The following is a 56,553-nucleotide window of genomic DNA, read 5'->3' as shown; positions in this document are numbered from 1 at the left end:
CAGGGTCGCCAGCGCGCCGCCGACCAGGGGGGCGCCGGTCGCCTCGCCGCGGACGTACGGGATGTCCTCGAAGAGCAGCCGGTCGCTGATGCGGCCCTTCATCGCGAAGCGGCCGGCGATGTGCCGCTGGCTCTCGGTGAGCACGGAGACCGCCCACAGCGGCTGCTCGTCGAGGAGGTCGTCCATGCGGGCCCCCGTACGCAGGCTGACCAGCACCAACGGTGGGTCGAGCGACACCGACAGGAACGCGGTGGCGGTCATGCCGACGTCCTCGCCGGCCGGGGCCAGCGGGTCGTCCGGGTCCAGCGACGGCTCCCGCGCGGTCACCAGGACCACGCCGGCGGCCAGCCGGGACATGGCGGCCTTGAACGCTTCGTTGCTCACCCCCACAGCATGCCCGGTGGCTTCTGCGGCGGCGGGGGAGGGAGTCTTCAGCACGCCGGAAACGCTAGTGTCGGACCCGGCGCCGCCGCATCGGTCATCGGCCCGAGCCGGGTCCTAGGACCAAGGGCCGGGCATGGCCCCCTGAAGGGCCGTAACGTGCATCATGTGCACACGCCCACAAAGGCTGGGTTCAGTAAGCACACAGGGAAAACGCAGAAACTCCACGCAATTGTTCACGTTCTCCTGTGACTTGAGTCACAAGGGACGGTAATTGTTGACCCTGTGTACCGAGTGGGCAGCGCGCTGTGATTCAGTGGCGGGGAAAAGTAGCGCCGAAGCAGACCCTTGATTCGCTACGAGGTCTCGGGGGGAGGGCGAGCATGGAGACCGAGTCGGAGCCGTACGTCCGCCTTGCGTCCCTGCGACAGCTGCACCAGGTCATGGCCGACATGAACACGGCCCGCAGCCTGGCGGACACATTGCAGACCGTCGCCGACGGCGTGATCAACGCGCTGAACTACGAGATGGCCTGCGTCAACCTCGTGCGCCCCGACGGCGACCTCGTGGTCGCCGCCTTCTCCGGCAACTCCGCCGCCGAGGCCCTGATCACCGGGCGGGTCGGCTCCAGGGAATCCTGGGAGCGGCGACTGAACATGGGCGAGAAGTGGGGCGACCTCGTCTTCATACCGCACACCGAGGGCTGGATCCTCGACGACGACGACGTCCCGCAGTGGTACACCGACGGGCCCGCACCCCGGTTCGAGGACGAGTGGCACCCCTCGGACCGGCTCTTCGCCCCGATGTACACGCCCGGCATATCCGGCAGCTCCTGCGGCGAACTGCTCGGCGTGATCTCCGTCGACCGCCCGCGCAACGGCCGCCACCCCGGCGCCTGGGGCCGCGAGGCCCTGCAGATGTACGCCTTCCAGGCCGCGATAGCGATCAGCAACGCGCGCCTGCGGGCCAACATGCAGCGGGCCCTGGTCCGGCTGGAGCGCGAGCAGCAGGCGCTGCGGGCCAGCGAGGAGAGCTTCCGGCAGGCCTTCGAGTACGCCCCCTCGGGCATGGCGATAGCCGAGATGGGCGGCGACCAGCACGGCCGGATACTGCGTTCCAACGACGCCCTGTGCCGCCTCCTGGGCCGCCCCGCCTCCGCGATGCGCCGCTACTCCTTCTCCGACCTGGTCCACCCCGAGGACATCGGCACCCTGCTGCGCACCTCCGCGGAGGGCGGCCGCGCCGAACTCCGCCTCGGCCGCCGCGACGGCACCTACGTCTGGGTCTCGCTGCGCAACTCCGTCGTCGCGGACGCCGCCGACGGCCCCCGCTTCCTCCTCACCCACGTCGAGGACATAGAGGAACGCAAGCGCCGCGAGCTCCAGCTCGCCCACCGCGCCTCCCACGACTCCCTCACCGGCCTCCCGAACTCCGCCGAGCTGCGCTCCCGGCTCTCCTCCCGGCTCTGCAGCCGCACCGACGCCGGGGGCGGCCTGGAGTCCCTGGACGCGGCCTACGGCCACCACCCCGCCTACGACGCCAACGGCCACGGCTTCGACTTCGCCGGCACGTCGGCGTCGCCGTCGGCGTCGTACGACGGGGGCTACGACCACCACGTGCACACCGTCGCCCCCGAGGACGGCCGCGACGACGGCACCAAGGGGCTCGCGGTGCTCTTCTGCGACCTGGACGGCTTCAAGTCCATCAACGACCGGTTCGGCCACAACGCGGGCGACGCCGTCCTCATCGAGGTCGCCCGGCGCCTCGGCAGAGCCGTCCGGGACGGTGACACGGTGGCCCGCCTCGGCGGCGACGAGTTCGTGATCCTCGCCGACGGCCTCGGCAAGGCCGACGCCCAGGACCTCGCCGTACGCCTGCGCAACGAGATCATCCAGCCGATCCGCGCCGAGGGCCGGGCCGTCCGGGTGGGCGCCAGCTTCGGCATCGGGTGGGCGCACTGCGGCATGACGGCGGACGAGGTCCTGAAATCCGCCGACGAGCGGATGTACGTAGAGAAACGATCTCGTCCCAAAGCGCATCGACGTGCCGGATGATCCGCAGGTCGTCGCGCTGATGCGGTACGAGTCACCCGTTTGGCTCAGTCAGACCGGGTAGGCTCGACTCTCAATACCCCGTATCGCATCCGCCCGCACCTGTTGAGGAGTACCAAGGGATGACGCCCGGCGACAACGGCGCGAGCACGCCCGAGGACGACGACCCGTTCGGCTACCTGTACGCCGATGGTCAGGCCAGAGGGGCCCAGCCGCCGTCCGGCTCCGGTGGCTACGGCTACCCGCATCAGGTCAGCAGGGTGCGCTCGGTCGGCGAGCGCACGTACGGCGGCCAGCAGCAGGCGCCGCAGTCGCCGTACGGCGGCCAGACCATCCCCCAGCAGCAGGCCGGCGGCTACGGCCAGCAGCCGAACGCGGCCTACCAGGCCCCGGAGACCTTCCCGGGCGGCGCCCCGGCCTCCCGCCAGGCCCCGCCGAACCCCGGCCGCGGCCGGGGCCCCAACACCAAGGGCATCCTCATCGGCGCCGTCGCGGTCGTCGCCGCTGTCGTCATCGGCATCAGCATCGCGATGATGAACGGCAACGGCGACGACAACAAGGCGGGCGGCGGAGCCTCCACCACCCCGACCCAGTCGGCGAGCGCGTCCCCGTCCCCGTCGAGCACCAGCTCGGCGTCGGCCACGGGTGACATCACGCCGATCGACGCGAAGGCCCTCCGTCTCGACGGCGGCGCGAGCCTGGCCTCGGACGTGAAGGGTGCGAAGGCCCAGGGCGGCATCTACGTCACGAACCTCAACCACACGGGCGCCGGCGTCACCTGGACGGTCGACGGCATTCCGGCGGACGGCCTGTACACCGTCTTCGCGCACTACAGCGCCGTACAGGACGAGAGCATGACGCTGTCCATCAACGGCAAGCCGTTCGGCAGCAAGTTTCCGCTGAAGAACTACACGGGGCAGAGCGACCCGGCCAACGCCTGGACGACCAGCTACACGTACCCCACCCTCACCAAGGGCACCAACACGATCTCCCTGTCCTGCCAGAGCGGCGACAGCTGCGACGTCCTGCTGGACCAGCTGTGGGTGCAGCAGGGCAAGCACACGAACAAGGGTTAAGGGGCCGCCGTCCCACCCGTCACCGTGACCTGGCCCAGCAGCTTCTCGTAGGCTGCCTGTTCGAACTCGCCCGCTGCCGGGGCGCGTACCGTTGCCGCGGAGAGGGCGACCGCGCGGGTGAGGCGGTCCGGCCAGGGGAGTTGGTCGACCAGGCCGGAGAGGAGTCCGGCAAGTGCCGAGTCGCCGGCGCCGGTCGGGTTGCCGTGTTCGCGGGTGGGTGGGGTGGCGCGCCAGCGGCCCTCCGGGGTGAGGGCCAGCAGGCCCTGGGCGCCCAGGGAGGCGACCACCGCGCGGGCGCCGCGGCGGCGGGCGTCCTGGGTCGCGCGCAACGGATCGTGGGACCCGGTCAGCTCGGCCAGTTCGTCCGCGTTCGGCTTGACCAGGTCGGGTCGGGCCGCGACCCCGCGCCGCAGCGGCTCCCCGCTGGTGTCGAGGAGGACGGGGACGGCGGCGGCCCGCGCGGCCTTGGTCAGCCCCGCGTACGCTCCCACCGGCACCCCCGGCGGCAGGCTCCCGCACAGCGCCACCGCCGAGGCACCGCGCAGCAGTTCCTCGTAGTGGTCGAGGAAGGCGCCCCACTCGGCGGGGGCTATCTGCGGGCCCGGCTCGTTCAGCTGGGTCGTGTCGCCCGTCAGCTCGTCCACGACGGCGATGGTGCGGCGGGTCGGACCGGTGACCGGCAGCAGTGCGTCCCGCACGCCCGGGGTGTCCGAGAGGAGGTCCCGTACCGCCTGCCCGGTGGCCCCGCCCGCGAACCCCGTCACCGTCGTCTCGTACCCCAGCGCGGCCAGCACCCGGGCCACGTTCACGCCCTTGCCGCCCGGCCGTTCGGTGACGTCCGAGACGCGGTGCGAGGCGTGCGGGCGCAGGGCACCGACCCGGTAGGTGATGTCCAGGGCGGTGTTCAGCGTGACGGTGAGGATCACCGGGCGACCTCCCTCGCGTGGGCCCGTGCCGTCGTCGGGGGGCCTCGATCATGCCAAGGAGACGGCGGTCCGGCCTAGGCCGCCGTCTGCCAAAGCATGGTCATGATCAGGGAAGTTCGGGTGCGACCACCCACGCGCCCTTCCGCATCACGCCCTTCAGTGTGAAGTCCGCGTCGAGGACGAGCAGGTCGGCGTCCTTGCCGGGCTCCAGGGAGCCGACGCGGTCGTGGAGGCCCAGCAGCCGGGCCGGGTTGGCGGACAGCGCGGCGACGGCGTGCTCGACGGGCAGTCCGTCGACCGTCACCGCCCGCCGCAGCGCGCGGTCCAGTGTCAGCGTGGAGCCGGCGATGGCACCGCTGTCCGCGAGCCGGGCGACTCCGTCGGTGACGTCCACCTCCAGCGGACCCAGCAGGTAGCGGCCGTCGCCGAAGCCGGCCGCGTCCATCGCGTCCGTGATGAAGGCGACCCGCTCCGGGCCCGCGTGGTGGAAGGCGAGTTGCAGGGCGGCCGGGTGCAGGTGCGTGCCGTCGTTGATCAGCTCGACCGTCACCCGCTCGTCCTCCAGGAGGGCGGCGATCGGACCGGGGGCGCGGTGGCCCAGCGGGGGCATCGCGTTGAAGAGGTGGGTGGCGACCGTGGCGCCCGCCTCGATCGCCGCCACCGTCTGCTCGTACGTCGCGTCCGTGTGCCCGACGGCGGCCAGCACGCCGTGCTCCACGAGGAGCCGTACCGACTCGATGCCGCCGGGGAGTTCGGTGGCGAGGGTGACCATCCGGGCCTGCCCGCGCGCCGCGTCGACCAGCTTGCGGACCGCCGCCGGGTCCGGGTCCCGCAGCAGCGCCTCGGAGTGGGCGCCCTTGCGGCAGGGGGAGATGAAGGGGCCCTCGAAGTGGATGCCGGCGATCTCGCCCTGTTCGGTGAGTTCGGAGAGGAGACCGGCCTGGCGGACGAGGACGTCCATGTCGTCGGTGACGGTGGAGGCGACCAGGGTGGTCGTGCCGTGGGTGCGGTGCGTGTGGACGCCGGTGAGGATCTCCTCCGCCGTGCCCGAGCTGAAGGAGGCTCCGCCGCCGCCGTGGTTGTGGATGTCCACGAATCCTGGCAGGAGCCAGTGGCCGGTGAGATCGATCCGGGGGGCGTTCTCGGCGGGGGTGGCGGTGATTTTCGTGCCGTCGACCGCGAGTCGGGCGTCTTCCACGACTCCGGTGGGGAGGACGACCCGGGCGCCGTCGAGGATCAGGCCGTGCGTTCCGGGCTGCGGGTGCGTGGGGGCTGATCGCGCCCGCGCGGCGGTAGCCGCAAATTGGACACTGCCCCGCGCCCCTTCGGGGGCGCTGTAGTGCGGCTCGGTCGCGGCCATCAGGGGGTTACCTCCGCAGTCGTCGTGGTCAACAGGTTCTGGGCGAGCAGGCCCGCCCCCAGACAGCCGGCCGTGTCTCCCAGTTCGGCCGGGACGATCGCCGGGAGCTTCTGGAAGGTCACCCGGGTCCGTACCGCCTCCCGCAGCGGGTCGAAGAGCACGTCTCCCGCCTCCGCCAGGCCGCCGCCGATGATCAGGACGCGAGGGTCCAGCAGGGTGACGGCCGTGACCAGCCCGTCGGCCAGGGCGCCCACCGCCTCCCCCCACACCCGGACGGCGTTCGGGTCGCCGGACGTGACGGCCTTCGCGCAGTCGGCGGCGTCCGCGTCCGGGTCGCCGCAGGCCTTCGCCCAGGCCTCGCTCACGGCGGCGGCCGACGCGTACCGCTCCAGGCAGCCGCGCTGCCCGCACGGGCAGAGGGTGCCCTGCGGCCGCACGACCACATGGCCGATCTCGCCCGCGAAGCCGTGCGCGCCCGACTCCACCCGGCCGTCCAGGCCGAACCCGCCCGCGATCCCGGTGCCGAGGGCCACGAAGAAGAAGCGGTCCGCGCCCCGGCCCGCGCCGAGCCGGCCCTCGGCCAGGCCGCCGGTGCGCACGTCGTGGCCGAGGGCGACCGGGACGCCCAGGTGGTCGGCGAGGAGGGCGCGCAGCGGGACGTCGCGCCAGCCGAGGTTGGCCGCGAAGACCGCGACGCCGGCGGGCTCGTCCACTATGCCGGGGACCGCGACGCCGGCCGCCGAGGGCGGCTCGCCGAGGTGCCGCTCGCCGTAGGCCCGCAGGTCGGCGGCGAAGTCGAGGATGGCGGTGACGACGGCGTCGGGGCCACGGTCCCGGCCGGTCGCCCGGCGGTCCTGGTGGAGCAGCTCGCCGTCCGGGCCGATCAGCGCGGCCTTCATTCCGGTGCCGCCCACGTCCAGGGCGATGACATGTCTCACGGGAACAGTGTGGCCCGCCGACCCGTGAGAGGTCTAGTCCACTTGCGTGGTGTAGACCTTATTGGTCAGACATATTGAACGACGAGACAGTGGGACAGGAGCAGTACACGTGCGGCGGCGTAGGGCAGGAATGATCGCGGTGGTGTCCGCAACGGGCATGACGGCGGTCCTCGGTGGATGCGGGACGACGGGATCCTCGGACGTCACCCTCAGACTCGTCGCCGCCGACTACGGGGACTCCGCCGCCAACAGCTCCCAGAAGTACTGGGACAAGCTGACCGCGGCGTACGAGGCCCGGCACTCCGGCGTGAAGATCGACGTCACCGTCTACTCGTGGAACGACGTCGACCGCAAGGTCAAGGACATGGTCGACGCCGGCCAGGCCCCCGACCTGGCGCAGATCGGCTCGTACGCCGACTACGCGGCCGCCGGCAAGCTGTACGAGGCCGGCGACCTGCTCTCCATCCCGGTCCAGGCCGACTTCCCGTCCCAGCTCGCCGAGGCGGGCCAGTGGAAGCACGCCCAGTACGGCATACCCTTCGCCGCCTCCACGCGTGTCCTCTTCTACAACAAGACACTGTTCTCCGAGGCCGGCATCACCACCCCGCCCACCACCTGGGACGAGCTCGCGGCCGACGCGAAGGCGCTCAAGGCGGACGGCGTGAAGTACCCGTACGCGCTGCCGCTCGGCCCGGAGGAGGCGCAGGCCGAGACCATGCAGTGGCTGCTCAGCGGCGGCAGCGGCTACACCGACGACAGCGGCACGTACACCATCGACTCCGCGCAGAACGTCAACACCCTCAGCTGGCTCAAGGACGAGCTGGTCGGCAAGGACCTGACCGGCCCGGTGGCACCGGGCAACCTGAACCGCGCGACCGCGTTCGCCGCCTTCGCCGACGGCCAGGTCGGCATGCTCAACGGCCACCCCACGCTGATCAAGCAGGCCGAGAAGAAGGGCGTGAAGTTCGGCACCGTGCCGATGCCGGCCCGCGCCGGCCAGACCACCAGCACCGCGTCCATGGGCGTCGCCGACTGGATGGCGGCCTTCCGGCAGAACGGCCACGCCGACCAGGTGGGCGACTTCCTCGACTACGTCTACAGCGAGAAGAACGTCCTCGCCTTCTCCCGCGAGTACGGCCTGCTGCCCGTCACCACGTCCGCGTCCCAGACGATGGCCGACTCCACGCAGCCCCAGGACAAGCAGCTGCGGCCCTTCCTGGAGCAGCTCCCGACCTCCGAGCTCTACCCGGTGGGCAAGACCTCCTGGGCCGCCGTCAGCGCCGACATCAAGAAGCAGATCGGTACGGCGGTGAGCCCGAGCGGCAGCCCGAGCGGCGTCCTCACCCGGCTCCAGGCCGAGGCGGCGACGGCCGACAGCCGTACGGCCGGGACCGGCTGAGCGCTACGGTTCTCGCCATGGACCGGCATGAACTGGGCGCACGCGAACAGGCCATCCTCGCCCTGGAACGCCGGGGCTTTCCCAGCCCCGGCGCGAAGGAACGCGCGATTCGCGAGGAACTGGACCTGGCTCCGGTGCGCTACTACCAGCTTCTGAACGCCCTGCTGGACGACGAGCGGGCGCTGGCCCACGACCCGGTGACGGTGAACCGGCTGCGCCGGGTACGGGAGGCGCGCCGCTCGGAACGCTGAGGCCGGGGGTTCTCGCCCCCGCCGCCCCTACCCGTCCCGTCCTCCATGGGGCTGCGCCCCCTTCGCCCCCCATCGACCGTCTGCATGTGCGCGTCGGTGGGGGCTGGTCGCGCAGTTCCCCGCGCCCCTGACGGGCGCGTCTGCATCTGCCAGCCGGTTGGGGGCTTGTCGCGCAGTTCCCCGCGCCCCTGACGGGCGCGTCTGCATCTGCCAGCCGGTTGGGGGCTTGTCGCGCAGTTCCCCGCGCCCCTGAAGGGCGCGGTGCCGGTGGGGGGTGGTCGTGGCCACGCGGTGGAGGCGCGCATCGACACGGACCCGCGCGCCTGACGGGGCGCGATAGTGTCGGCCCATGGGAACCCACATCACGGAACCCCTCCCGACGCCCCGCACGGCCGCCGGTCGCGACGGTCTCGCCGCGCTTCTCGCGCGCCCCGGGTCCGCTCTCGTCGGCCTCGACTTCGACGGCACCCTCGCACCGATCGTCGCCGACCCCGAGCAGGCGCGGGCCCACCCGGACGCCGTACCGGTGCTCGCCGCACTCGCGCCGAAGGTGGCCGCCGTCGCCGTCGTCACCGGCCGCCCGGCCGAGGTGGCCGTCCGCTACGGCGGCTTCGCCGGCGTACCCGGCCTGGAACACCTCGTCGTCCTCGGCCACTACGGCGCCGAGCGCTGGGACGCGGCGACCGGCGAGATCACCGCACCGCCCCCGCACCCTGGCATCGCCGCGGTCCGCGCCGAACTCCCCGCCCTCCTCGACCGGGCCGGCGCCTCGCACGGCACCTGGATCGAGGAGAAGGGCCGGGCGATCGCGGTCCACACCCGCCGCGCCGACGACCCCCAGGCCACCTTCGAAACCCTCCGCGCCCCCCTCACCGACCTCGCCACCCGGCACGCCCTGATCGTCGAACCGGGCCGCCTGGTCCTGGAACTCCGCCCCCCGGGCATGGACAAGGGCGTCGCCCTGCGTGAGTTCGCCACCCGGATCGGCGCCGACTCGATCCTCTACGCCGGCGACGACCTCGGCGACATCCCCGCCTTCGCCACCATCGAGAAACTCCGCGAGGAGGGCGTCCCGGGCCTGCTGGTATGCAGCGGCAGCACCGAGGTGACCGAGCTGGCGGACCGCGCGGACGTGGTGGTGGAGGGCCCGGAGGGAGTCGTAAGACTGCTGAGGAGCCTGGCAGCCCTGAGCGTCCCGCACTGCAGCGCCCCGTAAGGGGCGCGGGGAACTGCGCGACCAGCCCCCACCGGCCCGCAGCCGAACCTCTACCCGGCCTGCCCCTCCGACGCGCCCAACGCCCCCAACTGCTCAAGGAACCAGGCGGCCGGCGGCAACGCCGTAGCCGCCTCGGCCAGCCTCTTGCACCGCTCCGCCCGCTCTTCCACCGGCATGGCCAGCGCCAGCGCCAGCGCGTCGGCGGTCCCGCCGATGTCGTACGGGTTCACGACCACCGCGTCCTCGCCCAGCTCCTCGTACGCCCCGGCCTCTCGCGACAGCACCAGCGCGCATCCCTCGTCCGACACCACCGGGATCTCCTTCGCCACGAGGTTCATGCCGTCGCGGATCGGGTTCACCAGCGCCACGTCGGCCAGCCGGTAGGCCGCCAGCGAGCGGGCGAAGTCGTCCTTGACGTGCAGCACCACCGGCGTCCAGTCAGGCGTCCCGTAGGCGGTGTTGATCTCGTCGGCCACCCGCTGCACTTCCGCGGTGTAGTCCCGGTAGACGGCGAGGTCCTGGCGCGACGGATACGCGAACGCGACATGCACCACCCGCTCCCGCCACTCGGGATGGTCGTCGAGCAGCTGCCGGTACGCCAGCAGTCCCCGCACGATGTTCTTCGACAGCTCGGTCCGGTCGACCCGGACGATCGTCTTCCGGCCTTCCCCGATCTCCTCCCGGAGAGCGGCCATCCGCTCGTCCACGTCCGGCTCGTGCGCCCGCTTGCGCAGGAAGTCCGCGTCGGCCCCCAGCCCGTGCACCCCGATCCGGGTCCCGCCGGAGGACGGATCGGCGGCGGGGATGCCCGGCCCCAGCACCGCGTGGCAGCAGGCGACGAACGCGTCCGCCCACCGCCGCGTCAGGAACGCCGCGTGGTCGGCGCCCAGGATCCCGCTCAGCAGCTCCGCGGCGATGTCGTCGGGGAGGAGCCGGAAGTAGTCCGGCGGCGCCCAGGGGGTGTGGGAGAAGTGGCCGATGCGCAGGTCGGGGCGCAGGCGGCGCAGCATCCGCGGGGCCAGGGCCAGGTGGTAGTCCTGGATGACCACCACCGCGCCCTGTCCCGCCTCCTGCGCCAGCGCCTCGGCGAAGGCGCGGTTGTAGGCCTGGTACGCACCCCACTGCCGGCGGAACTCCGCGTCGAAGACCGGCTCCAGCGGGGTCTGGTAGAGCATGTGGTGGACGAACCAGAGGACCGAGTTCGCGATGCCGTTGTACGCGTCGGAGAACACGTCCGCGTCGATGTCGAGCATCCGGACCCGCTGGCCGCCGGTGTCCTCGGCCGGCAGCGTGCCGCCCTCGGCCCGCCGCACCGCCTCCCGGTCGCCGTCGCTCAGCGCCGCGCACACCCACACCGCGTTCGCGTCCGGCCCGATGGCCGACAGTCCTGAGACCAGTCCGCCACCGCCCCTCCTGGCGTGCAGGGAACCGTCGTCGCGCAGCTCGTACGAGACCGGGCCGCGGTTCGAGGCGACCAGCACCTCGGCACCGCCGGTGGAAGCCATGGGAGAAGCCATACGCCTGAACCTAGCCCGGCCCGTAAACGCTCAAACGTACGGCGGCGTCCGACGCGCCGCCGTATACGGCCGTAGGGCGACGTCAGGCCACGACGTCGGCGGGGGCGTCAGCGGCGACGTCACGCCACCCGGCGCTCGGCGTACTCGGTGATCTCCACCATCGGCGGGCGTTCCTCGGTGTCCACGGAGTACGTGCGCGGTTCGAAGCCGTCCTCGCCCCGCTCGAACTGGGTGAGGGAGGGGCGGATCAGGTGGCCGCGGGCCAGCCGGAGCTGCGCCGTGCGGTAGATCGCGGCGGACATCCGGCCGAGCGCCTGGCCGTCCTGGTGGCGGTGTTTGCGGACGCCGACGTCGACCTGGGCGAGGGCGTCGAGGCCGACCAGGTGCAGGGCGTCGACCAGCATGCCCAGCTCCACGCCGTAGCCGACCGGGAAGGGCAGCTGCTCCAGCAGCGAGCGGCGGGCCGCGTACTCGCCGCCGAGCGGCTGGACGAAGCCGGCCAGCTGGGGCCAGTGCATGTTCAGCAGCGGGCGGGCCATCAGTTCGGTGACCCGGCCGCCCTGTCCGGCCGCGCCGCCGAGCGGGCGGTCGTACATCGCCTTGACCAGGTCCACGTCCGGGTCGGTGAGGAGCGGGCCGACGATGCCGGTGACGAAGTCGGAGGAGAACTCCCGCAGGTCGGCGTCGACGAAGCAGACGACGTCCCCGGTGGTGACCAGGAGGGAGCGCCAGAGGACCTCGCCCTTGCCGGGGACGGCGGGGATGCGGGGCAGGATCGCGTCGCGGTGCACGACGCGGGCGCCGGCCGCCGCGGCGACGGCGGCGGTGCGGTCGGTGGAGCCGGAGTCGACGACCACGATCTCGTCGACGAGCGGTACCTGCTGCATGAGGTCGTGACGGATGATCGCGACGATGTCGCCGACGGTGTCCTCCTCGTTGAGCGCGGGCAGCACGACGCTGACCGTCTGCCCGGAGGACCGTTTGGCGGCCATGACCCGGTGCAGGGGACGTTCGGTCACGGACCAGGAGCGGGTGGCCAGCCAGCGCTCGACTTCTTCCAGCACGGTCAGCGGCTCCTCACTGTCACGGTCACACGACGGGGTGTGATCCATCTCGCGGTTCGGACGACTCTCTCAACTGTCCTGGCCTTCGGTTACAGTCTTGAACAACGCCGATGACCATCGCATGTCCTGGGTCGTCCGGCGCCGACAACCGCATACAGCTCATCCAGAGGGGCAGAGGGAAACGGCCCGATGAAGCCCCGGCAACCCTCCAGTCGGTTCTCGTAGATCGCCGGTCAGTGTCGATCGTCCGCGAGGCTCCCGGCTAGGGAAGGTGCCAAATCCGTCTCACGGCGAGATGCGTCGTGAGGAAGATGAGGAGAAAGGGCCTCGCCTCACATGGCTGTGCAGACTGTTGCAAGCACCACGGATTCCACCGTCGACCTCGGTCCCGCCGCTGCCCTCAGCTGCCGCGAGTGCGGTCACCGGGTGCCGCTCGGCCCGGTGTTCGCCTGCGAGGAGTGTTTCGGCCCGCTGGAGATCGCGTACGACTTCTCGGCCTACGACACCGAGGAGCTCCGCAAGCGGATCGAGGCGGGCCCCACGAACATCTGGCGCTACGCGCCGCTGCTGCCCGTCCCGGCGGACGTGGCGACCAAGCCGAACATCAACCCCGGCTGGACCAAGCTGGTCAAGGCCGACAACCTGGCCCGCGAGCTCGGGGTGACCGGCGGGCTGTACGTGAAGGACGACTCCGGCAACCCGACGCACTCCTTCAAGGACCGCGTCGTCGCCCAGGCCGTCGAGGCCGCCCGCGCCTTCGGCTACACCACCCTCTCCTGCTCCTCCACCGGCAACCTGGCCGGCGCGGTCGGTGCCGCCGCCGCCCGCGCCGGCTTCCGCTCGTGCGTGTTCATCCCGCACGACCTGGAGCAGGGCAAGGTCGTCATGGCCGCGATCTACGGCGGCGAGCTCGTCGGCATCGAGGGCAACTACGACGACGTGAACCGTTTCTGTTCCGAGCTGATCGGCGACTCGGCCGGCGAGGGCTGGGGCTTCGTCAACGTCAACCTGCGGCCGTACTACGCGGAGGGCTCCAAGACCCTGGCGTACGAGATCTGCGAGCAGCTCGGCTGGGAGATCCCGGACCAGCTGGTCATCCCGATCGCCTCCGGCTCGCAGCTCACGAAGATCGACAAGGGTCTGCAGGAGCTGATCAAGCTCGGCCTGGTCGAGGACAAGCCGTACAAGATCTTCGGCGCCCAGGCCGAGGGGTGCTCGCCGGTCTCGGTGGCCTACAAGGCGGGCCACGACGTGGTGCGGCCGCAGAAGCCGAACACCATCGCCAAGTCGCTGGCCATCGGCAACCCGGCCGACGGGCCGTACGTCCTGGACGTCGCGCGCCGTACCGGCGGTGCGGTGGAGGACGTCACCGACGAGCAGGTCGTCGACGCCATCAAGCTGCTCGCGCGGACCGAGGGAATCTTCGCGGAAACCGCCGGCGGGGTGACGGTTGGAGTCACCAAAAAGCTCATTGAGAATGGGTTGATTGATCCGGCGAAGTCGGTCGTTGTACTCAACACCGGTGATGGACTGAAGACGCTGGACGCGGTCGCGGGCACCGGGCTCACCGCCACCATTCGCCCGAATCTGGAGTCTTTCCGTGCGGCCGGGCTCGCCTGAGTCCCCGAGAATTAGGGCGTTGCCCAGACCGGAGGTCAAAAACGTGAGCGTCACCGTTCGCATCCCCACCATCCTGCGCACCTACACCGGCGGTCAGGCCGAAGTCACCGCAGAAGGCACCACCCTGGGCGAGGTCATCTCGGACCTGGAGAAGAACCACACCGGGATCTCCGCGCGCGTCCTCGACGACCAGGGCAAGCTGCGCCGTTTCGTCAACGTGTACGTCAACGACGACGACGTCCGCTTCGAGCAGGGCCTGGAGACCGCCACGCCCGACGGCGCCGGCGTCTCCATCATCCCGGCCGTGGCCGGCGGCTGACCTGGCCCCTCTCGTGACGTGATGGCCGAATGACCGAACATTACCTTCGGTAATGGCCCTCACCGACTGTTCACTTGATTGCCCCCTCCGTGAGAGAAGCGGAGGGGGCAATTCTGTGTGGTTGAGCGCGGTACAGTTGGGGAACGCGGTCCCGATCTCCAGGTCGGGGGCCCTGTATTCGACACCGCAGGCCCGGCAAGAAGTAGCCAAAGTGCGTGGGTTATATGCGGCTTTTGTGGCCTTTGTGGGGCCCGACTTGCCCTGAATTCGGCCGAATTCTTGCTACATTCCGGACCCCTTCCGTCCAGAATTCTCGTCCGATTGACCTGTTGCAGACGGCAGTTGGACAGATACATTCAGCCGCGGTCGACGCGTTCCGGCGCACGCCCCCAACCAATGGGGGGTGAGGTCTGACCCGGATCCGCGAAGTGTGGATCTGTGCAAGGGCCAGTAATAGGGGAGTTAGGCATGGCTCAGGGCACCGTCAAGTGGTTCAACGCGGAGAAGGGGTACGGCTTCATCGCGGTCGACGGTGGTGCGGATGTTTTCGTCCACTACAGCGCGATTCAGATGGACGGCTACCGCACCCTGGAAGAGGGTCAGCGGGTCGATTTCGAGATCTCGCAGGGCCAGAAGGGGCCGCAGGCGGACATGGTCCGACTGGCGACCAGCTGAAGCACGCGCCGACTGACAGCGACGTTCTTCTGTACTTCTTCGAAGGGCTCGTGCCTCCCGGGGCACGAGCCCTTCGGCATGCCCGGCGCATGCCCGGCGCATGCCCGGGAGGGCCTGACTCCAGGGGTCGATACCGGGCAGGCGCTTGCACTCGGCATGGGCGAGTGCTAATCATTGGCGTTAGCACTCTGAAGGTGAGAGTGACAACGAAGGACCGGGTCGGTGAGGCCCGCAGGCCGGGTGGGGCAAGGAACCCACGGGCCGGCGAGCCGTCCGTCGCGGGCGCGGGCGCGGTCCGAAGACTCACCCCCAGTCCTGGAGGGACCACTTCACATGGCCAAGATCATCGCGTTCGACGAGGAGGCGCGGCGCGGCCTTGAGCGCGGTATGAACCAGCTCGCCGACGCCGTCAAGGTCACCCTCGGCCCCAAGGGCCGCAACGTCGTCCTTGAGAAGAAGTGGGGCGCCCCCACGATCACCAACGATGGTGTGTCCATCGCCAAGGAGATCGAGCTGGAGGACCCGTACGAGAAGATCGGCGCCGAGCTGGTCAAGGAAGTCGCCAAGAAGACGGACGACGTCGCCGGTGACGGTACGACCACCGCGACCGTGCTCGCCCAGGCCCTGGTCCGCGAGGGCCTGCGCAACGTGGCCGCCGGTGCCAACCCGATGGCCCTGAAGCGCGGTATCGAGAAGGCCGTCGAGGCCGTCTCCGGTGCCCTGCTGGAGCAGGCGAAGGACGTCGAGACCAAGGAGCAGATCGCCTCCACGGCCTCCATCTCCGCCGCCGACACCCAGATCGGCGAGCTGATCGCCGAGGCCATGGACAAGGTCGGCAAGGAAGGCGTCATCACCGTCGAGGAGTCCCAGACCTTCGGTCTGGAGCTGGAGCTCACCGAGGGTATGCGCTTCGACAAGGGCTACATCTCGGCGTACTTCGCCACCGACATGGAGCGTATGGAGGCGTCCCTCGACGACCCGTACATCCTGATCGCCAACTCCAAGATCGGCTCCGTCAAGGACCTGCTCCCGCTGCTGGAGAAGGTCATGCAGTCGGGCAAGCCGCTGCTGATCATCGCCGAGGACGTCGAGGGCGAGGCCCTGTCGACCCTGGTCGTCAACAAGATCCGCGGCACCTTCAAGTCCGTCGCCGTCAAGGCCCCGGGCTTCGGCGACCGCCGCAAGGCGATGCTGAACGACATCGCCATCCTCACCGGCGGCGAGGTCATCTCCGAGGAGGTCGGTCTCAAGCTGGAGAACACGACCCTCGACCTGCTGGGCCGCGCCCGCAAGGTGGTCATCACCAAGGACGAGACCACCATCGTCGACGGTGCCGGCTCCACCGAGCAGGTCCAGGGCCGGGTCAACCAGATCCGCGCCGAGATCGAGCAGTCCGACTCGGACTACGACCGCGAGAAGCTCCAGGAGCGCCTGGCGAAGCTCGCCGGTGGCGTCGCCGTCATCAAGGCGGGTGCCGCGACCGAGGTCGAGCTCAAGGAGCGCAAGCACCGCATCGAGGACGCCGTGCGCAACGCCAAGGCGGCCGTCGAGGAGGGCATCGTCGCCGGTGGTGGCGTGGCCCTGCTGCAGGCCTCCTCGGTCTTCGAGAAGCTGGAGCTGGACGGTGACGAGGCGACCGGCGCGCAGGCCGTGAAGCTCGCCCTGGAGGCCCCGCTGAAGCAGATCGCCGTGAACGCCGGCCTCGAAGGCGGCGTCGTGGTGGAGAAGGTCCGCTCCCTCACCCCGGGTCACGGCCTGAACGCCGCGACCGGTGAGTACGTCGACCTGGTCGCCGAGGGCATCATCGACCCGGCGAAGGTGACCCGCTCTGCCCTGCAGAACGCCGCCTCCATCGCCGCGCTGTTCCTCACCACCGAGGCCGTCATCGCCGACAAGCCGGAGAAGGCCGCCGCGGCCGCTCCGGGCGGCATGCCGGGCGGTGACATGGACTTCTGAGCCTGACGGCTCGGAATTTCTGAGCCTGACGGCTCGGATGTCCTGACGCAGCACCGAGGGCGGCATCCCCTGTTCGACAGGGGATGCCGCCCTTCGGCGTTCCCGCGACGGCCACGGGACCGCGGTCCTCGTGTCCTGGGTCACACGGCAACGGCGGGGGAGCGGGAATGCGCACCCCGGGCTGATCGTTCTCCCAGAGGAGCACTCGATGCGTGTGCACATACCGACCGGTACCGGACCTGGGTGAACCGCCCGGGTTCCCGCCCCCCCTCACGAGGAGACCCCCACGTGACCGTCACCACGTCCCCCGCCTCCCGCGCGGCCGAGATCCTCTCCCGTCCCATCGTCCTGAACGGGCTCACGGTCCCCAACCGGATCGTGATGGCCCCGATGACCCGCCAGTTCAGCCCCGGCGGCGTGCCCGGCGACGACGTGGTCTCGTACTACGCCCGCCGGGCCGCCGCCGGTGTCGGTCTGATCGTCACCGAGGGGACGTACGTCGGCCACGAGTCGGCCGGGAACAGCGACCGCGTCCCGCGGTTCCACGGCGAGGAGCAGCTGGCGGGCTGGGCGAAGGTCGCCGAGGGGGTGCACGCGGCCGGCGGCACGATCGTCCCGCAGCTCTGGCACATCGGCATGGTCCGCAAGCAGGGCCAGGCGCCCTACGCGGACGCCCCCGCCGTCGGCCCCTCCGGCGTCCGTCTGGACGGCGCCGAGGGCGAGGGCCGGGCGATGACCCAGCAGGACCTCGACGATGTCGTCCGCGCGTTCGCCGAGGCCGCGGCCGCCGCCGAGCGCACCGGCTTCGACGGCGTCGAGCTGCACGGCGCCCACGGCTACCTGATCGACCAGTTCCTGTGGGCGGGCACCAACCGCCGCACCGACGCGTACGGCGGCGACCCGGTCGCCCGCACGAAGTTCGCGGCGGAGATCGTGGCCGCCGTCCGTGCGTCGGTCTCCCCGGAGTTCCCCGTCATCTTCCGCTTCTCGCAGTGGAAGTCCGACAACTACGACGCCCGGCTCGCCGAGACCCCCGAGGAGCTGGAGGCGGTCCTCACCCCGCTGGCCGCCGCCGGCGTCGACGTCTTCCACGCCTCCACGCGCCGCTACTGGCTCCCCGAGTTCGAGGGTTCCGACCTGAACCTGGCCGGCTGGACCAAGAAGCTCACCGGCAGGCCCACCATCACCGTCGGCTCCGTCGGCCTGGACGGCGAGTTCCTCAAGGCGTTCGCCGGTGAGGGCGCCACGACCAGGGGCATCGACGACCTCCTCGACAGCCTGGAGCGCGAGGAGTACGACATGGTCGCCGTCGGCCGCGCCCTGCTGCAGGACCCCGAGTGGGCGGCGAAGGTCCTCGGCGGCCGCGCGGACGAGCTGAAGCCGTTCGACGGGGCGGCGCTGAAGACGCTGAGCTGAGCCGGTTCCGTCACGGCCGCTCGGCCGACGGCGCGGTGATCCGCTTCTCGAACCAGTGGTGGGCGTAGGGCTCGTCGTTGAAGGCCGGGACCTCCTCGAAGCCGAAGGAGTGGTAGAGGCTGATCGCCGAGGTGAGCGTCTTGTTGGTGTCCAGGCGCAGGGTGTCGTGGCCGTGCCGGGCGGCCCGCGCCTCCAGTTCGGTCAGGAACCGGCGGGCGAGCCCGAGCCGGCGGGCCCGCGGGTCGACCCACATGCGCTTGATCTCCGCCGGAGCATCGGACGGCAGCTTCACCCCCGCGCAGCCGACGGGTTCGCCGTGCAGCCGGGCGACCAGGAACAGGCCGCGCGGGGGCCGCAGTTCACCGGCGTCGGGCAGCAGGCTGCGGGCGGGGTCGAAGCCGGTGTCGAAGCGCTCCTGCAGTTCGGCGAAGTAGGCCAGCAGGCAGTGCCGGGCGTCGGGGTGATCGGGGTCGACGGTGTCGAGGGTGACCGTGCTGGCGGTCAGCAGCCGGTCGACCTCGGCCATGGCCGCCACCAGCCGGGCGCGCTGCGCGGTGTTGAGCGGCTGGAGGAGGGAACCGGCCAGGTCGTCGCTGCGGTCGTCGAGCAGGGCGCGCTCCGCCCGCCCCTTCTCGGTCAGCCGCACGGTGCGCACCCGCCTGTCCTCGGGGTGCGGCTCCACCGCCACCAGGCCGTCGCTCTCCAGGGAACGCAGCAGCCGGCTGACGTACCCGGAGTCGAGCCCGAGTCGCTCACGCAGCCGCCGCACGTCCTGGTCCCGCTCGCCGATCTCCCAGAGCAGCCGTGCCTCGCCGATCGGCCGGTCACGGCCCAGGTAGCGGTCGTGGAGCACGCCCACGCGCTCGGTGACGGTGCGGTTGAACCGCCGGACCTGCTCGATCTGCGCCTCATCCATTCTCTGACTTTAGTCAGAGAAGCTGGGGGCTGCCTAGAGATTGCCCAGGGGCTCGATGTCCACGTGCACCGGGGTGCCCCACACGCGCAGCACCTCGTAGTCGGTGAACTCGTGCACCAGTCGGTAGGCCATGGCCGGCCGTGACCCGCGCCGCTGGGCGGCCAGATACAGCTCGGCCTCCCGCCGGTCGCGCCGGGGGGTGCCGCACAGCTCCCACTCCCTGCCGTTCCACGCTTCCGGCAGCCAGCGCTGCTGGGGCTGCGGCCGGTCGGCGCGCACGCCGTACCGGGACATGGACGGACCGGCGGCCTCTCCCGGCGTGGACGGCCGGGGCCCGCCGCCGTACTCGGACCGGCGCGCCGCCCGCCGCCGCGTCTCGCACAGCAGGCACAGGTCCGGGGCGCTCTCGTCCACGGGCCCCTGCGGATGCTCGGCGCACCGGGTGGTGGGCGCGGCCGCGCTGACGCTCTCCTCCAGCAGGTCGAGCGCGCGCCGCAGGTCGTCCTTCACCTCGTGCAGCTTGGCGTCGGGCGTGTCGCCGGTCAGGGCCTCCCCGTGCTCACCGAGCAGACGAAGGGCCCGGCCCAGGGCGGTGAGCTGGGAGTGGTTCATGGGGACCAGGGTGGCACACGGCGCTGACAACGCCCTGTGAAGGTCAGTACGCGTATGTCTTGAGTGGCTCGGTGTCGAGAGTGACGCTCACAGGCGGCGGAAGTTCGACGGTGGCGCCCCAGGGATGCGCGAGCGTCTGGCGGTAGCGGCCGTCCTTGGGCTCGCTGTGCACGACGACTGTGCAGTTGTCGCGGTCGATGAGGAGGTAGACGGGGATGTTGGCTTCCGCGTAGCCGACGGGCCTCGCGTGAACGCCGCCCACCAGTCATCGTCGCGTGCGGTACGGAACCACCACGATCGGGTGATCCAGCGACGACTTCCCGACTCGGCCAGATGTTCCCGGCCCCGCCTCAAATGCCCTGCCCGCTGGAGGTTGTTCAGGGCCGTCCGGAGGGCGCACTGCCCGTACGGGAGCTGCTTGGCCAGCGTCTTCACGGAGATGTCGGCGCCCTCGGGGAGCCGGTCGACGTACGCGGCGATGGCGGCTTCGCGCGGGGGGAGGTGGGCGAAGTCGTGCGCGGAGCGGCGGTGTTGGTCCGGCGCTGACCGCTTTCCGTACCCCGGGTTGGCCATGGGGTGCGGGGCGGCGTGCGCGGGCACGGGGGCAGCACTAAGCTGGCTGTCAGCCATGGGATCGCTGTTTCCGATCTCGTTGGTCAAGCCCCCGCAGGTGTTGCTAGCGCCTGGCGGGGGCTGTTTCGTTCGTTGTGCGGGCACGCTAGACGATCGTGACTGTGCGTGGCAAACCGAACGCGTCAAGTCAACGCGCCGGGTGGGAGGGTGGGTTGAGGCCCTCCCACCATTCCTTGAAAAAGGGGCTCGGGGCTGGGCGCCCGAGGCTCAAGCCGGCTCAAACGCCGTGGCCCTTGAGGTTTTCGACGAAGGCTGACCACGCTTCCGCCCGGAACACGAGCTCCGGGCCGCGGGGTGCCATTTTGGAGTCGCGGACGGGGATGAGGGCGGGGTGCGCGTCGGAGACTTCGAGGCAGTCGCCGCCCTGTCCGCCGCTGTAGCTGGACTTTCGCCATGTGGCGATGCTCGGGTCGTACTCAGGCAAGTTCCTCATGCTCGTAATCCTGCGCCGCCGACTCGATCAAGACCAGGGAATCCGATGGAGAAAGGGAAGCGGCGAGGAGGAGTTTGAACATCTGGGCATGGCGGGCCACGACGGCCGGGTCGTCGAGCAGCCTTCCCACGTCTGGGGCTTCGACGAACGAGAGCGGTGGCCCGTCGGTGAACTCCATCAGCTTCAGGGGGCCGTCCAGCGAGGCGTGCGCGCCCGCGCGGAACGGCAGCACCTGCACGATCACCCGCCTTCGGCGGATCAGTCCGGCGAGGTGGTGCAGGGCTTCGGCCATCACGGAGGGCCCGCCGGTCGGCCTGCGTAACGCGGCCTCGTCAATCACCGCCCACAACAACGGCACTGTTGGGTCGTCGAGCAGGTGAGTCCGCCCCATCCGGGCCGATACCAACTCCTCGATCACCTGCTCCGGGGCCGTCGGCTTGTAGGCACGGAACACTGCCTCGGCGTAGGCCCTGGTCTGGAGCAGCCCCGGAATGAGCAGCGCCGCATACTGACTGATCGCCGTGGCCCGTGCCTCAGCCTCCGCCGCCTCCGCGAAGTGATCCGGGTACCTCGACTTCGCCGCCGCCTCGCAGTTCCGCTGGAAGAAGTCGTCCGTCTCCAGGGCCTCGTCCAGCAATCGTGCGTACTCCGGCTGCATCCGCCGTGTCCCTGCCTCCAGCTGGCCGATGAACGACCCGCTCACGAACAGCCGTTGCCCCAACTCCGCCTGGCTGAGCCCCTTCCGCTCCCGTGCGTGCCTCAACTCCGCTCCCAGCAGGGCGCGCGGTGACGACGACGGATCCAGATCCTTCGGCCCTGCCATGTGCACGCCCCTATCCGACAGACGAGGTTGTTGGGATGCCGTGTCTAGCCAGGCTAGGGCCGCGATGGACACGCTGTGTGGCGAAATGCGAACTCAGCGTGGAGGTATGGAATGGTGCTGCGGACCACCGAAGAGGTCGTGGAGTCGCTGCGGGCAGCGCTGAAGGGTGTCGGTGTCGTGTTGCCCTCGCTCTGCGTCGACCCGGTGACCGGCGCGAGCGACGAGCCGTTCGCCTTGGTCGAACTGGGGCGGTGCAATATCCGGGTCGCAGAGCGGCTTGCCTCGGTGGTGCGGGGGGAACGGCCGCCCGTCGGGGCGTATGTGACGGACGTACGTGACGGGCGGACCGGCGAGGTCAGGGGGCATGTGGGCGGGCGGGTGCAGGTGCGGCCCGTGGCCGGTGGCCGGGAGTGGGACTGCCCGGCGGGGTCGCTGGAGCCGGCGCCGCCGCAGGAGGTGCTGCGGGCGCAGGTACGGCAGGTCAACAGGGCTGGGCGGCTGCCCCGCTGACGCCTCGGAATCCCTGCCCGTACGCCGCTGTGAGGGGTGGCCCGGTCTGTGGTGTCGCAACCATGAGCGTTGAGGTGGCGGTCGTCCGAGAAGCGGACGGCGAGTCGGTCGAGGCATCGGCGCGAGAATCCCAGGTATACCGTCGTGTCGACGGACATCACTGAGCGCGAGCTGACCCGTCGCTGGGAAGGCGTTCTGGTCGCTCCGGCTCGCGGGAGTGAAGTGGGTGTCCTCGACCTGGCGGGAACGGCCGCTGCCTTTCGTGCCGATGGACGACTCCTGGGTTCCCGCGGGGGGCGGCGTGGCCGCACATCCTCGACGCGCTCGGCGGCGGAGGAGCCGGCGACCGCTGAAACCGGCGACGGCGTTCACGCTGAGGGTGGTCGTGCTGTCATTCCGGGTCCGGGGCGCGGGTCTTGTGGTAGATGACGGCGGCCCGGTGACGGAGGCTCGGCGGGAAGGTGGTGTCGTTGTGGAGGGCGCGCAGTACCGTTCGCCCTCGCTGCGGGTCGTCCCGAAGGAGCCGCTCGGCGGCCCACAGGCGACTGAAGCCGTCCATCGTGGAGTCGAGGGCGAGTCTTTCGAGCAGTCCGGCGATGCCGTCGGGACGGAGCTCTGTCAGCTCCCTCGCCGCCCTTTCCCGGTGGGAGGAGTCAACTCGGACGTCCTGCGCGATGTCGAGCAGGAGGAGACCGGCGGTCTCCGCATCGCTTTCGGCCAGCTTCAGCGCCGTTGCTATCCGCTCACGCGGTGGGCCGAGCCTGAACGCCGTGAACTCCGCGGCCGCGCGGTCGTACGGGTCCAGGCCCGGGTCCTGGGCGACGTCATGGAGGAGCTCGGCGGCTTCGGTCAGCCCGAGGTTGCCCAGCTCGGTCGCCGCCAGCGCGCGACTGAGGCTGTCCAAGGTCTTGTCGTGGGCGAATTCCCGGGTGAGCGCCACGCCGTCCGCCTCGCCCGTCTCGGTCAGCATCAGGGCCGCGATCACGCGATGGTATCCGTCCAGCGACCGGTCACGGGCGCACTCGTGAAGCAGACGCACGGTGGTGGCGATGACGTCCTCGGGAAGCGAGGTTCCCAGTCTCACCTGCTGGTTCAGGAACTCGAAGCCGTCCAGGCCCGCACGCCGCGAGGCCATCCTGCCCAGGAACTCCTGCCTGAGGGGGTGGTCCTCCGGCGTGATGTCGAGCAGGAACCCGTCGTAGGGGTCGTTCCGCGGCGGCTTCCAGTACCTGATCCCCCACCGTCGTGGCTTGATCCCCGGCGGCGGCTCACTGCCAGGCAGGCACCGGGCCGGACGGATGTAGGTCCGGCGGAAGACGGCACGCAGTCTCGCCTCGTCGTCGATGACATGGCGGGCGGCGAAGTACTCCACGAAGGTCCGGTGCGTGAAGGCCAGGTCGTGCGAGCGCCGGGTGAGCAGTCCGGTGCCGGACACGACGGACTCCAGGAAATCCCGCCAGTGCCTCTCCGGCACCGCCTTGGGCCGTGCGGCGCACGGGTGGTCCCGCACGATGTCGAGAACGGGCCGGTCCCCGTGCTGTGCGAAGAGCAGACGGTGGGCGAGGTCGGCCAGCACGTCCGGGAGGCCCTGGACGGTCCGCTCCGCCGCGGCCTCCGCGTCGGAGCCGTACCGTCTCAGCGCGGCACGGGCCTGGGGCACGGCGCCGGCCGCGTACTGGCGCTCGTGCAGCAACTCGACGAAGTCCCCGTAGATCGCGCCGCGCCCGCGGGGGAGCGGGTTCTCGGGGGCCTCAGCCCGGAGCTGGCAGAGCATGGACATCGTCAGCGGGACCCGGGCGAGTTCGGTCAGCCGGGCGGTGTCCAGGGCCGTGAGGAACTGCCGTGCGCCGTGCTCGCGTCCGGGGATGCCGAGAGCGTGGAACCAGCCGCGCGCGACGCGCTCCAGCTCGTCCGGCCGGAACGGCTCCAACGCGTAGCGCGGGACCTCGGGGCCGAGGACGCCGGGTTCGGCCTCGGGTACGGGGCGGCTGGTCACGACGAAGACGTACTGGTCACCGGCGTGGGCCACAATCCTGAGGACGTCCTTCCGGCCGGCGGGGTCCGTGATCTCGTCGAGGCCGTCGACCAGGACCAGCCAGTCGCGCCCCGGGCCCGGACGGTTGTCGAAGAAGGCGTCGGGCAGGGGTGTCGTCAGGCCGTACTGGGGGAGCTGGGCGTTGACGGCCTCGACGAGTGCCCTGCTCAGGGGAGCGCCCTGGAGAGCGGCCGCGGGTACCAGGACCGGCGCGGGGCCTCTGGCGGACGGGCCGTCGAGCCATTCGGCGGCACCGTGTGCGAGACGGGTGCGCAGCAGACTCGACTTGCCGACGCCCGGTCCGCCGATCAGCAGACAGGTTCCCGCACCGGTCAGGACCTCGTCCGCGGGCCGCGACGCGGACACGGTGGGCAGCGCCTCCAGGCGTACGACCCGCTGGCGCACGTACACCTGGGACAGCGGTGGCATGACGCCGGGGACGACTCCGGGGTACGGGTGCTCGGTGGCGGCGAGCCGGGCGGCACGCAGGTACCGTTCCAGATCCGTGCCCACGGGGCTCAGCCAGGGCCGGCCGCCCCCGTGACGCTCCAGCAGGCCCGTGAAGGCCGGATCCTCGACGAACGACCGAGCCGGGCAGGCGTGCAGCCGCCGGTTCTCGAACGCCTCGTCGTCGTGGACGACGACCCCGACGAGACGGTCCCGGCAGAAGACCGCGCTGCCGGACGCTCCCGCCCACGCCTTCGCGCCGCCCGGCGCGGGCCCCTGGTCGAGGACGTACAGGTCCTGCTCGCCGACGCCTCCGCTCAGCACCGGCAGTTCGCCCCGCAGGTGCTCGACGGTGTACTGCCCGTTCTTCACCGTCGCCGACGGGAAGCCGAGAGCGTCGTACGGAAGCGGGTCGTTGCCGGCCGGAGCGCCCCAGCGCACCTCGCCGGGCACGTCGACGGAGTCGTCGAGCAGGAGCAACGCCACGTCACGACCGTCGGGGTGGGTCCAGCAGACCCGTGCCGCACAGCGCCGCGTGCCGTCCTGAGGGTGCCCCACCCGCACGTCGATACGAGGCCAGGACCGTCCTGGCCCCTTCTCGACGACATGCCGGGCCGTGAGCACCAGACGCGGTGCGACCAGGTACCCACTGCCGATCCGCCGGAACTCCCCCTCTTCCCCGCCCCGGATCAGGGCGAGCCGTCGGCGGTCCAACTCAGCCTTCTTCGTCCCAGGAACCGGACCGCTCTCCGCTGATCTCGGGGTTGCTGCCACCCGCCGCCCGGTCCTTGACCCGCAGCTTGAGCGTCAGCTTGTGCGACCGGGCCGTCGAGTGACCGGCGCCCACGCCCGCGGTCGCCACCCCGAACCGCAGCCTCCCGTCGCCCTTGACGTCGTCCCGCAATTCCAGAAGCAACTCCAGCTGGGCCTCCTGGATCTCGAAGGCGAACTGCTCCCGGGCGCCCCGGTCCTGGGCCTCGTACAACTCCTGACGCAGTTCCTCGATGGCTGCCGCCAACCCGATGTTCGTCATGCACTCCCCCTGATCGCGGACCCGTGGAGAGCAGTGTGCCAACTCGCGACCGTGACCGAGAACAGCCAGAGCTTCCCGCGACGTCGCCGACAGTCCTGTGAACTGCGACCTGACAGGGGGTTGTGGGGCGGCACCGGGCACCGCGCCGACGGCGACCCCCGTGACCTCATCCGGTGGATCGCCGAGGTGACCGGCCGGCCGGGCGGCCGGCGCCGCTGAAGCAGACGTAGGTCGCCAGGAATCCCACGGCGTAACCGGTCAGCAGGCCGCCCGCGTAGATCGCCGCTGCCAGGGCCGGGCCCCTGTTCCCCGTGAGGAGCGGGAACAGGGCCCAGCCCGAGGGGCCGATCGCGGTGGCGCCCACCCGGTCGCCGAGCAGCGCGAAGAAGCCGACGAAGGCGCCGCCCGCCGCCCCGCCCGCGCAGGCGGTCAGGAACGGGCGGCCGAGGGGGAGCGAGACGCCGTAGATGAGGGGCTCGCCGACGCCCAGCAGACCCGCCGGGAGCGCCGACCTGATCGTCGTGCGCAGCGAACTGTCGTGGCGGAGGCGGACGTAGACGGCGAGGGCCGCCCCGACCTGGCCGGCGCCCGCCATGGCCAGGAGGGGGAGCAGCACGGTGTAGCCCTGCTGCTGGATGAGGGTGGTGTGGATGGGGATCAGGGCCTGGTGCAGGCCCAGCATGACGAGCGGGAGGAAGAGGCCGCCGAGGAGGAGTCCGGCGAACGGTCCGGTGGTGGCGAGCAGCCAGTTCGCGGCGGTGCCGATGGCGGCGGAGACGCGACCTGCGGCGTACATGATCCCGTAGAGCGTGGCCAGTCCGGCGACGAGGACGGTGACGGTGGGTGTCAGGAGCACGTCGAGGGCGTCGGGGACGCGGCCCCGGCACCACCGTTCGACGTACGTCGCGAGCAGCGCCGCCGCCAGCGCCCCGAGGACCCCGCCCTGCCCGGGGGCGAGCGTCACCCCGAAGGCCGTCACCTTGGCGACGCCCGGACAGACCACGATCGCCGCGACCGCGCCCCCGAGGATCGGCGTCCCGCCGAACACCTTCGCCGTGTTGTAGCCGACGAACACGCTGATCAGGGCCATGAAGCCGGAGGCGATGGCGGCGAGGGCGGGGGTGAGCCAGGGCAGCCGGCCCGTGTTCACGAGCAGCCCGTTCAGCCCGGCGAGCACGCCGCAGCCGATCAGGGCCGGGATGAGCGGCACGAAGACGTCGGCGACGCGGCGGAGGGCGGTCTTGAGCGGGGTCGCGTTGCGCCGGGCACGGTCCGCCTTCAGCGCGGCGCCACGGGCGGCGAGATCCGCGGGGTCGTGATCGGGCCGGGAGGCTCGGGTGCCGGTGCCGGTGCCGGTGCCGGTGCCTGTGCCAGGGCTAGGGCCTGTGCCTGCGCCAGGCCCGGTGCCTGTGCCTGCGCCAGGCCCGGTGCCTGTGCCTGCGCCAGGGCCGGTGCCGGTGCCTGTGCCAGGGCCGGTGCCGGTGCCGGTGCCGGTGCCTGTGCCGGTCCCGGTGCGGGGGGCGGTGCGGGTGCGTCGTGGGTGCTCGCGCAGTTCCCCGCGCCCCTTCGGGGCGCGTTGCGGTGACGCCCCGTCGGCGCCGAGCAGCCTTTCGAACTCGGCGGTCACCGTCACCACCGCGCCCGGTCCGATCACCACCTGGAGGGTGTCCCCGTCGGCCACCACCCCCAGCACCCCGGGCACCGCCCGCACCGCCTCCGGGTCGACCCTCTCCCGGTCGGCGACGCCCAGCCGCAGCCGGGTCATGCAGTGGGCGACGGAGGTGACGTTCGCGGGGCCGCCCACCAGAGGCAGCAGCGCGGCGGCGGTGTCGTACGGCGATCTCTGCACCCCCCGAGCGTGCGGGTCAGCGGCCCGTCGTGGTGAGTGCCGCGCGCAGATGACCGCCGGACTCCTCCAGAAGGCGGGCCGCGGTGGGCCCGTCGACGCCGGCCAGGATCACCAGCACGGCGTTCTTCACCTCGCCGCCGGTGGCCGTGAGGGCCGCCTCGATCTCCGCGTCCCCGGCGCCGGTCGCCAGGGCCACGATCCGCCGCGAACGGGCCCGCAGCTTCTCGTTGGAGGCGCGGACGTCGACCATCAGGTTCCCGTAGGTCTTGCCGAGCCGGATCATCGTGATCGTCGACAACATGTTGAGGACCAGCTTCTGGGCGGTGCCGGCCTTGAGCCGGGTGGAGCCGGTGAGCAGTTCGGGGCCGACGACGACCTCGATACCGTGCTCGGCGGCGGCCGCGAGCGCGCTGTCCGCGTTGCAGGAGAGGCCGACGGTCAGGGCGCCGAGGGCGCGGGCGTGCTCGACGGCGCCGACGGCGTACGGGGTGCGGCCGGAGGCCGAGATCCCGACGACGGTGTCGGCGGCGCCGAGGGAGAGCGCCGTGAGATCGGTCCGGGCCAGCTCCGCCGAGTCCTCGGCCCCTTCGACGGACGTGACCATGGCCGCGGGCCCGCCCGCGATCACCCCGACGACCTGACCGGGCCGGGTGCCGAAGGTGGGCGGGCACTCCGAGGCGTCCAGGATCCCGAGCCGCCCGGCGGTTCCGGCCCCGGCGTAGACCAGCCGGCCGCCCTGGGCCATCCGGGCGGCGATGGCGTCGATCGCGGCCGAGATCTCGGGCAGCCGGAGAGCCACGGCACCGGCCACCGCGGCGTCCTCGCCGTTCATGAGGCGGGCGATGTCGAGGGTGGGCAGCGTGTCGATCTCGGCGAGCTCGGGCCGGAACGCTTCGGTGGTGAGCGCTTCGAGCTCGCTACGCAAGGAGTGGTGTTCGGTGGTCATACGGATACGGCTCTTTTCAACGCGGACGACTGCACTTACCCAGGGGCGCGGGGCTGTATCGATATACGCCTCCGCCGCGTGAGCGCGACAAGCCACGCCGAACCGGCACGCCCTCACGATGATCAAGCCCTACGGTCTATCGAGGCAGACTCCGGTGCCGATGAGCCAACGCCTCATATGACGCCGCCAGCGCCGGCGCCGCCGCCTCGTACGTCCGCTGCGCCACGCCCACGAACAGACAGTCCACCACCAGCAACTGACTCGTCCGGGACGACATCGCCGCCGGCCGCAGCTCGCTCTCCCGCGAGGTCGACGTCGTCAGCACATGGTCGGCGTACCGCGTCACGGACGACCCCGGCCGCCCGGTGATGGCGACGGTCGTGGCCCCCCGCTCGAAGGCCACCCGCAGCGGCTCTATGACATCCCCGGTCGCCCCGGAGTGCGTGATCGCTATCGCCACGTCCCCGGCCCGCAACTGCACCGCGTTGGTGACCGCGAGATGGGGATCGCTGTGGGCGTGCGCTATCCGCCCTATCCGCAGCAGTTTCTGCGTGAGGTCCTGGGCGACCAGCCCCGACGCCCCGATGCCGTACACGTCGGTCCGCCGCGCCCCGGCGAGCGCGCTGACGGCGGCCCCCAGCTGCACCGTGTCGAGACCGGCCGCCGTGTCCGCGAGGGTCTGCCGCTCGTCGTGGGCGAGTTTCGCGACGACGTCGGCGATCGGGTCGTCGACCGCGATGTCGGTGGTGATCGCGGGCGCCCGCCCCGACTGCTGCTGCGCGGCCAGCCCGGCGAGGGCGAGCCGCAGGTCGCGGTAGCCTGGGTAGCCGAGCAGCCGGGCGGTGCGCACGACGGTCGCCTCGCTGGTGCCGGTGCGTTCCGCCAGGCCGGTGACCGTGAGGGCCGCGCAGCCGGCCGGGTCGCCGGCGACGGCCTCGGCGACGCGCTGCATGGAACGGGTCATGGAGGGCGCGAGGGTGCGCACCTTGGCCGCGAGGGCGGCGGGAGCCGGTGGTACGGCGCCGCCGCCCTGTCCAGCGTTGCCGAAAGTTTCCTTCACTTTCTCGGTCACCCTTGAAAGATATTTTCGGTTCGCCCTCCGGTCAACACCGCGCACAATGGGTCCATGGACCCCGTGAACCCCCTGGAGCAGTCGTTGCACGCCGCCCGCGCCCTGGTCCTCGCCGACCTCGTCGCCGGCGAGGTCGCCGAGGCGGACGTGGTCTCGCTGGTCGAGGACTCCGTCGTGCAGCGCCGCTGGTGGGTCCAGCAGTGGCCGGACGGCGCCGGGTACGTGACCGGGCTGATCGCCCAGGACGTGCAGGACGCGCTCCTTGAGCGGTACGGCCGCTGGCCGCTGTGCCCGGTGTGCGGCTCCGGCGACCCGCACGCCCTGGACGTCGAACCGGAACTCGGCCCGGACCCGCACTGGGTGTGCCACAAGGCCGGTGTGAGGGTCGCCTCCGTCGGCTCCCTGGGCAGTTCCCTGGGCGGCGGGACGCCGTCGTCATGACGGTGTACATCGACCCGCCCGACTGGCCGGGACACGGCCGGATGTGGTCCCACCTGGTCAGCGACGTCTCCTACGCCGAACTGCACGCCTTCGCCGCGGACCTGGGCGTGCTCCGCCGCGCCTTCGAGCGCGACCACTACGACATCCCCTCCCACCGCTACGCGGACGCGGTGCGAGCCGGTGCCGTGCAGGTCAGCAGCCGCGAGGTGGTGCGGCTGCTGACGCGGGCCGGTCTACGGCGACGCAAGAGGCGGCAGGCGTCTGCGGGGCGGGGCTGAGGCGGCTTTCGGCTTGGTGGCCGTCACTTCCGCAGGGCGAAGGCCGGGCCCTCGCCGTCCTCGCTCACCCGGGTGAAGCCGGCCCGGGTGAGGACCGCCTGTGAGGTGGTGTTGGCCTCCTCCGTGGTCGCGAACAGGGAGTTCACGTCGTCCCGGGCGAACGCCCAGTCGGCCAGGGCGCGGACCGCTTCCGTCGCGTAGCCGTGGCCGCGGGCGGCCTCCGTCAGGTCGTACCCGATCTCCACCCGGCCGTCCTCGTCGGGGGCGGAGTGGAAGCCGATACCGCCGATCGCCCGGCCGTCCTCCCGGCGGACCAGGGCGAAGACGCCGAACTCCGGCCGGTGCACCCCCTCTTCGTAGGCCTTGAGGAGGAATCCGGCGGCGTCGCGGGTGCCCTCGTAGGGGCCGCCCTCGATCCACTCGAAGCCGCCGTCGCCGCCGACGCGCAGGTCCCTGGCTTCGGCGGGGCGGATGCCGACGAGGTCGAGGCGGTCGGCGGGGATGACGAGGTTGTTGTTCCAGCGCCAGTCGGTCACCGGGGCGCGGCCGGGCAGCTCGCCGCGGCCGGTCGCCCAGAGGAGGGTCTGCCAGGGCGTCGGACCGGGCTGGACGTGCGGGAAGAGGTAGCCGAGGACGTACTCGGCGAGTTCCTCGGCGGGCCGGTAGGGGAGTCCCAGACCCTGCGTCATGTCGTGGGTGTGGAGCAGCACTTCGGCGATGCCCATGGCGGCGAAGCCCGCGCGGTCGGCGCTGCGGAACGGGTACGGGTGGAAGGCGCGGTCCTGGCGGGAGGCGGTGCGGACGGCGGCGGCGAGCAGGGCGCCGGTCGTCTCGATCACGTGCAGCAGGCCGGAGTTGTCGGTACCCTCCTCCAGCCTGAGCTCGAAGGGCACGTACGCGTCCCGGGCGTGCCCGGCCAGGTTGGCGGCGTACGCGACGAGGTCGTCGGCGACGTGGACCGCCGTGTCGTGGCAGGTCCAGTCCAGGCCGCCCGCCGTCACCTCCGTCCAGTTCCGTGCCACCGCCGGCCGCAGCGCCGCCACACAGCCGGCGACGGCCTCCGCTATCTGATCTCCGCCCAGTTCACGCATGGGTCGCACCCTAGGAGGCGGGACCCTCGGCGGTCGACAGCATTTCCAGCTCGGCGGTGAGGTTGTAGCGGGCGGTCGGCTCCCACTCGGCCCGGCCGTACGGCGTTCTGAACAGCTGGGGCAGCGCGAGGAGTTGGCGCAGGACGGCGGAACGGCCCGCGCGGAAGGCGTCGTTCGGGACGAAGTGGTACTCCTCGCGGACCTCGGCGGTGTAGGCGGCGTACGCGGCGGGCGGGGCGGCGAGGATCGCGAGGTCGGCGTCGCACAGGACCTCGCCGTTGCGGTCGCCGGGGGCCGGGTCGTGGGTGACGGTGAGCCGGACCAGGCGGGCGACCTCGGCCGTCTGCCGCGGGGCCAGACCGGCCTCGGGCAGGGCGCGCTCGGCGAGGCGGGCCGAGCGCTCCTCGTTCGTCGACCGGTCCGGCAGGTACACGGCGTCGTGGAACCAGGCGGCGAGCCTGACCAGGTCCGGGTCGTCCGCGTACTGCTCCAGCACGTCGACGCGGTCGAGGACGGCGGCCAGGTGGTCGACCGTGTGGTACCGGCGCTGGGGTTCCTGCCAGCGGCGGAGCAGTTCGTCGGCGTACCGGTACGGGGAGGGCGCGCAGGAGTCGTCGTCCCGCGACCTCAGGAAGGCGGTCAGCCAGCGGGAGCGCAGGGCGTCGAGATCGGCCATGCGCCCATTCTCCCGCCCGCCCCCGGCATTCCCCTGCGGCGGGACGACATTCCCCGGGCGGGACCGGCGGCACGGCCGCGGGGGGACCGGCTCCACAACCGCCGGGGGGCCCGCTGCACGCCGTCCGGGGGGTCGGCCTCGGCCGCCGGGGGAGCGGCCGTGCGGCTGGATGACGTCGGTGGGGACGGGGTGGTCTCGCGGACGCCGCCGTGCCCCGCGTACTCTGGATTGGACTAGACCTCCGGACTAGACCTCTCGCGAGAGGTGCGCGGAGCACCCGGGGAACACCACGGAAGGGGCCCTATGAGCACGCCGGCAGTCCTGGAGGTGATCGCCCTCGACGCCGAGGACGCGGTCGCCGCCCAGGCCGGAGGCGCGGACCGCCTCGAACTGGTCACCGACATGGCGGCCGACGGGCTGACCCCGCCGCCGCGGACCTTCACCGCGATCCGATCCGCCGTCGACCTCGACCTGCGGGTGATGCTGCGGCTGGCGGACGGGTTCGCGGCGGGCGACGCGGACCGCCTGGCGGGGGTGGCCGGGGAGCTGCGGGCGGCCGGGGCCGACCAGTTCGTGCTCGGGTTCCTGGACCCGGCGGGCGGGGTGGACCTGCGCGCGGTGGAGCGGGTGGTGGAGGCGCTGGCGGGCTGCCGGTGGACCTTCCACCGGGCCATCGACCGGGCCGCCGACCGGGACGCCCTGCGCAAGGAACTCGCCGACCTGCCGGGCCTGGACACGTACCTCACGGCGGGCGCCGCGGAGGGCGTGGACGAGGGGCTCCCCACGCTGCTGGCGGAGGCGCGCCGGGGCGGTGAGCCGGGGTACGAGCAGACGCTCCTGGTGGGCGGCGGGCTCCGGCTCGACCATGTGCCCGAGCTGGTGTCCGCGGGGATCGACGCGTTCCACATCGGCGGCGCGGCCCGCCCGGAGGGCTGGACCGGGCCGGTGTCGACGGCGGCGGTACGGCAGTGGCGCCAGGTCCTCGACCGGGGGTGAGCGCTTCGGCCCCGGGGCGCCGGACCGCAGGGACCGGGGGCCGTACTCACGTAGGGCGCACCGGCGTGGGGCCCTACTCGTGCGGGGCCGGCCCTACTCGTGCGGGACCGCGCCGTTATGTGGGCCGGATCGGCGTGCGGCTCCGCCGCGCGGGTGCGAGGCCCGGTGCGACCCGCGCCCTGCGGCGGCCACCAGGTGGCCGGGGGCCCGTCGGAGCCCCCGCCCCTGCCGCTCAGGCCCGCCCCGTGCCGCTCAGGCCAGCTGCGGTGGCAGTGGTGCCGTGTGGGTCACGATCAGGCCGGACACCGCGCGGGTCAGCGCCACGTACAAGCGGCGCAGCCCGGTCCGCTCGTCCGGCTCGCCGTCCACCACCGCCTGCGGTTCGTCGAGGACCACGTAGTCGTACTCCAGGCCCTTGGCCAGCGAGGCCGGGACCAGGGTGAGGCGAGTCCCGGCGGTGGTCTCCTCGCCGGGGGCCAGGTGGCCGATGCCCGCCGCCGCCAGCGCGTCCGCCAGCTCCGGCACGCGCGCGTCCGCCGCGATCAGGCCCGTCGAACCCTCGTTGCGGAGCAGCTCCTCGCACGCCGCGACCACTGCGGCGGTGTCCGCGACGGGACGCACGGCGAAGAAACCGGGGTTCTCCCGGACCGAGGCGACCGGGGTGAGGCCGGGGGCGATGTGCGGGAGCAGCCGGGAGGCGTACGTGATGACGTCGGTCGGCACGCGGAAACCGGCCGTCAGCTCCTCGATCACGCCGTCCGACTTGCCGAGGTGCGCCAGGGCCTCGGCCCAGCTCCGCGTCGCCCAGGGCGTGGTGCCCTGCGCCAGGTCGCCCAGGACGGTGGCCGAGCCGGTGGTGCACCGGCGGCCGACCGCGCGGTACTGCATGGGGGAGAGGTCCTGCGCCTCGTCGAGCACGACATGGCCGAGCGAGTGCGTCCGCTCGACCAGATCCGTCGCCTCGTCGATCAGCACCGCGTCCGCGGCCGACCACCGCGCCGCCTTGACGCCGCGCACCGGCTTCGCCCAGACGATCGTCTTCTGCTCGTCCTCGTCGAGGATCCCGTCGGCGTGCTCCGCGAGGTAGTCCGCGTCCGTGAGCAGGCGCAGGACGAGTTTCGCCGGGTCCACCGGCGGCCAGATCCGCTTGACGGCCGCCTTCACCGCCGCGTTGCGGGCCACCGAGTCCTGGACGCGGTCGTCGGGCGCCTCCCCCGACCGCTCCATCTGGACCAGCACGGCGTGCGCGATGCGCTGCGGCAGGGCCTCGCGCGCCGCGCCGTACCGGATGCCCCGGTCCAGCAACTCCCGGACGATGTCCTCCAGTTCGTACGCCGGGACGCGCCAGCGGCGGGAGCCCCGCACCACCACGACCGGTTCGGTGGGCAGCGTGACATGCGCGTACACGGCCCGGCGCAGCACCTCCGCCATCCGGGCGTCGCCCTTGACGATCGCGGCGCGCGCGTCGTCGGTCCCCGTCACCTCGACGTGGGCCACCAGGTCGTCCATCGTCGCCTGCTGCACGGTCAGCTCGCCCAGCGCGGGCAGCACCTGCTCGATGTAGTGCAGGAAGGAGCGGTTCGGCCCGATGACCAGGGTGCCGGTGCGGGCCAGCCGCTCCCGGTGGGCGTAGAGGAGGTAGGCGACCCGGTGCAGGCCGACGGCCGTCTTCCCGGTGCCGGGGCCGCCCTGCACGCACACCGTCCCGCCGAGCCCGCTGCGCACGATCTCGTCCTGCTCGGGCTGGATGGTCGCCACGATGTCCCGCATCGGGCCGACGCGCGGGCGCTCGATCTCCTGCTGGAGCAGCTTGCTGGTGCGGGCGGCCTCCGCCGGGTCGGACAGGTGCTCGTCCTCGTACGCCGTGATGTCGCCTCGGGTGTACCCGAAGCGGCGGCGCAGCGCGATGTCCATCGGGTCCTTCTTGGACGCCCGGTAGAACGGCTGCGAGACCGGCGCCCGCCAGTCGATGACCATCGGGTCGCCGTCCTGGTCGTGCACGTGCCGGCGCCCGATGTGCAGTGTCTGATAAGCGTCCTCCGGCCGCGGGCGCTCGCCGTAGGCGCCCTCGGCCTGGTCGGCGCCCGGGGCGTGCAGGTAGTCGAGGCGGCCGAAGAACAGCGGGGTGTCGCTGAGGTCGGCCAGCGCCTTGATGCGCTCGTCGATCTGGCGGGCCAGGACCTCGGCGTTCACCCAGTTCGCGGTGACGTTGCTGATGTCCAGCGACTCGACGTCCTCGCGCATGGCGCGCAGGGCGGCGCGGGACTCGGCGAGGTGGGAGCGTTCGCGGGAGAGGGGGTCCGCTAGCGGGTCGTGGGCGGGCGTGGACAAGGGGGTGCCTCCGAAGGGCCTGCGAGTCGATGGCGCTCAGGTGGGGATGGCGCACAGGTGGCGATCAGCCGACCGGTTTCCGTCCGGCCGACGGCACTCCGGAAGGCGGAGGCGGGCAAGAGCGGCGATTCTAGTGAGGCGGGGGCAGGGGACCAAATGGATTTTCCCCCGTCATCCCTTAGGGGGAGCGTCACCCGGAGGGTGGGGCGGAGGTGGGGGACGGGGTCCGCCGAAGGGTGGACCGAAGGATGCCGGAAATTGGACCCGTGGACCGATGCCGTGCTTATGCCCGAAGTTCCACCATTGAGGCATGAGCGCAGCAACCATCCACCCAGCTCCCAGCCGTCCCCCGGGCGCCACCGCCCTCGACGGAGTCCCCCACCCCCACCACCGCCTGGGCGACGCCCTGCGCGCCGTCAAGGTCTTCGTCGGCGCCGCGATCAGCGTCGCGATCCTGGGCGAGTACGGCGAGGAAGCGGGCATACGCCGCAAGTGACGGCATAGGGTCACCCCCGTGCCGAACCGGACGGTGACGTCACCCTCTGCCTGCCCTGCTTCCCCCTCCGCATCCCTCCTCCCCTTCCCCCTCCTGCCCCTCCTGTCCTTCTCCCTGCTGACCGTCTCCCTCTGCACCTTCGCCGCCCTCTGTGTCCTGCTGCGCGCCCCGATGGCCGATCTGCTGGTCTACCGGGCCGAGGGCGAGGCCGTGGTCCACGGCGGTGATCTGTACGGCTTCACGGTCACCGAGTGGCGGCTGCCGGCGACGTATCCGCCCTTCGCGGCGGTCCTGTTCGTGCCGACGACCTGGATCCCCGTCCCGGCCCTGAAGGCGGCCTTCCTCGCGGGCAACGCGCTCCTGCTCGCCTGGCTCGTCGCCCTCTCCGCCCGCCTGGCCGGCCGCCCGGCACCCCTTCCGCTGCTGTGCGCGGCCACCGGGCTCGCCCTCTGGCTGGAGCCGGTCTTCCAGACGCTGCTCTTCGGCCAGGTCAACCTCGCGATCACCGGCCTGGTCCTGTGGGACCTGACCCGCCCGTCCGGCGCCCGCGCCAAGGGCCTGGCGCTCGGCATCGCGGCGGGCGTCAAACTCACCCCGGCGATCTTCATCGCCTACCTGTTCCTCACCGCACGCAGAAAGGAGGCAGCCACCGCGACGGCGTCCTTCGCGGGCACCGCCCTGCTCGGCGCGCTTCTCCTCCCCTCGGCCAGCCTGGACTTCTGGACCCGGCGCCTGTTCGAGACCGGCCGGGTCGGCAAGGCGTGGATCGTCGACAACCAGTCGCTCCAGGGCCTGGTCGCGCGAGCGACGGGCAGCGAGGCACCCGGCCCGGCCTGGACCCTCCCGGCGGCCGCGGTGGCGGTGACCGGCCTGTGGCTGGCGGCACGCGGCCGCGCCGCGCACGGCGACCGCTGGGGCATCCTGCTCACCGCGTTCACCGCCCTGCTGGTCAGCCCGATCAGCTGGTCACACCACTGGGTGTGGTGCGTCCCGCTGCTGGCGGTCCTGTCGGCGCAGGGCCGCAGGCTCCTCGCGGCCACGGCGGCACTGGTCTTCACGGCGCGCACGATGTGGCTGCTGCCCCACGAGGGCGACCGCGACCTGCGCCTGCCGTGGTGGCTGCAGCCGCTCGCGTCGCCGTACCCCCTGCTGGGGCTGGCGCTGCTGGCGGGGGCCGCGCTCGCCCTCCGAAGGCCGGGCACCGCCCCGCCGCACCGGTCTGGCACCACCCCGCCGGACGGGCTCGGCACCGCCTCCGGCTTGCCGGACGGGTCTCAGCTCTCCGCGAGCAGCTCGTCCGCGTCCATGATCCGGTAGGCGTACCCCTGCTCCGCCAGGAAGCGCTGGCGGTGGGCGGCGAAGTCCTGGTCGATGGTGTCGCGGGCGACGACCGAGTAGAAGTGGGCCTGGTGGCCGTCGGCCTTGGGGCGCAGCACGCGGCCCAGCCGCTGGGCCTCCTCCTGCCTCGACCCGAAGGTGCCCGACACCTGGATGGCGACCGTCGCCTCCGGCAGGTCGATGGAGAAGTTGGCGACCTTCGAGACGACCAGCACGCTGATCTCGCCCTCCCGGAAGGCGTCGAAGAGCTTCTCGCGCTGGGCGTTGGACGTCTCGCCCTTGATGACGGGGGCGTTCAGGTGCTCGCCCAGCTCGTCCAGCTGGTCGATGTACTGGCCGATGACGAGGATCTGCTGGCCCGCGAACCGCTTCACGAGCGCCTCCGTGACCTTCCGCTTGGTCGCGGTGGTCGCACAGAAGCGGTACTTCTCCTCGGTCTCGGCGGTGGCGTAGGCCAGCCGCTCGGAGTCCGTCAGGTTGACCCGCACCTCCACGCAGTCGGCCGGTGCGATGTAGCCCTGCGCCTCGATCTCCTTCCAGGGGGCGTCGAAGCGCTTGGGCCCGATCAGGGAGAACACGTCCGATTCCCGGCCGTCCTCGCGCACGAGGGTGGCCGTCAGCCCCAGCCGCCGGCGCGCCTGAAGGTCGGCGGTGAACTTGAAGACAGGAGCCGGCAGCAGATGGACCTCGTCGTAGACGATCAGGCCCCAGTCGCGGGAGTCGAAGAGCTCCAGGTGCGGGTAGACGCCCTTCCGCCTGGTCGTGAGCACCTGGTACGTGGCGATCGTGACGGGCCGGATCTCCTTCCGCGTCCCGCTGTACTCCCCGATCTCGTCCTCGGTCAGGCTCGTCCGCTTCACCAGCTCGTGCTTCCACTGCCGGGCCGAGACGGTGTTGGTCACCAGGATCAGGGTGGTCGACTTGGCCTGCGCCATGGACCCGGCACCGACCAGGGTCTTCCCGGCCCCGCAGGGCAGGACGACGACGCCGCTCCCGCCGTGCCAGAAGTTCTCCACGGCCTGCTTCTGGTACGGCCGCAGGGCCCAGCCGTCCTCGGCCAGCTCGATCGGGTGGGCCTCCCCGTCCACGTAGCCGGCGAGGTCCTCGGCGGGCCAGCCCAGCTTCAGCAGGGTCTGCTTGATCTGCCCGCGCTCGGAGGGGTGCACGGCGACGGTGTCGGGGTCGATCCGGGCGCCGACCAGCGGGGTGATCCGCTTGGAGCGCAGGATCTCCTCCAGGACCGGCCGGTCGGTGGTGGTGAGCACCAGCCCGTGCGCCGGGTGCTTGCTGAGCGTCAGCCGGCCGTACCGGTCCATCGTCTCGGCGATGTCGACCAGCAGCGCGTGCGGCACCGGATAGCGGCTGTACTCGACCAGCGCGTCCACCACCTGCTCGGCGTCGTGCCCGGCCGCCCGCGCGTTCCACAGGCCCAGCGGGGTCACGCGGTAGGTGTGGATGTGCTCCGGCGCCCGCTCCAGCTCGGCGAAGGGCGCGATCGCCCGACGGCAGTCGTCGGCCCGCTCGTGGTCGACTTCCAGGAGCAGCGTCTTGTCGGACTGGACGATCAGCGGACCATTCACGCGCGGCACCCTTTCCCTTCGGCTCGTGCGGCCATCGCCATGGCGGCCATCGTCACGGGCCAAAGTTCCAGTGTGCCTCATGCGCGAGCGATCACCGTCGCCGTTGCACCGAAGGCGGACTGCTGGTGCCCGGTTTCCGGGAGCAGCCGATCGTCCGGTGCAACCTTGGGTCCGTTTCGGGTGTCATGTCCGAGGGAGCCGCGGATGAGCGCGGCTCGGTGGGGAGGTTCGGGTGACGTCCGTACGCATCTGGGGACCCGGCGCGGGGGCCGTGGTGGTGCTGGTGGCGGCCGGGGTCTGGGCGCGCGGGTCCAGCGCGGTGGACGCCGGGCTGTGGGCGCAGGTGCGTCCCGCGATCGAGGCACGGCTGGTGACGCGGTCCGCCGGGACGGGGGCCGGGGAGAGCGAGCCCGCCCTGAGGTCGCGGTGGTTCTGCCGGGCGGAGGCGCTGGATCTCCAGGAGAGCGGGGGCCGGGTCCTGGCCGGCGTCGACACCCTGTGCGAGGAGTACGGCGAGCGCGCGGGCGCCCTGGTGCTGTGCGGCGGGGCGGAGACACCGGAGGTCGTGCGGCTGGAGAGGGACCCGGCCGACGGCGGCTACCGCGTCGTCTCCGAGGAACGGCCGCCGGCGGACGACAGCGCCGAGTGGGAGGACCACCACTTCAGCCACTACGCCGCGTCCCGCCTCGACCGCGGGATGGCCTCCACCAGCCTGCGAACCGAGGCCCGCACCCACTTCGGCCTCCCCCCGGACGCCCCGACACAGGACTGCTAGCCCACGCACAACACGCCCAAAGGGGCGCGGGGAACTGCGCGCGCAACCACGACGGCGCCGCGCCCGCTTCTCCTGGGTTCGGTGCACGGCGCGCCCCGCAGGGGCGCGGGGAACTGCGCGCGCAACCACGACGGCGCCGCGCCCGCTCCTCCTGGGCCCGCTGCACGGCGCGCCCCACAGGGGCGCGGGGAACTGCGCGATCAGCCACGACGCCGCCGTGGACGAAGGACGGCGCGGTGTCTCCGGCGGCCTCAGTCCTCCGCGAGCTCGGCCACGCCCGTCACCCGGTGCAGCGGATAGGTGCGTACCTCGTCGGCCGTGTGGTCGTAGGCCGTGACGAAGCCGCCCTCGACGCGGATGGGGGCGATGACACGCTGGCTGGCCGTGCCCTCGGCGTTGACGTAGCCGATCCAGACGGTGTCCCCGGTGAGGACGGCGGCCTGCATGGTGGCGAGCGTCTCGGCCGGGGTGGTGCGGGGCAGCTCGCCGCCCTGGACGACGGCGCCGGTGGACTTGCGCGGGGTGGTGGCGGCTAGGTCCCCGGCCCGGATCGCGCGGATCGCCGCCGCGAGGAGGGTGGCGTCCGGTGGCGGCGGACCGTCCGGGACCGGCTCGGGTGCCGTGCGCGGCGGCGAGCGGTGGGCGTGGGCGCGGGTGACCAGGACGTCGCCCTCGGCGGACTCGGCGGCGGGCGCGAAGCCCATCGCGCGCAGGCCCTCCAGCAGAGTGGCCGGGTCGGCCTGGGTGGCGAGCACCGTCGGGGCCAGCCGGCGCAGGCGCAGCCCGGACGCCCGCTTGTCGGCCATGATCTCGTTCAGCACGGTGTCGTCGTCGCAGCGGACGTAGGCCGAGGCCGCGCCCACCCGCAGGTGGCCATGTCTGCGGGCCACGTCGTCGATCAGGTACGTGAGCGGCTGCGGAACCGGTGTGCGGGAGTGCGTGGCGAGGAAGGCGTGCAGGTCGGCGGCGGTCTGGCCGGCGTCCAGAGCGCGGCGGACGGAGCCGGGCGTGAACCGGTAGACCGTGGCGCCCCCCTTGGACTCGACGTCGGCGAGGACGCCCAGCGCGTCGGCGAGCGGGCGGCGCAGCGGGCCCGGGGCGACCGCGGTCAGGTCGGCCTGGAGCAGCACGTGGTCGAGCGGCTCGGGCAGGAGCGGGGCGAGCAGCCGGGCCGCGGCCGCGGCGGCGACCGCCTGCTCGGGCGGCGTGAGCGGCGCGGGGGTGGGCAGGGCGGGGACGTGATGGTGGTGCACGGGGAGTTTGTCGCCGGGACCGGAAGCTTCGGCCGAAGCCGAGGCCGGGGCTGAAGCCGAACCTGTGGCCGAGGCCGACGCGGTGGTCGCGGGCGCGGGCGGTGCGCCGAGGAGCGCGCGGCCGTGGGCCGACAGCGCCCCGCGTCCCGTCACACCCAGCAGCTCCGCCTCCGACAGGGTCCAGCGGGCCAGCCTGCCGCGCAGGTCCTCGCCCTGCTGCTGGGGGCCGCGCAGCGGGCGTTCCCAGCGCAGCCGGGCCAGCACCGAGTCGGCGGCCGGGGCGGCGCCCTCCGGCAGCCCGGCGAGCAGGGTCAGCACCCGGTGCCGTACCTCGGGCGCGGCGGAGCGGTCGAGACCGGGGCCGAGCGCCGACAGGGCGCGGTCCTTGGTGTCCCGGCCGCCGACCAGGCCGGCGGTGCGGGTCGCCGTCAGCCAGGCCTCCGCCAGCTGGGCCCAGCGCTCGGCGGGCGGGCGGTCCAGCCACTCGTCGTAGGCGGGGGTGGCCGCGTAGCGTTCGTCGGCCTCGCCGTCGGAGGCGAGCAGTCCGGCCGCGTACGCCAGCTCGACCCAGAAGGCGGCGACCGGCTCGGGCACGTCGAGGGCGACGGCCGTCCGCTTGAGGTCGCGGACGCTCAGACCACCGGCCCGCAGCACGGCCGGGCCGCCCTCGTCCCAGTCCTTCAGCAGCTCCTCGACGGTCGCCAGGGCGGTGTACGCCTGCCCGGCCGCGGTCGCGTCCACAACCTGTGGACGGTGGGCGGCGGCCGGCTCGACGGCCGGTGGCACGGGCTCCGGTTCGCGGTGGGCGCGGCCCTCGCGCAGGTGCAGGGCGACCTCGCGGGGCAGCACCACGGTGCCGGGAGCGGTCGGCAGCAGCAGGCCGCGGTCCAGGAGCCAGCGCAGGTGGGCGGCCGGTTCGGGGGTGATCTGGCCGTACGGCGGACCCCAGACCAGCCGGGAGAGGACCTCGCGGGACTCGGCGGGCGCGGCGGCGAGCAGTTTCGCCATCTTCTTGCGGTGGCCGAACAGCTTGGTGAGCGCGTCCACCGCGGAGACCGAGTCGTGCGTGGAGGGCAGCCCGGCGGTGGCGACGATCTCCTGGATCCGGCCCGGCGACATCCCCGCCGTGGCCTCCCGCACCGTCGGGCCCAGACCGGTCGGTGACGGGTGCTGCGGGGACGGGGCGAGCACCTCGCGGGCGGTCCGCACCAGCCGCAGCCGGTCGTCGTCGCCCCACACCAGCGCCTGGTCCCGGAGCGCGGCGACGGCCCGCGGCAGCTGGCCGGCGACGACCGGGTCCCCGCCGTCACCGGCCAGCAGACCCAGCACCTCCTGGTACGACGCCGGGTCGCCGGCCACCGCCAGCGCCTCCGCGGTCTGCAGGGCGAAGCGGTCCAGGCGCTCCAGGGCACGCAGCACCGAGGCCCGGGTGCCGGCCCGGGTGGCGAGCTGGGTCAGGTCGGTGGGGACCGGGGTGATGAGGTCGGGGCGGGCACGCAGCAGTACGGCCAGGGAGGCGTCGTCCCTGGCCCGAAGCGCCTCCGCGAGGGAACGCGGCGGGGTGGCCGGGTTGCTCATCCGACCCACGGTAGCGGGTGCGGCCCGGACACCGGGATCGCCCGTCCGCGACCGTTCCTGTGCGAGAGGCGGCCACCGGGCGAACAGCACGTTGCGCAGATGGCCGGCGGATGAATTCCAGCGGGAGGATCGCGCCACCTCTGGCAACCCTCGGCACCCGGTCGTCACCCTGGGCTCCCTGACCCTCGCGCGATGTCAACTGCGCGAGGCGAAAAGGCGATTCGGGGGATGCGGTCGTGAGAACGCTCGGCGTCGAACTCAATTTCAACAACGTCGTCGCGATCTTCAGTGTCGTGATCCCGGTGCTGGCGTTCTTCTGGGAGTTCGTCGTCATCCGCCGCAAGCGGCTCGGCTACCGCCTGCAGATGGACACCCTGGCCACGGACACCGCCCACGCGCCCAGCGCCGACGTGCTGGCGCGGATGCGGGACGACGGCCACGAGCTGGTGGAGCCATCGTTCGTGCTGGTGCGGATCGAGAACGCCGGCTGGCGGGAGATCGTCCCGGGCGACTACCTGACCCCGCCCGACGACAGGACCGGGATCCGGGTGCTGTTCCGGGACCGCCGGGTCGTCGGCATGGCCGTGACCGAACTCAGCCAGCCCACCCTCCGCCACTTCTTCGTCACCACCCGGGACGGCCGGACCCAGGAGACCGAGGGCTTCGGAAAGGACTGGGAGGACGGCGTCGGCGTCATCCGGCTGCCCAAGGTGACGCTGAACCCCGGCGCCCACTACAAGATCCTGGCGGTGCTGGAGCGGCGCGGCGGCAGCGAACACGCGCCCTTCCCGCCGCCGGAGTTCCAGGCCGCGGTGACCGGCGGCATGGACCACTCCTTCGCCTGGGTCCGCTGGCTGGCCCGGCTCAAGCTGGCCCACACCGAGAGCCACACCTTCGCCTCCCGGCCGGCCGTGGGCGGCCTCGCCCTGCTGGCGGCGGCGGTCCTCGTCCAGGCGAGCCTCACCCTCTTCTTCCCCGCCAAACCCGCCCCGCTGGACTGCGTCGGCGGCACCCTGCACCTGTCGGGCTCGACCGCGTTCGCGCCCGCGGTGACGGCGGCGGCCAAGCAGTACACGAAGCTGTGCGCGGCCAAGGGGGCGGACATCCCCGTCGACGACGGCACCTTCCAGAGCAGCACCGACGGGCTCACCACGCTCCAGCAGGCCGGCAGGACCGCCGGGATCAAGGGCGACCAGGGACTCGGCGACCACATCACCTTCACCGACGGCCCGGCCCAGGGCAACCACACCCAGCTGCTGCCCCGGCCGGTGGTCTACTCCCTGTTCACCCTCGTCGTGAACGAGGACGCCGACGTCCACAACCTCTCCCTCCAGCAGATCCGCGACATCTACGCCGGCAAGGTCAGGAACTGGTCCCAGGTCGGCGGCCGCGACGTGCCCGTCCACCTGGTCAACCGCCACCGCGGCTCCGGCACCCGCAACGCCCTCGAACAGCGGGTCCTCGCGGGCAGGCCGGTAGCGGAGGCCGACGTCAACGACTGCGCGGCCCTCACGCCGGACAAGTACGGCGTCTGCGAGGTCACCACCACCGACACCCTCCTGGACGCCGTGAGCGCGGACTCCGGCGCCCTCGGCTACAGCGAGGTCAGCAGCGTGCCGTCCGGCAACCTCGTCAAACTGGACGTCGGCGGCATGCCGCCCACCCTCGAAGGCGTCGAACAGGGCACGTATCCGTACTGGCAGACCGAGTACGCCTACACGTACGGCGAACCGCCCGCCGGTTCCATCGCCGCCGCCTTCCTGCGCTACCTCACCGACCAGGGCGGCAAGGACATCCTGCGCGAGTACGGCAACCGCCCCTGTTCCGAGACCCGCTACCCGCTGGTGTGCAGGCCGACATGAGCCGTGGCCTGCGCTACCGTCGTTGCGGCGGGGTAATCCAAGGGAACGTACCGGCCCCGGAGGGGACTTCGTGGGTATCGAGAGCGATCAGGTCGTCTACGAGTATCTGAGCCGCGTCGGGGACATCGCGCACCAGCGCCAGTTGTCGTCGGCCGAGCGGATGCGGCTGGTCTCCGGGCTGCGCAACGACATCGACCGGCAGCGGGCGAAGGCGACGGTCGACAGCCCCGCCGCGGTACGGCGCATCCTGGACCGGCTGGGCACGCCCGACGAGGTCGTCGAGGCGGCGGGCGGTACGGGGGCGGCGGGGGCGCCGCGACCGCCGTCGGACGCGGTCCCCGTCCAACGGGACGCCGGGCCAGCCCCGTCCGCGGCGCCGGCCGACGAACTGCGGCGGGTCGTGCCGCGCCCCCGGCCCGCGGAGCCGGACGGTCCGGCGGCGCCGCCCGACTGGTGGCGGGTGGACAGCAGCCCGTTCGGGGACGTGGACGGGGACAGCGTGCCGGGGTTCGTCGGCGGGGTGGAGATTCCCGAGCTGCTCAGCAGGCCGCGGCTGCGGAAGGCGGAGCCGGACGCCGAGCCGGCGGAGCCGGCGAAGCCGGTGGAGGTCCCCGTGGTGGCGGAGGCAGCGCCGTCCGCACGGCGCCGGATCCGCGTCGTGCCCCGCCCGGCCACCGGCTGGAGCAACCCGCTGCTCCTGCTCGCCGCCGCCTCGCTCGTGGTGGGCGCGCTGCTCGGCAACTGGTTCGCGCTCGTCCTCGGCTGGGCCATCGCCTACGGCTCCCGCCGGCTCACCCCTACGGAGACGAAGCTGGCGGTGATGTGGGTACCGGGGCTGTCCGTGGCGGCCGGGCTGGTGTGGCTGTGGGGGCGCAGCGCGGGGCGGTGGGGCGCCCCGATCGCCCAGGGGCAGATGAGCGGTGCGGTGGGGGAGACGTGGCCGTGGGTGGTACGGGGCGCTGCGCTGGCCTCGGCCGTTTTCGTGGTGTGGCGCTCCCAGAGACAGCGGTAGGGGACGGCGGCCGGGGGTGGGCCGACCGGTCGCCGGGCGGCTGCGGGCCGGTGGGGGCTGGCCGCGCAGTTCCCCGCGCCCCTGACGGGGCGCTGCGGCCGACGTTCCTCTGCAGCTGCGGGCGTGCTGCCCAGCCGTGTCTCGTTCAGCCGCGGGCCGTCGTGCCGCTGGGGCGGTCGGTCGCCGGGCGGCTGCGGGCCGGTGGGGGCTGGCCGCGCAGTTCCCCGCGCCCCTGACGGGGCGCTGCGGCCGCCGCTTCTTTCCAGCCACCGCCGCCCCTCATCAGCCGCGGGCGGCAACCTGTAAGCGCCGGTAAGCGTCCCACTCCTACCCCAGCCCCCACCCACCCGCACGACCCCGTCGGCCGACCCCCACCCTGCACAATGGCCCACATGACTCCTCGCCCCCTCACCGTCGGCTTCGACCTCGACATGACGCTCATCGACTCCCGGCCCGGCATCCACGCCACCTACCTGGCGCTCGCCGAGCGGACCGGGACGTACATCGATGCCGATCTGGCGGTCACCCGGCTGGGGCCGCCGCTCGCCGAGGAGCTGGTGCACTGGTTCCCGGCGGAGCGGATCGCGGAGGTGAGTGATCTGTACCGGGCGATGTATCCGGAGATAGCCATCGCGGCGACGCCCGCCATGCCGGGCGCGCGGGAGGCGATCGCGGCCGTGCGGGGCGCCGGCGGGAAGAGCGTGGTGGTCACCGCGAAGTACGAGCCCAACGCGCTGCTGCACCTCAGCCACCTCGGCATGGCCCCGGACGCCGTCGTCGGCGACCTGTGGGCCGAGCAGAAGGCGGTGGCGCTGCGCGAGCACGCCGCGGACGCGTACGTCGGCGACCACGTCGGAGACGTCCGCGGGGCGCGCAGGGCGGGCGCCCTGTCGGTCGCGGTGGCCACCGGCCCCTGCTCCGCCGAGGAACTGCGCGCGGCCGGCGCCGACGTGGTGCTCGCCGACCTCACCGAACTGCCCGCCTGGCTGACCGCCTACCGCGAGGGCACCTACCGCGAGGGCGGTTACCGCGAGGGCGGTTACCGGGAGGACGCCTCCCGCGCCTGACGTCGGCCGGCCGCGACCGACTGGAGCACCCCGGCGGCCGCGACCAGGAAGCCGACGCCCATGAGCATGCTCAGCAGGTACATGTACGTCGGAAAAGGCTTCGCACCGAGGAACAGCGGTATCACGGTGACGAGTGTGGCCACCGCACCGATGAAGAAGACCACGGCACCGGCGCGGACCAGTCGGTCACCGGGCCCGGCGGAATTCGCTTGGGTTTTGTCACGCACTCGACCAGGGTAGTTCCCTGCCCGAAGGAACAACCGGGCGACGTCTTGTCACGCGCCCGAAGACCATTAGCCTTGGTACCGGCGGGTCATGGTCGACCCGCCCGAGTGCTGTCAAGAGCCGTTCCAGAGCTGTTGCATTCAGAAGTTTTCCGAGCAGTTTCCGACGAGATACGAGGACGAGGACAGACGTGCCTACCGGCAAGGTCAAGTGGTTCAACAGTGAGAAGGGCTTCGGCTTTCTCTCCCGCGACGACGGCGGTGACGTCTTCGTCCATTCCTCGGTTCTCCCCGACGGGGTCGACGCACTCAAGCCGGGCCAGCGCGTGGAGTTCGGCGTCGTCGCCGGTCAACGCGGTGACCAGGCGCTGTCCGTGGTCCTGCTCGATCCCACCCCGTCGGTCGCCGCCGCCCAGCGCAAGAAGCCGGACGAGCTGGCCTCGATCGTGCAGGACCTGACGACCCTGCTCGAGAACATCACGCCGATGCTGGAACGCGGCCGTTACCCCGACAAGGCCGCCGGCGCGAAGATCGCCGGGCTGCTGCGCGCGGTCGCGGACCAGCTGGACGTCTAGCCGCCCAAGAGGCATATGCGTCTTCGCGGCGGGTAAGTCCCGCGGGTTTTTCACGGGAAATCGAGTGCGTGCGGGCCGAGGGGCGGGACGAGTCCCTCGGCCGCCGCGCGGGTGAGCAGTCCGCGGACCGCCGCGTAACCGTCCTCGCCGAGTTCCGCGGTGAACTCGTTGACGTAGAGCCCGATGTGCTGGTCGGCGACGGCCGGGTCCATCTCCTGGGCGTGCGCCATCACATACGGCCGGGAGACCTCGGGATCGTCCCAGGCCGCGTGGACGGACGTGCGGATCGCGTCGGCGAGGCGGGTGAGCGTCTCGGCGCCCAGTGACCGCTTGGCGATGATCGCGCCCAGCGGGATCGGCAGGCCCGTCGTGTGCTCCCAGTGCTCGCCCATGTCGGCGAGCTTGTGCAGGCCGTAGTTCTGGTACGTGAAGCGCGCCTCGTGGATCACGAGCCCCGCGTCGACCTTCCCGTCCCGCACGGCCGGCATGATCTCGTGGAAGGGCATGACCACGATCTCGCCCACCCCGCCCGGCAGGGTGTCCGCCGCCCAGAGACGGAACAGCAGGTAGGCCGTCGACTTCTCGCTCGGCACGGCGACCGTACCGCCGCTGAGGTCCGCCCCCGCCTCCCGGGTCAGCACCAGCGGCCCGCAGCCCCGGCCCAGCGCGCCGCCGCAGGGCAGCAGCGCGTACTCGTCGAGGACGTAGGGCAGCACGGCGTACGACACCTTCAGCGCGTCCGACTCGCCGCGCTCGGCCATGCCGTTGGTGAGATCGATGTCCGCGAAGGTCACGTCGAGCGCGGGCGCGCCCGGGATCCGGCCGTGGGCGAGGGCGTCGAAGACGAAGGTGTCGTTCGGGCAGGGCGAGTACGCGATGCGCAACGAGTCAGCGGTGGTCATGTGGGTTCCAACTCTCCAGGGCGGGCGCGAGCTTCCCGAAGGCCTCGGTGAGGGCGGTCAGGGCGTCGCCGATGCGCCAGGCCGCGCGGTCGCGGGGGCCGACGGGGTTGGAGACCGCGCGCAGTTCCAGCACGGGCACGCCGTGCGCGGCGGCCGCCTCGGCGACGCCGAAGCCCTCCATGGCCTCGGCGAGGGCGTGTGGGTGGCGGGTGCGCAGCTCGGCCGCGCGGGCGGCGGTTCCGGTCACCGTGGAGACGGTGAGTACTCCTCCGGGGCGAGCTCCGGTGACCTCAGCTGTAACTCGTACGAGTGAACTTGGTGGACGGTGGCTGACGGTCCCGAAGCCCAGTTCGGTGACCGGCAGGAACCCGTCGGCCGTCTCGGCGCCCAGGTCGGCCGCGGTGATCTCGTCGGCGACGACCAGGGAGCCGACCGGGGCCTCCGGCTGGAAACCGCCGGCGATCCCGGCGGAGACGACCAGCGTGTAGGGGCGGCCGGTGAGGGCCGCCGCGGTGAGGGCGGTCGCGGTGCCGGCGGCGGCCAGGGCCGGTCCGACCCCGGCGGCGAGGAGGTCCAGCCCGCGGGTGGTGCGCAGCAGCGGGGCCGTACCCGGCAGCCGTGCCTCCGCCGTCGTGCCGTCCGTGAACGCCCGGACCACCGCGTCCCGTTCGGCCGGGACCGCGGTGGCGACGAGGACGCGCGCGGCGGACGTGGTCAGGCGTCCTTCTTGAGCTTGAAGGACCACAGGCCCAGCACCGACTTGTCGCCCTCCTTGATGGAGACCAGGGTCGAGTTGCCGGAGGCGCCGTACTGGGCGTTGAAGAACACGCTGCCCGGGATGGTGCGGTAGGTCTTGCTGCTGGACTCGGTGAGCGCCTGACCGTTCATCAGGATCGTCCAGCCGTTGTCCGCGATCTTCGGGTCGACGCCGAAGCGGACCGTGTCGTCCGGGTCCACCTTGATGGACTTGATCCCGGTGTCCTTCAGGCACTTCGTGAGGGAGGCCGTGTCCAGGGCCTTGCCGTCGTTGTAGCAGGTGGCCTCGGAGTTGACCGAGGACGTGCCGACGGTGATCGTGGCGATCGGCGTCGGCTTGTCACAGGCCGACAGGACGAGCAGTCCGGCGGAAACGGCGCCGGCGGCGGCGACGACGCGGCGGCGTCGCGAGCGGGAGTGCAGCGTGGTCATGGCCGAAGGCTATCGGGCGCTCCGGGCCGTCTCCCCACGTGGGGTACGGCGTGCCCGGTTCGTTACGCCACTCGCGGTCGGGGGTGGGTGCCGTGCCGGGCGGAGCTGAGCAGACCGCGCAGGGTGGCCAGCCAGCCGGCCGCCACGATCGCGGCGGCCACCACCAGACCCAGGGTGCCGTTCAGCGGCATCACGATGCCCACCGCGCCGCCGAACACCCAGGCCATCTGCAGCAGCGTCTCCGAGCGTGCGAACGCCGAGCTGCGCACCGTCTCCGGCACGTCCCGCTGGATCAGCGCGTCCAGGGAGAGCTTGGCCAGCGCCTGCCCGAAACCGGCCACGGCCGCCAGCACCGCCACCAGCAGGGCGCCGAAGAACAGCGCCGCGACGATCGCCGTGCCCAGCACCACGGCCACCACCGTCACGATGATGATCTCCGGCGCCCGGGAGCGCAGCCACGCGCCCACCGCCGTGCCGAGCGCGTTGCCGACGCCCGCCGACACGCCCACGATCCCGAGCGACACCGCCGCGCTCTCGCCGGTCAGCGGGTGCTCGCGCAGCAGGAACGCCAGGAAGAAGATCAGGAAGCCGGTGAGGCAGCGCAGCGCGGCGTTGGCGCCGAGGGCGTGGGTGACCGCGGGCCCGACCGTGCGCAGCCCCGGCCGCTTGGTGCCCTTGCGGTACGGCCCGTGCAGATGCGCCTCGTCGGCGGCGAGCAGCGCCACGTCCTCGCCCTTGGCCGAGTCGACCTTGGGCGGCAGGGAGAAGGAGAGGAAGGTTCCCGCCACGAAGATCACGAAGGCGCCGTAGAGCGGCCAGGGATCGCCGACGGCGTGCAGGGCGGCCCCGATCGGGGCGGCGACGCCGGTGGCGAGCAGGCCGGCGAGAGTGACCCGCGAGTTGGCCTTCACCAACGAGAACCGGGGCGGCAGGAGTCTGGGCACGACGGCGCTGCGCACCACGCCGTACGCCTTCGACGCGACCAGCACCCCGAGCGCGGCCGGATACAGCTCCAGGCCGCCGCCGGCCACCGCGCCCGAGATGATCAGCGCGAGCAGCGCCCTGGCGAGCATGGCACCGGCCATCGCGGCCCGGCGGCCGTGCGGGAGGCGGTCGAGGAGGGGGCCGATGACCGGGGCGAGGACGGTGAAGGGCGCCATGGTGATGGCGAGGTACAGCGCGACCCGGCCGCGGGCCTCGTCGGTGGGCACGGAGAAGAACACGGTCGAGGCGAGCGCGACGGTGATCATGACGTCGCCGGCGCCGTTCACCGCGTGCAGTTCGATCAGTTTCCCGAGCCCGGACTCGCCGGCGCCGTGCGCGTGGGTGGCCTTGCGGATGCCGCGGGCGGTGCCGGTCACCGGGAGGTGCAGGGCACGGCCGACGGAGCGGACGGCACCGCGCACCCGGCCCGCACCGCTCCCGACCCCTACGGCACGTCGGGGTGACCTCGCGGTTGCCACGTGCTTCATAGTGCCCTGCGCGCGGTGTTCCTAGTGCACTTTGTGAGCAAGCGAGTCGTGGGGGCGCCGTGGGTCCCGAGGAGGTCACCCTCACCGACGGCCGTGCACGAGACACGGTTGGACAGCGCCCCGTCAGGGGCGCGGGGCACTGCGCGACCAGCCCCCACTCACCCGCACCCGCCGCACGACCTCCACCACCCGGAACAGCACACCCCCCGGCCACGGAACCGACCCTCGCTCCGCCCCCGTCGGCTCCACCCCGCCCCCCGCGCACGCCGGACTGTCCCCCACCGCCGACGACGGGGTAGCGTGCCTATCTCAGCCATAAAGCAGAATGGATGGCATAGGTGCGCCCGAGCGCGATCGGACGCGGACGTCGATGCGGCCCCCAGGTCCGCTCCGTCCGCCCCACCGCCGGAGGCAACCGCACTCGTGAGACGGCGTAGGAGAGAAGCGATACCTGTGAGCGCAGCGACAACGCGAAGCCGCACCCCTGACCGTCTGTGCGCCGAGGCCGTCGACCTCGCCCGTGGAGCCGCCGAGGAGGCCGCCGCCCCGGGGGTGGTCGGCGAGCACGCCGGCGTGGTGGCCGAGGGCGACCGCGTGGTCACGCACTTCTTCGAGTGCAAGGAACTGGGGTACCGCGGCTGGCGCTGGGCGGTGACGGTGGCCCGCGCCTCCCGCGCCAAGGTCGTCACCCTGGACGAGGTGGTCCTGCTCCCCGGCCCCGACGCCCTGCTCGCCCCCGAGTGGGTGCCGTGGAGCGAGCGGCTCCGCCCCGGTGACATGGGCCCCGGCGACCTGCTGCCCACCGAGGCCGAGGATCTCCGCCTGGAGCCCGGCTACACCGGCGAGGACGAGCCGGAGCCGAACGCCCCGATCTCGGAGGAGATGGAGGAGCTGGCGGAGGCCGAGGACGCCGAGGTCACCGCGGGCACGCCCGCGCACCTGCCGACGGTCCCCTCCCGCGGCACGATCGCCTCGATCGCCGAGGAACTCGGCATGCGCCGCGCCCGGGTGCTGTCCCGCTACGGCCTGCACATCGCCGCGGACCGCTGGGAGGAGGCGTTCGGCGCCAAGACCCCCATGGCCCAGGCGGCCCCCGCGACCTGTGTGAGCTGCGGCTTCCTCACCCCCATCGGCGGCTCCCTCGGCCAGGCCTTCGGGGTCTGCGCCAACGAGTTCTCGCCGGCCGACGGCCGGGTCGTCTCCCTCTCCTACGGCTGCGGCGGCCACTCGGAGGCCGCGGTCATGCCGAAGACGCCCCAGCCGGCCCCACCGGTCATCGACGAGACCAGGGTCGACCCCTTCCCCCTGCGCCCGTCCCCGGACTCCGGCTCGGTCCCGGCGGTCTCGGACGAGGAGACGGCGGAACTGGGCCACTCGTAGGGTGCCGGCGCCCGCGCCCGCGCCAGTGCCCGTGCCCTTGCCGGTGACCGTGACCGCGCTCGTGACCGTGACCGCGCTCGTGACCGCGCTCGTGACCGTGCCCGCGCCCGTGACCACCTCACGCCTCAGGGCACGGACGCCGGCCGCCCACCGGCACGCACCGCCCGCCGCCCCGAGGGCCGCCAGAAGGCCCTACCCGGGCCCCATGGCACCCGGCACGGCCCCGGCCAGGGCCTGACCGGCGACCTGAACGGCGGCCGTACCGCGAGGGTCGCCCGCGTACGGTGGTCGCTTCCCGGCCGGGCGAGGCGGGCGGGCGCGTGGGCAGACCCCCGGCGCGCGGTACCTTCTCCTCACGCCGACGAGGAGAGTGAACGTGAGCAAGTTCGTGCGGCCCGCCGCCGAGGGCGCCGACCCCTTCGGTACCGCCCGCCTGCGCCGCGGTGTCCTCGACGCCTGGGCCACCAGCCCCGCCCGGTTCCGGGAGGACGCCAACGCCGAGGAGGACCTGGTCCTCGGCGGGTACCGGGACCGGCTCGTGGTCGAGCTCGCGCAGAACGCCGCCGACGCGGCGGCCCGTGCCGGCGTCCCCGGGCGGCTCCGGCTCACCCTCCGCGACGGCGTCCTGTTCGCCGCCAACACTGGTGCCCCGCTGGACGCGGCCGGCGTCGAGTCCCTCTCCACCCTGCGCGCCTCCGCGAAGCGGGGGGACGGTGAGGGGGCGGTGGGACGGTTCGGCGTCGGGTTCGCCGCCGTGCTGGCCGTCACCGACGAGCCCGCGGTGGTGGGTCGGCACGGCGGGGTCCGCTGGTCCCTCGCCGAGGCCCGGGAGCTGGCCGAGGAGACCGCCCGGCACAGCCCGGGGCTGGGGGACGAGATCCGTCGGCGGGACGGCCATGTCCCCCTGCTCCGGCTCCCGTTCGCCGCCGAGGGCACCGCCCCGGACCCGTACGACACGGTCGTGATCCTGCCGCTCAGGGACACCGCCGCCGCCCATCTCGCCGAGCGCCTCCTCGACGCCGTGGACGACGCCCTGCTCCTCGCCCTCCCCGGGCTGGAGGAGGCCGTGATCGAGACCGCCGACACCGTGCGCACCCTGCGCCGCCGCACCGACGGCGCGCTCACCGTCGTGGAGGACTCCCGAGCGGGCACGACCCGCTGGCGCACCGTCTCCGCGCACGGCCCGCTCACCCCCGACCTGCTCGCCGACCGGCCGGTCGAGGAGCGGCTGCGGCCGCACTGGTCGCTGACCTGGGCCGTGCCCACGGACGGCCAGGGCGCCCCCGACCGGCCGCGCACCGCCGCCGTCCTGCACGCCCCGACCCCCAGCGACGAGCCGCTCGGCGTGCCCGCGCTGCTCATCGCCTCCTTCCCGCTCGACACCACCCGCCGGCACGCGGCCCCCGGCCCGCTCACCGACTTCCTGGTGCAGCGCGCGGCCGACGCGTACGCCGAACTCCTCGCGGACTGGCGGCCGGTGGGGGAGGGGATCATCCACCTGGTGCCCGGTCCGCTCGGCAAGGGCGAGCTGGACGGCGCGCTGCGCCAGGCGATCCTGGAGCGGCTGCCCCGCACCGCGTTCCTGCCGCCCGCCGTCGACCCGGCGGACGACTCCGACCTTCCCGAGGCGCTGCGGCCGCGCGACGCCGAGATCGTGGAGGGGGCGGGCGCCCAGACCGTCCGGGTCCTGGCCGAGGTGCTGCCCACGCTCCTGCCCGCGGGGCTGGAACGCCGCGTCGAGCTGCGCACCCTCTCCGTGGCCCGGCTCCCGCTCGCCGACGCCGTCGACCGCCTGGCCGGTCTGGAGAAGGACCCGGACTGGTGGTGGCGGCTCTACGACAGCCTCGCGGGCGTCGATCCGGACCGGCTCTCCGGCCTGCCGGTGCCGCTGGCTGGGGGTACCTCCCAGGCTTTCGGCTCTGGGGGAGGGCGGACCACCATCGGTCCCCGGCAGGTCCTGCTCCCCACCGCGGACGCGGCCGCCATCGACCCCGAGGTGCTGGCCCGGCTCGGCCTCAAGGTCGCCCACCAGGACGCCGCCCACCCGCTCCTGGAGAAGCTCGGCGCCCTGCCGGCGAGCCCGCGCGCGGTCCTCACCACCCCGCAGGTGCGGGCCGCCGTGGCCGCCTCGCTCGACGACGAGGGGGGCGCGCTCTGGGAGGAGGACGCCCCGGACGCCGAGGAGTTGGCGGACACCGTGCTCGCGCTGGTCCGGGATGCCGGACTGGAGCCCGGTGACGAACCCTGGCTGGGCGCCCTGGCCCTCCCCGACGAGGACGGCGAGCTGGCCCCGGCCGGTGAACTGGTCTTCCCCGGGAGCCCGTTCGCGCGGGTGATCAGAGAGGGCGAACTGGCGGCGGTGGAAGCCGAGGTGGCCGAGAGGTGGGGGGAGGGACCGCTCGCCGCCTGCGGGGTCCTCGCGAACTTCGCGCTGGTGCGCGCCACCGACGTCGTGCTGGACCCGGACGAACTGGAGCCCCGGGAGGGCGACTTCGCCGAACCCGATGACGCGGGCCTGCTCGACGCCGTGGACGTCTGGTGCGAGGACATCCTCGACCGCTTCCCGGACACGCCGGTCCCCCCGGTCGCCACCGAGCTGATCGCCGTCCGCGACCTCGACCTCGTCGACGAGGACCACTGGCCCGAGGCCCTCGCCCTGCTCGCCCGGCCGCCGCTGCGCGACGCCCTCACCCAGCCGGTCCGCATCCTGCTGCCCGACGGCACGCACGAGGTGGTGCGGCCGTACACCGCGTGGTGGCTGCGCGGGCACCCGGTGCTCGACGGCCGCCGCCCCGCCGGTCTGCTGGCGGCCGGCGGCGACCCCCTGCTGCGCGGCCTCTACGAGGAGGCCGACGCGACCGGCTTCGAGGACGAGCAGGTGCTGCGGGCGCTGGGCGTACGGACGTCGGTCGCCGCGCTCCTGGACGAACCGGGCGGTGCGGCGGAGCTGCTGGACCGCCTGGCCGACCCGGACCGCCCCGTCACCGCCGCCCAGCTCCACGCGCTGTACGGCGCGCTGGCCGACCTCGACCCCGAACAGGTCACCCTTCCCGACGAGGTGCGGGCGGTGACCGACGGCCGGGTGGAGGTCGTGGACGCGGCGGACGCCGTGGTCGTCGACTCCCCGGACCTGCTGCCGTTCACCTCGGGTGTCCCGCTCCTGCCGGTGCGGCCGTCCCGGGCCGCCGAGCTGGCCGAGCTGTTCCAGGTCCGGCGGCTGAGCGAGTCGGTGACGGGGTCGGTCGACTCGGAGGGCACGGAGCACGACGTCCCGGACTCCGTGCACGTCCTGCTCGGTCCGCGCACCCCGCGGACGTATGTCGAGCACGAGGAGCTGGTGGTCGACGGCGTGGAGATCGACTGGCGCCTCACCGGCGACGGCGTGCTGCACGCCGCGACCCTGGAGGGCGTGGCGGCCGGCCTGGCCTGGGCGGCGGGCCAGTGGCCCCGCCGCTTCGAGGTGGCGGCCCTCCTGGAGGACCCGTCCCGCACGGAGGAACTGGCACGGGACCGCTGGTTCGACTGAGCCGTGGCGGGCCATGCGGAATCAGTGATTCCCATGGGGACGCAATCCGGTCGCAAAGAAAGTAAAATCTGGCCGGATTGTGTCTTCCCCATACAACTTTGTTCACCCCCCGTGGATCTGATCACCCGAGTCAACAGACTCCCTAGATCACTTGGGCCTCGCGCCCACCGTTCTCCACCTGGGGAATCCATGCGCATTCGTGCCACTGTGGCCGCCGTCTCCGGCGCCCTGGCCCTCTCCGCCCTCGCAGTCCCGGCCGCACACGCCGCCGGCAGCGCGCCGAACGTCACCTTCTCCAACGTGAAGGTCAACAAGGGCGGCAGCATGGTCGTCGGTACGGCCAAGGCGTCCTTCGCGGTCACCTACACCGTGACCCACCCGTCGACCCTGAAGCCGAGCGACTTCGCCACCGGTCCGGCCATCTACCGCGGCACCTCGGTGACCAAGCCGAGCGACCTGTTCGTCGCCGACGATCCGGGCACCTGCACCGCCGCCTCCAGCACCGTCCTCAACTGCAAGGCGTCCCTGGTCTTCACCGTGGGCGGGGACACGGGCCTGATCGACTCCGAGGCGGGCTCCTGGAGCGTCGGCGCCCTCGCCGTCGGCGACGGTGGTTCGAAGTGGGTGGGCGGCCTGGGCACCACCAAGGTGCTGCGCGCCGCGAAGCTGACGGCCAACGCCACCCCCGAGCCCGTCAAGAAGGGCAAGACGATCACCGTCACGGGCTCCCTCACCCGCGCCAACTGGGACACCGGCAAGTACAGCGGCTACGGCAGCCAGTCGGTCAAGCTCCAGTTCCGCAAGAAGGGCTCCAGCACCTACACCACGCTGAAGACCATCAAGTCGTCCTCCACGGGCGCCGTGAAGACGACCACCACCGCGACGGTGGACGGTTACTACCGCTACTCCTTCGCCGGCACCTCCACCACCCCGGCGGTCAGCGCCACGGGCGACTACGTCGACGTGCAGTAAGCCCCTTTAGGGGCAGCGCCCCGTATAAGGGACGCGGGGAACCGCGCGACCAGCCCCCACCGGGCC

50 protein-coding genes, 1 pseudogene and 1 riboswitch (1 of these 52 only partly in view) are annotated in these 56,553 nt (G+C 72.6%); of the genes and pseudogenes, 24 read left to right on the top strand and 27 right to left on the bottom strand.

All coding sequences use genetic code 11. The features are described from left to right. Positions 1-384, bottom strand: the 5' portion of a protein-coding gene (locus AB0M11_RS02240; protein ID WP_365700413.1) for a flavin reductase family protein. Its footprint begins 135 nt before the window's first position; only the first 384 of its 519 coding nucleotides appear in the window; its start codon is at positions 382-384; its stop codon lies off the left edge, out of view. A gap of 380 nt (positions 385-764) precedes the next feature. On the opposite strand from AB0M11_RS02240, the gene cdgB reads away from it, so the two are divergent. Beyond that, on the top strand, positions 765-2,435 hold the full coding sequence (gene cdgB, locus AB0M11_RS02235; protein WP_365700411.1) for a diguanylate cyclase CdgB: 1,671 nt from the start codon (positions 765-767) through the stop codon (positions 2,433-2,435). 119 nt (positions 2,436-2,554) lie between these two features. Then, entirely contained in the window at positions 2,555-3,508 is a 954-nt protein-coding gene (locus tag AB0M11_RS02230; RefSeq protein ID WP_365700409.1) for a carbohydrate-binding protein, read from the top strand. Here AB0M11_RS02230 and AB0M11_RS02225 read toward each other — a convergent pair. From AB0M11_RS02225 to AB0M11_RS02215, 3 genes are all read right to left on the bottom strand, one after another. After that, positions 3,505-4,434 (bottom strand): 1-phosphofructokinase family hexose kinase, encoded by a 930-nt coding sequence (locus AB0M11_RS02225; protein ID WP_365700407.1) that lies wholly within the window; start codon positions 4,432-4,434, stop codon positions 3,505-3,507. The two genes, AB0M11_RS02230 and AB0M11_RS02225, sit on opposite strands and share 4 nt — an antisense overlap. A 106-nt stretch (positions 4,435-4,540) precedes the next feature. Continuing rightward, positions 4,541-5,671, bottom strand: coding sequence for an N-acetylglucosamine-6-phosphate deacetylase (gene nagA, locus AB0M11_RS02220; protein ID WP_365700687.1), 1,131 nt, complete (start codon positions 5,669-5,671; stop codon positions 4,541-4,543). Positions 5,672-5,793: 122 nt separating this feature from the next. Further along, complete coding sequence (locus AB0M11_RS02215; RefSeq protein WP_365700405.1) at positions 5,794-6,732, bottom strand: ROK family protein; 939 nt, start codon at positions 6,730-6,732, stop codon at positions 5,794-5,796. Positions 6,733-6,862: 130 nt separating this feature from the next. Here AB0M11_RS02215 and AB0M11_RS02210 point away from each other — a divergent pair, with 130 nt between their 5' ends. The 3 genes from AB0M11_RS02210 to otsB all read left to right on the top strand — a co-directional run bounded on the left by AB0M11_RS02210 (position 6,863) and on the right by otsB (position 9,598). Next, complete coding sequence (locus AB0M11_RS02210) at positions 6,863-8,131, top strand: extracellular solute-binding protein (RefSeq protein WP_365700685.1); 1,269 nt, start codon at positions 6,863-6,865, stop codon at positions 8,129-8,131. Between the two features lie 17 nt (positions 8,132-8,148). Then, positions 8,149-8,382 carry a DUF3263 domain-containing protein gene (locus AB0M11_RS02205; protein WP_365700404.1) on the top strand — a complete coding sequence of 78 codons (234 nt, stop codon included), beginning with the start codon at positions 8,149-8,151 and terminating at the stop codon, positions 8,380-8,382. Between the two features lie 349 nt (positions 8,383-8,731). Beyond that, positions 8,732-9,598, top strand: coding sequence for a trehalose-phosphatase (gene otsB / locus AB0M11_RS02200; RefSeq protein WP_365700402.1), 867 nt, complete (start codon positions 8,732-8,734; stop codon positions 9,596-9,598). Between the two features lie 50 nt (positions 9,599-9,648). Here otsB and AB0M11_RS02195 read toward each other — a convergent pair whose 3' ends face one another. Together AB0M11_RS02195 and AB0M11_RS02190 are read right to left on the bottom strand one after the other, a co-directional pair. After that, entirely contained in the window at positions 9,649-11,103 is a 1,455-nt protein-coding gene (locus tag AB0M11_RS02195; RefSeq protein ID WP_365700683.1) for a trehalose-6-phosphate synthase, read from the bottom strand. A gap of 131 nt (positions 11,104-11,234) precedes the next feature. Then, a complete protein-coding gene (locus AB0M11_RS02190) occupies positions 11,235-12,179 on the bottom strand; it encodes a glucosyl-3-phosphoglycerate synthase (RefSeq protein WP_365700400.1) in 945 nt (314 codons plus the stop codon). A gap of 156 nt (positions 12,180-12,335) precedes the next feature. Next, positions 12,336-12,497, top strand: a riboswitch (SAM riboswitch). Between the two features lie 18 nt (positions 12,498-12,515). Here AB0M11_RS02190 and thrC point away from each other — a divergent pair. From thrC to AB0M11_RS02165, 5 genes are all read left to right on the top strand, one after another. Next, a complete protein-coding gene (gene thrC, locus AB0M11_RS02185) occupies positions 12,516-13,799 on the top strand; it encodes a threonine synthase (RefSeq protein ID WP_365700398.1) in 1,284 nt (427 codons plus the stop codon). Positions 13,800-13,842: 43 nt separating this feature from the next. Continuing rightward, positions 13,843-14,118, top strand: coding sequence for a MoaD/ThiS family protein (locus tag AB0M11_RS02180; RefSeq protein ID WP_181803350.1), 276 nt, complete (start codon positions 13,843-13,845; stop codon positions 14,116-14,118). 468 nt (positions 14,119-14,586) lie between these two features. Then, positions 14,587-14,793 carry a cold-shock protein gene (locus AB0M11_RS02175; RefSeq protein ID WP_019057200.1) on the top strand — a complete coding sequence of 69 codons (207 nt, stop codon included), beginning with the start codon at positions 14,587-14,589 and terminating at the stop codon, positions 14,791-14,793. A 333-nt stretch (positions 14,794-15,126) separates the two neighbouring features. Continuing rightward, positions 15,127-16,749: a chaperonin GroEL gene (groL, locus tag AB0M11_RS02170; protein ID WP_365700396.1), complete on the top strand. Its 1,623-nt coding sequence runs from the start codon at positions 15,127-15,129 to the stop codon at positions 16,747-16,749. Between the two features lie 288 nt (positions 16,750-17,037). Continuing rightward, on the top strand, positions 17,038-18,165 hold the full coding sequence (locus AB0M11_RS02165) for an NADH:flavin oxidoreductase (RefSeq protein WP_365700394.1): 1,128 nt from the start codon (positions 17,038-17,040) through the stop codon (positions 18,163-18,165). Between the two features lie 10 nt (positions 18,166-18,175). On the opposite strand, the gene AB0M11_RS02160 is transcribed toward AB0M11_RS02165, so the two are convergent. The 6 genes and pseudogenes from AB0M11_RS02160 to AB0M11_RS02135 form a co-directional block, all read right to left on the bottom strand. Continuing rightward, positions 18,176-19,081 (bottom strand): helix-turn-helix domain-containing GNAT family N-acetyltransferase, encoded by a 906-nt coding sequence (locus AB0M11_RS02160; protein WP_365700392.1) that lies wholly within the window; start codon positions 19,079-19,081, stop codon positions 18,176-18,178. Positions 19,082-19,114: 33 nt separating this feature from the next. Beyond that, positions 19,115-19,693, bottom strand: a complete 579-nt coding sequence (locus tag AB0M11_RS02155) for a hypothetical protein (RefSeq protein WP_365700390.1) — start codon at positions 19,691-19,693, stop codon at positions 19,115-19,117. A gap of 43 nt (positions 19,694-19,736) precedes the next feature. Then, positions 19,737-19,865: a hypothetical protein gene (locus AB0M11_RS02150; protein ID WP_365700388.1), complete on the bottom strand. Its 129-nt coding sequence runs from the start codon at positions 19,863-19,865 to the stop codon at positions 19,737-19,739. A gap of 68 nt (positions 19,866-19,933) precedes the next feature. Then, positions 19,934-20,266, bottom strand: a pseudogene (locus AB0M11_RS02145) (hypothetical protein); the annotation flags it as partial. Between the two features lie 277 nt (positions 20,267-20,543). Continuing rightward, entirely contained in the window at positions 20,544-20,759 is a 216-nt protein-coding gene (locus AB0M11_RS02140) for a DUF397 domain-containing protein (RefSeq protein WP_365700386.1), read from the bottom strand. Then, positions 20,743-21,582 carry a helix-turn-helix transcriptional regulator gene (locus AB0M11_RS02135; RefSeq protein ID WP_365700384.1) on the bottom strand — a complete coding sequence of 280 codons (840 nt, stop codon included), beginning with the start codon at positions 21,580-21,582 and terminating at the stop codon, positions 20,743-20,745. Before AB0M11_RS02135 ends, AB0M11_RS02140 begins: the two co-directional genes overlap by 17 nt. Positions 21,583-21,699: 117 nt before the next feature. On the opposite strand from AB0M11_RS02135, the gene AB0M11_RS02130 reads away from it, so the two are divergent. Beyond that, a complete protein-coding gene (locus AB0M11_RS02130) occupies positions 21,700-22,092 on the top strand; it encodes a hypothetical protein (RefSeq protein WP_365700681.1) in 393 nt (130 codons plus the stop codon). A gap of 391 nt (positions 22,093-22,483) precedes the next feature. On the opposite strand, the gene AB0M11_RS02125 is transcribed toward AB0M11_RS02130, so the two are convergent. The 5 genes from AB0M11_RS02125 to AB0M11_RS02105 all read right to left on the bottom strand — a co-directional run bounded on the left by AB0M11_RS02125 (position 22,484) and on the right by AB0M11_RS02105 (position 29,474). Further along, on the bottom strand, positions 22,484-25,288 hold the full coding sequence (locus tag AB0M11_RS02125) for a trypsin-like peptidase domain-containing protein (RefSeq protein ID WP_365700382.1): 2,805 nt from the start codon (positions 25,286-25,288) through the stop codon (positions 22,484-22,486). 1 nt (position 25,289) lies between these two features. Next, complete coding sequence (locus tag AB0M11_RS02120) at positions 25,290-25,607, bottom strand: trypco2 family protein (RefSeq protein ID WP_365700380.1); 318 nt, start codon at positions 25,605-25,607, stop codon at positions 25,290-25,292. A gap of 166 nt (positions 25,608-25,773) precedes the next feature. Continuing rightward, positions 25,774-27,456: a PTS transporter subunit EIIC gene (locus AB0M11_RS02115; RefSeq protein ID WP_365700378.1), complete on the bottom strand. Its 1,683-nt coding sequence runs from the start codon at positions 27,454-27,456 to the stop codon at positions 25,774-25,776. 16 nt (positions 27,457-27,472) lie between these two features. After that, entirely contained in the window at positions 27,473-28,402 is a 930-nt protein-coding gene (gene murQ / locus AB0M11_RS02110; protein WP_365700376.1) for an N-acetylmuramic acid 6-phosphate etherase, read from the bottom strand. Positions 28,403-28,538: 136 nt separating this feature from the next. Further along, a complete protein-coding gene (locus AB0M11_RS02105; protein ID WP_365700374.1) occupies positions 28,539-29,474 on the bottom strand; it encodes a MurR/RpiR family transcriptional regulator in 936 nt (311 codons plus the stop codon). Between the two features lie 54 nt (positions 29,475-29,528). Here AB0M11_RS02105 and AB0M11_RS02100 point away from each other — a divergent pair, with 54 nt between their 5' ends. Both AB0M11_RS02100 and AB0M11_RS02095 read left to right on the top strand, forming a co-directional pair. Further along, positions 29,529-29,915, top strand: coding sequence for a hypothetical protein (locus AB0M11_RS02100; RefSeq protein ID WP_365700372.1), 387 nt, complete (start codon positions 29,529-29,531; stop codon positions 29,913-29,915). Beyond that, positions 29,912-30,193: a DUF4031 domain-containing protein gene (locus AB0M11_RS02095; protein ID WP_365700370.1), complete on the top strand. Its 282-nt coding sequence runs from the start codon at positions 29,912-29,914 to the stop codon at positions 30,191-30,193. Before AB0M11_RS02100 ends, AB0M11_RS02095 begins: the two co-directional genes overlap by 4 nt. Positions 30,194-30,216: 23 nt before the next feature. On the opposite strand, the gene AB0M11_RS02090 is transcribed toward AB0M11_RS02095, so the two are convergent. Further along, positions 30,217-31,284: a GNAT family N-acetyltransferase gene (locus tag AB0M11_RS02090; RefSeq protein WP_365700368.1), complete on the bottom strand. Its 1,068-nt coding sequence runs from the start codon at positions 31,282-31,284 to the stop codon at positions 30,217-30,219. Positions 31,285-31,294: 10 nt separating this feature from the next. Further along, a complete protein-coding gene (locus AB0M11_RS02085; RefSeq protein ID WP_365700366.1) occupies positions 31,295-31,960 on the bottom strand; it encodes a hypothetical protein in 666 nt (221 codons plus the stop codon). A 303-nt stretch (positions 31,961-32,263) separates the two neighbouring features. On the opposite strand from AB0M11_RS02085, the gene AB0M11_RS02080 reads away from it, so the two are divergent. Continuing rightward, positions 32,264-32,956, top strand: coding sequence for a copper homeostasis protein CutC (locus AB0M11_RS02080; protein WP_365700364.1), 693 nt, complete (start codon positions 32,264-32,266; stop codon positions 32,954-32,956). 252 nt (positions 32,957-33,208) lie between these two features. On the opposite strand, the gene AB0M11_RS02075 is transcribed toward AB0M11_RS02080, so the two are convergent. Next, positions 33,209-35,287: a UvrD-helicase domain-containing protein gene (locus AB0M11_RS02075; RefSeq protein ID WP_365700362.1), complete on the bottom strand. Its 2,079-nt coding sequence runs from the start codon at positions 35,285-35,287 to the stop codon at positions 33,209-33,211. 310 nt (positions 35,288-35,597) lie between these two features. On the opposite strand from AB0M11_RS02075, the gene AB0M11_RS02070 reads away from it, so the two are divergent. After that, positions 35,598-35,783, top strand: coding sequence for a hypothetical protein (locus AB0M11_RS02070; RefSeq protein WP_365700360.1), 186 nt, complete (start codon positions 35,598-35,600; stop codon positions 35,781-35,783). 171 nt (positions 35,784-35,954) lie between these two features. After that, the gene (locus tag AB0M11_RS02065) at positions 35,955-37,100 is read left to right on the top strand and encodes a glycosyltransferase 87 family protein (protein WP_365700679.1); all 1,146 of its coding nucleotides are present in this window, start codon (positions 35,955-35,957) and stop codon (positions 37,098-37,100) included. Here AB0M11_RS02065 and AB0M11_RS02060 read toward each other — a convergent pair. After that, entirely contained in the window at positions 37,058-38,701 is a 1,644-nt protein-coding gene (locus tag AB0M11_RS02060) for a DNA repair helicase XPB (protein WP_365700358.1), read from the bottom strand. The two genes, AB0M11_RS02065 and AB0M11_RS02060, sit on opposite strands and share 43 nt — an antisense overlap. Before the next feature lie 232 nt (positions 38,702-38,933). Here AB0M11_RS02060 and AB0M11_RS02055 point away from each other — a divergent pair, with 232 nt between their 5' ends. After that, on the top strand, positions 38,934-39,476 hold the full coding sequence (locus tag AB0M11_RS02055; protein WP_365700356.1) for a hypothetical protein: 543 nt from the start codon (positions 38,934-38,936) through the stop codon (positions 39,474-39,476). Positions 39,477-39,727: 251 nt separating this feature from the next. Here the strand turns inward: AB0M11_RS02055 and AB0M11_RS02050 are convergent, their stop codons facing one another. Then, on the bottom strand, positions 39,728-42,307 hold the full coding sequence (locus AB0M11_RS02050) for a helicase-associated domain-containing protein (RefSeq protein WP_365700354.1): 2,580 nt from the start codon (positions 42,305-42,307) through the stop codon (positions 39,728-39,730). A gap of 236 nt (positions 42,308-42,543) precedes the next feature. On the opposite strand from AB0M11_RS02050, the gene AB0M11_RS02045 reads away from it, so the two are divergent. From AB0M11_RS02045 to AB0M11_RS02035, 3 genes are all read left to right on the top strand, one after another. After that, positions 42,544-44,169 carry a substrate-binding domain-containing protein gene (locus AB0M11_RS02045; RefSeq protein ID WP_365700352.1) on the top strand — a complete coding sequence of 542 codons (1,626 nt, stop codon included), beginning with the start codon at positions 42,544-42,546 and terminating at the stop codon, positions 44,167-44,169. Positions 44,170-44,239: 70 nt separating this feature from the next. After that, positions 44,240-45,181 carry a hypothetical protein gene (locus AB0M11_RS02040; RefSeq protein WP_365700351.1) on the top strand — a complete coding sequence of 314 codons (942 nt, stop codon included), beginning with the start codon at positions 44,240-44,242 and terminating at the stop codon, positions 45,179-45,181. A gap of 392 nt (positions 45,182-45,573) precedes the next feature. Beyond that, positions 45,574-46,248: an HAD family hydrolase gene (locus AB0M11_RS02035; protein ID WP_365700349.1), complete on the top strand. Its 675-nt coding sequence runs from the start codon at positions 45,574-45,576 to the stop codon at positions 46,246-46,248. Here the strand turns inward: AB0M11_RS02035 and AB0M11_RS02030 are convergent. After that, on the bottom strand, positions 46,221-46,475 hold the full coding sequence (locus AB0M11_RS02030) for a hypothetical protein (protein ID WP_181809383.1): 255 nt from the start codon (positions 46,473-46,475) through the stop codon (positions 46,221-46,223). The genes AB0M11_RS02035 and AB0M11_RS02030 overlap by 28 nt on opposite strands. 188 nt (positions 46,476-46,663) lie before the next feature. Between AB0M11_RS02030 and AB0M11_RS02025 the strand changes: the two genes are divergently transcribed. Further along, the gene (locus tag AB0M11_RS02025; protein ID WP_093501504.1) at positions 46,664-47,047 is read left to right on the top strand and encodes a cold-shock protein; all 384 of its coding nucleotides are present in this window, start codon (positions 46,664-46,666) and stop codon (positions 47,045-47,047) included. Positions 47,048-47,097: 50 nt separating this feature from the next. On the opposite strand, the gene AB0M11_RS02020 is transcribed toward AB0M11_RS02025, so the two are convergent. From AB0M11_RS02020 to AB0M11_RS02005, 4 genes are all read right to left on the bottom strand, one after another. After that, on the bottom strand, positions 47,098-47,949 hold the full coding sequence (locus tag AB0M11_RS02020) for a 1,4-dihydroxy-6-naphthoate synthase (protein ID WP_365700347.1): 852 nt from the start codon (positions 47,947-47,949) through the stop codon (positions 47,098-47,100). Then, complete coding sequence (locus AB0M11_RS02015; RefSeq protein ID WP_365700345.1) at positions 47,936-48,694, bottom strand: futalosine hydrolase; 759 nt, start codon at positions 48,692-48,694, stop codon at positions 47,936-47,938. The genes AB0M11_RS02020 and AB0M11_RS02015 overlap by 14 nt, the downstream gene beginning before the upstream one ends. After that, positions 48,664-49,137, bottom strand: coding sequence for a DUF2771 domain-containing protein (locus AB0M11_RS02010; RefSeq protein WP_365700343.1), 474 nt, complete (start codon positions 49,135-49,137; stop codon positions 48,664-48,666). Before AB0M11_RS02010 ends, AB0M11_RS02015 begins: the two co-directional genes overlap by 31 nt. 62 nt (positions 49,138-49,199) lie before the next feature. Continuing rightward, the gene (locus AB0M11_RS02005; protein ID WP_365700341.1) at positions 49,200-50,609 is read right to left on the bottom strand and encodes an MFS transporter; all 1,410 of its coding nucleotides are present in this window, start codon (positions 50,607-50,609) and stop codon (positions 49,200-49,202) included. 453 nt (positions 50,610-51,062) lie between these two features. On the opposite strand from AB0M11_RS02005, the gene AB0M11_RS02000 reads away from it, so the two are divergent. The 3 genes from AB0M11_RS02000 (at position 51,063) to AB0M11_RS01990 (ending at position 56,487) form a co-directional block, all read left to right on the top strand. Continuing rightward, positions 51,063-51,989: a DUF3027 domain-containing protein gene (locus tag AB0M11_RS02000; protein ID WP_365700339.1), complete on the top strand. Its 927-nt coding sequence runs from the start codon at positions 51,063-51,065 to the stop codon at positions 51,987-51,989. Positions 51,990-52,365: 376 nt separating this feature from the next. Then, positions 52,366-55,515, top strand: a complete 3,150-nt coding sequence (locus AB0M11_RS01995) for a molecular chaperone Hsp90 (protein ID WP_365700337.1) — start codon at positions 52,366-52,368, stop codon at positions 55,513-55,515. Between the two features lie 189 nt (positions 55,516-55,704). Next, positions 55,705-56,487, top strand: a complete 783-nt coding sequence (locus tag AB0M11_RS01990; RefSeq protein WP_365700335.1) for a hypothetical protein — start codon at positions 55,705-55,707, stop codon at positions 56,485-56,487. The last annotated feature ends 66 nt before the right edge of the window (positions 56,488-56,553 follow it).

It is taken from the genome of Streptomyces sp. NPDC051987 (assembly GCF_040680735.1).
In the GTDB taxonomy this organism is placed as follows: domain Bacteria; phylum Actinomycetota; class Actinomycetes; order Streptomycetales; family Streptomycetaceae; genus Streptomyces.
This window is presented reverse-complemented; position numbering and strand designations above follow the sequence as displayed.

What these genes read in the sequence shown, in the direction of transcription:
- cdgB (WP_365700411.1), top strand. Translation starts at nt 765, where the DNA reads ATGGAGACCGAGTCGGAGCCGTACGTCCGCCTTGCGTCCCTGCGACAG.
- AB0M11_RS02230 (WP_365700409.1), top strand. Translation starts at nt 2,555, where the DNA reads ATGACGCCCGGCGACAACGGCGCGAGCACGCCCGAGGACGACGACCCG.
- AB0M11_RS02210 (WP_365700685.1), top strand. Translation starts at nt 6,863, where the DNA reads ATGATCGCGGTGGTGTCCGCAACGGGCATGACGGCGGTCCTCGGTGGA.
- AB0M11_RS02205 (WP_365700404.1), top strand. Translation starts at nt 8,149, where the DNA reads ATGGACCGGCATGAACTGGGCGCACGCGAACAGGCCATCCTCGCCCTG.
- otsB (WP_365700402.1), top strand. Translation starts at nt 8,732, where the DNA reads ATGGGAACCCACATCACGGAACCCCTCCCGACGCCCCGCACGGCCGCC.
- AB0M11_RS02195 (WP_365700683.1), bottom strand. Translation starts at nt 11,103, where the DNA reads ATGGCTTCCACCGGCGGTGCCGAGGTGCTGGTCGCCTCGAACCGCGGC.
- thrC (WP_365700398.1), top strand. Translation starts at nt 12,516, where the DNA reads ATGGCTGTGCAGACTGTTGCAAGCACCACGGATTCCACCGTCGACCTC.
- AB0M11_RS02175 (WP_019057200.1), top strand. Translation starts at nt 14,587, where the DNA reads ATGGCTCAGGGCACCGTCAAGTGGTTCAACGCGGAGAAGGGGTACGGC.
- groL (WP_365700396.1), top strand. Translation starts at nt 15,127, where the DNA reads ATGGCCAAGATCATCGCGTTCGACGAGGAGGCGCGGCGCGGCCTTGAG.
- AB0M11_RS02160 (WP_365700392.1), bottom strand. Translation starts at nt 19,081, where the DNA reads ATGGATGAGGCGCAGATCGAGCAGGTCCGGCGGTTCAACCGCACCGTC.
- AB0M11_RS02155 (WP_365700390.1), bottom strand. Translation starts at nt 19,693, where the DNA reads ATGAACCACTCCCAGCTCACCGCCCTGGGCCGGGCCCTTCGTCTGCTC.
- AB0M11_RS02140 (WP_365700386.1), bottom strand. Translation starts at nt 20,759, where the DNA reads ATGAGGAACTTGCCTGAGTACGACCCGAGCATCGCCACATGGCGAAAG.
- AB0M11_RS02135 (WP_365700384.1), bottom strand. Translation starts at nt 21,582, where the DNA reads ATGGCAGGGCCGAAGGATCTGGATCCGTCGTCGTCACCGCGCGCCCTG.
- AB0M11_RS02120 (WP_365700380.1), bottom strand. Translation starts at nt 25,607, where the DNA reads ATGACGAACATCGGGTTGGCGGCAGCCATCGAGGAACTGCGTCAGGAG.
- murQ (WP_365700376.1), bottom strand. Translation starts at nt 28,402, where the DNA reads ATGACCACCGAACACCACTCCTTGCGTAGCGAGCTCGAAGCGCTCACC.
- AB0M11_RS02100 (WP_365700372.1), top strand. Translation starts at nt 29,529, where the DNA reads ATGGACCCCGTGAACCCCCTGGAGCAGTCGTTGCACGCCGCCCGCGCC.
- AB0M11_RS02095 (WP_365700370.1), top strand. Translation starts at nt 29,912, where the DNA reads ATGACGGTGTACATCGACCCGCCCGACTGGCCGGGACACGGCCGGATG.
- AB0M11_RS02090 (WP_365700368.1), bottom strand. Translation starts at nt 31,284, where the DNA reads ATGCGTGAACTGGGCGGAGATCAGATAGCGGAGGCCGTCGCCGGCTGT.
- AB0M11_RS02085 (WP_365700366.1), bottom strand. Translation starts at nt 31,960, where the DNA reads ATGGCCGATCTCGACGCCCTGCGCTCCCGCTGGCTGACCGCCTTCCTG.
- AB0M11_RS02080 (WP_365700364.1), top strand. Translation starts at nt 32,264, where the DNA reads ATGAGCACGCCGGCAGTCCTGGAGGTGATCGCCCTCGACGCCGAGGAC.
- AB0M11_RS02070 (WP_365700360.1), top strand. Translation starts at nt 35,598, where the DNA reads ATGAGCGCAGCAACCATCCACCCAGCTCCCAGCCGTCCCCCGGGCGCC.
- AB0M11_RS02065 (WP_365700679.1), top strand. Translation starts at nt 35,955, where the DNA reads ATGGCCGATCTGCTGGTCTACCGGGCCGAGGGCGAGGCCGTGGTCCAC.
- AB0M11_RS02050 (WP_365700354.1), bottom strand. Translation starts at nt 42,307, where the DNA reads ATGAGCAACCCGGCCACCCCGCCGCGTTCCCTCGCGGAGGCGCTTCGG.
- AB0M11_RS02035 (WP_365700349.1), top strand. Translation starts at nt 45,574, where the DNA reads ATGACTCCTCGCCCCCTCACCGTCGGCTTCGACCTCGACATGACGCTC.
- AB0M11_RS02020 (WP_365700347.1), bottom strand. Translation starts at nt 47,949, where the DNA reads ATGACCACCGCTGACTCGTTGCGCATCGCGTACTCGCCCTGCCCGAAC.
- AB0M11_RS02010 (WP_365700343.1), bottom strand. Translation starts at nt 49,137, where the DNA reads ATGACCACGCTGCACTCCCGCTCGCGACGCCGCCGCGTCGTCGCCGCC.
- AB0M11_RS02005 (WP_365700341.1), bottom strand. Translation starts at nt 50,609, where the DNA reads ATGAAGCACGTGGCAACCGCGAGGTCACCCCGACGTGCCGTAGGGGTC.
- AB0M11_RS01990 (WP_365700335.1), top strand. Translation starts at nt 55,705, where the DNA reads ATGCGCATTCGTGCCACTGTGGCCGCCGTCTCCGGCGCCCTGGCCCTC.